This is a genomic window from Burkholderia sp. LS-044, from assembly GCF_004803625.1.
Taxonomy (GTDB): domain Bacteria; phylum Pseudomonadota; class Gammaproteobacteria; order Burkholderiales; family Burkholderiaceae; genus Burkholderia; species Burkholderia cepacia.
In genome coordinates, this window is the sequence record NZ_SSWO01000021.1 from 1 (window position 1) to 56,079 (window position 56,079).

53 protein-coding genes and 1 pseudogene (1 of these 54 only partly in view) are annotated in these 56,079 nt (G+C 68.4%); 15 read left to right on the forward strand and 39 right to left on the reverse strand.

Features of this window, described 5'->3' with window-relative positions:
- The 4 genes and pseudogenes from E9536_RS35275 to E9536_RS35290 all read left to right on the forward strand — a co-directional run.
- Nucleotides 1–127, forward strand: a pseudogene (locus E9536_RS35275) (putrescine ABC transporter permease PotI); the annotation flags it as partial.
- A gap of 116 nt (nucleotides 128–243) precedes the next feature.
- Complete coding sequence (locus E9536_RS35280; protein ID WP_048026635.1) at nucleotides 244–1,827, forward strand: DUF3138 family protein; 1,584 nt, start codon at nucleotides 244–246, stop codon at nucleotides 1,825–1,827.
- Nucleotides 1,828–1,939: 112 nt separating this feature from the next.
- Entirely contained in the window at nucleotides 1,940–3,244 is a 1,305-nt protein-coding gene (locus tag E9536_RS35285; protein WP_124534582.1) for an FAD-binding oxidoreductase, read from the forward strand.
- Nucleotides 3,245–3,268: 24 nt separating this feature from the next.
- The gene (locus E9536_RS35290) at nucleotides 3,269–4,570 is read left to right on the forward strand and encodes an FAD-binding oxidoreductase (protein ID WP_027788936.1); all 1,302 of its coding nucleotides are present in this window, start codon (nucleotides 3,269–3,271) and stop codon (nucleotides 4,568–4,570) included.
- A gap of 145 nt (nucleotides 4,571–4,715) precedes the next feature.
- On the opposite strand, the gene E9536_RS35295 is transcribed toward E9536_RS35290, so the two are convergent.
- The 9 genes from E9536_RS35295 to E9536_RS35335 form a co-directional block, all read right to left on the reverse strand.
- A complete protein-coding gene (locus E9536_RS35295) occupies nucleotides 4,716–5,390 on the reverse strand; it encodes a DUF799 domain-containing protein (protein ID WP_136472403.1) in 675 nt (224 codons plus the stop codon).
- Nucleotides 5,391–5,400: 10 nt separating this feature from the next.
- Nucleotides 5,401–5,862 (reverse strand): DUF4810 domain-containing protein, encoded by a 462-nt coding sequence (locus E9536_RS35300; protein WP_060082909.1) that lies wholly within the window; start codon nucleotides 5,860–5,862, stop codon nucleotides 5,401–5,403.
- Nucleotides 5,863–5,918: 56 nt separating this feature from the next.
- Nucleotides 5,919–6,590, reverse strand: a complete 672-nt coding sequence (locus E9536_RS35305; RefSeq protein WP_182670311.1) for a CsgG/HfaB family protein — start codon at nucleotides 6,588–6,590, stop codon at nucleotides 5,919–5,921.
- 648 nt (nucleotides 6,591–7,238) lie between these two features.
- Nucleotides 7,239–8,597 carry a glutathione-disulfide reductase gene (gor, locus tag E9536_RS35310; protein WP_027788933.1) on the reverse strand — a complete coding sequence of 453 codons (1,359 nt, stop codon included), beginning with the start codon at nucleotides 8,595–8,597 and terminating at the stop codon, nucleotides 7,239–7,241.
- Nucleotides 8,598–8,841: 244 nt separating this feature from the next.
- Nucleotides 8,842–9,066 (reverse strand): hypothetical protein, encoded by a 225-nt coding sequence (locus E9536_RS35315; protein ID WP_027788932.1) that lies wholly within the window; start codon nucleotides 9,064–9,066, stop codon nucleotides 8,842–8,844.
- 376 nt (nucleotides 9,067–9,442) lie between these two features.
- Nucleotides 9,443–10,564 (reverse strand): porin, encoded by a 1,122-nt coding sequence (locus E9536_RS35320; RefSeq protein WP_027788931.1) that lies wholly within the window; start codon nucleotides 10,562–10,564, stop codon nucleotides 9,443–9,445.
- 316 nt (nucleotides 10,565–10,880) lie between these two features.
- Nucleotides 10,881–11,582: a YoaK family protein gene (locus E9536_RS35325; protein WP_027788930.1), complete on the reverse strand. Its 702-nt coding sequence runs from the start codon at nucleotides 11,580–11,582 to the stop codon at nucleotides 10,881–10,883.
- A 57-nt stretch (nucleotides 11,583–11,639) separates the two neighbouring features.
- On the reverse strand, nucleotides 11,640–12,167 hold the full coding sequence (locus tag E9536_RS35330; protein ID WP_043184629.1) for a chromate transporter: 528 nt from the start codon (nucleotides 12,165–12,167) through the stop codon (nucleotides 11,640–11,642).
- On the reverse strand, nucleotides 12,164–12,802 hold the full coding sequence (locus tag E9536_RS35335) for a chromate transporter (protein WP_027788928.1): 639 nt from the start codon (nucleotides 12,800–12,802) through the stop codon (nucleotides 12,164–12,166). Before E9536_RS35335 ends, E9536_RS35330 begins: the two co-directional genes overlap by 4 nt.
- A 96-nt stretch (nucleotides 12,803–12,898) precedes the next feature.
- Here E9536_RS35335 and E9536_RS35340 point away from each other — a divergent pair, with 96 nt between their 5' ends.
- Nucleotides 12,899–13,783, forward strand: a complete 885-nt coding sequence (locus tag E9536_RS35340) for a transcriptional regulator GcvA (protein ID WP_059700402.1) — start codon at nucleotides 12,899–12,901, stop codon at nucleotides 13,781–13,783.
- 39 nt (nucleotides 13,784–13,822) lie between these two features.
- Here the strand turns inward: E9536_RS35340 and E9536_RS35345 are convergent, their stop codons facing one another.
- The 13 genes from E9536_RS35345 to flgB all read right to left on the reverse strand — a co-directional run bounded on the left by E9536_RS35345 (nucleotide 13,823) and on the right by flgB (nucleotide 27,320).
- The gene (locus E9536_RS35345) at nucleotides 13,823–15,130 is read right to left on the reverse strand and encodes a solute carrier family 23 protein (RefSeq protein WP_059523034.1); all 1,308 of its coding nucleotides are present in this window, start codon (nucleotides 15,128–15,130) and stop codon (nucleotides 13,823–13,825) included.
- Nucleotides 15,131–15,410: 280 nt separating this feature from the next.
- Nucleotides 15,411–16,646 carry a flagellar hook-associated protein FlgL gene (gene flgL / locus E9536_RS35350; RefSeq protein WP_060174231.1) on the reverse strand — a complete coding sequence of 412 codons (1,236 nt, stop codon included), beginning with the start codon at nucleotides 16,644–16,646 and terminating at the stop codon, nucleotides 15,411–15,413.
- Between the two features lie 17 nt (nucleotides 16,647–16,663).
- Entirely contained in the window at nucleotides 16,664–18,595 is a 1,932-nt protein-coding gene (gene flgK / locus E9536_RS35355) for a flagellar hook-associated protein FlgK (RefSeq protein ID WP_060373186.1), read from the reverse strand.
- A gap of 216 nt (nucleotides 18,596–18,811) precedes the next feature.
- On the reverse strand, nucleotides 18,812–19,567 hold the full coding sequence (locus tag E9536_RS35360) for a flagellar brake protein (RefSeq protein ID WP_021164374.1): 756 nt from the start codon (nucleotides 19,565–19,567) through the stop codon (nucleotides 18,812–18,814).
- Between the two features lie 217 nt (nucleotides 19,568–19,784).
- A complete protein-coding gene (gene flgJ, locus E9536_RS35365) occupies nucleotides 19,785–20,768 on the reverse strand; it encodes a flagellar assembly peptidoglycan hydrolase FlgJ (protein ID WP_059688302.1) in 984 nt (327 codons plus the stop codon).
- Entirely contained in the window at nucleotides 20,769–21,953 is a 1,185-nt protein-coding gene (locus E9536_RS35370; RefSeq protein ID WP_027788923.1) for a flagellar basal body P-ring protein FlgI, read from the reverse strand. It lies immediately after the preceding gene.
- A gap of 5 nt (nucleotides 21,954–21,958) precedes the next feature.
- Complete coding sequence (flgH, locus tag E9536_RS35375; protein ID WP_027788922.1) at nucleotides 21,959–22,651, reverse strand: flagellar basal body L-ring protein FlgH; 693 nt, start codon at nucleotides 22,649–22,651, stop codon at nucleotides 21,959–21,961.
- 21 nt (nucleotides 22,652–22,672) lie between these two features.
- Nucleotides 22,673–23,461: a flagellar basal-body rod protein FlgG gene (gene flgG, locus E9536_RS35380; protein WP_021164160.1), complete on the reverse strand. Its 789-nt coding sequence runs from the start codon at nucleotides 23,459–23,461 to the stop codon at nucleotides 22,673–22,675.
- Nucleotides 23,462–23,495: 34 nt separating this feature from the next.
- Complete coding sequence (gene flgF, locus E9536_RS35385; protein WP_027788921.1) at nucleotides 23,496–24,254, reverse strand: flagellar basal-body rod protein FlgF; 759 nt, start codon at nucleotides 24,252–24,254, stop codon at nucleotides 23,496–23,498.
- A 19-nt stretch (nucleotides 24,255–24,273) separates the two neighbouring features.
- Nucleotides 24,274–25,515, reverse strand: coding sequence for a flagellar hook protein FlgE (gene flgE / locus E9536_RS35390; RefSeq protein WP_059700411.1), 1,242 nt, complete (start codon nucleotides 25,513–25,515; stop codon nucleotides 24,274–24,276).
- 33 nt (nucleotides 25,516–25,548) lie between these two features.
- Entirely contained in the window at nucleotides 25,549–26,301 is a 753-nt protein-coding gene (locus E9536_RS35395) for a flagellar hook assembly protein FlgD (RefSeq protein WP_027788919.1), read from the reverse strand.
- A 64-nt stretch (nucleotides 26,302–26,365) separates the two neighbouring features.
- The gene (gene flgC / locus E9536_RS35400; protein WP_021164156.1) at nucleotides 26,366–26,791 is read right to left on the reverse strand and encodes a flagellar basal body rod protein FlgC; all 426 of its coding nucleotides are present in this window, start codon (nucleotides 26,789–26,791) and stop codon (nucleotides 26,366–26,368) included.
- A 40-nt stretch (nucleotides 26,792–26,831) separates the two neighbouring features.
- Nucleotides 26,832–27,320 (reverse strand): flagellar basal body rod protein FlgB, encoded by a 489-nt coding sequence (flgB, locus tag E9536_RS35405; protein WP_021164155.1) that lies wholly within the window; start codon nucleotides 27,318–27,320, stop codon nucleotides 26,832–26,834.
- Nucleotides 27,321–27,524: 204 nt separating this feature from the next.
- Here flgB and flgA point away from each other — a divergent pair, with 204 nt between their 5' ends.
- From flgA to E9536_RS35425, 4 genes are all read left to right on the forward strand, one after another.
- Nucleotides 27,525–28,790 carry a flagellar basal body P-ring formation chaperone FlgA gene (gene flgA / locus E9536_RS35410; protein WP_136472405.1) on the forward strand — a complete coding sequence of 422 codons (1,266 nt, stop codon included), beginning with the start codon at nucleotides 27,525–27,527 and terminating at the stop codon, nucleotides 28,788–28,790.
- A 118-nt stretch (nucleotides 28,791–28,908) separates the two neighbouring features.
- Entirely contained in the window at nucleotides 28,909–29,238 is a 330-nt protein-coding gene (flgM, locus tag E9536_RS35415) for a flagellar biosynthesis anti-sigma factor FlgM (RefSeq protein ID WP_027788917.1), read from the forward strand.
- A 79-nt stretch (nucleotides 29,239–29,317) separates the two neighbouring features.
- Entirely contained in the window at nucleotides 29,318–29,758 is a 441-nt protein-coding gene (locus tag E9536_RS35420; RefSeq protein WP_021163144.1) for a flagellar protein FlgN, read from the forward strand.
- Nucleotides 29,759–29,959: 201 nt separating this feature from the next.
- Nucleotides 29,960–31,315 (forward strand): SGNH/GDSL hydrolase family protein, encoded by a 1,356-nt coding sequence (locus E9536_RS35425; RefSeq protein ID WP_136472407.1) that lies wholly within the window; start codon nucleotides 29,960–29,962, stop codon nucleotides 31,313–31,315.
- A gap of 19 nt (nucleotides 31,316–31,334) precedes the next feature.
- Here the strand turns inward: E9536_RS35425 and E9536_RS35430 are convergent, their stop codons facing one another.
- Complete coding sequence (locus E9536_RS35430) at nucleotides 31,335–33,185, reverse strand: M24 family metallopeptidase (protein WP_134257437.1); 1,851 nt, start codon at nucleotides 33,183–33,185, stop codon at nucleotides 31,335–31,337.
- A 443-nt stretch (nucleotides 33,186–33,628) separates the two neighbouring features.
- Here E9536_RS35430 and E9536_RS35440 point away from each other — a divergent pair, with 443 nt between their 5' ends.
- Nucleotides 33,629–34,414 (forward strand): XRE family transcriptional regulator, encoded by a 786-nt coding sequence (locus E9536_RS35440; protein WP_060082919.1) that lies wholly within the window; start codon nucleotides 33,629–33,631, stop codon nucleotides 34,412–34,414.
- Nucleotides 34,415–34,454: 40 nt separating this feature from the next.
- Here the strand turns inward: E9536_RS35440 and E9536_RS35445 are convergent, their stop codons facing one another.
- From E9536_RS35445 to E9536_RS35460, 4 genes are all read right to left on the reverse strand, one after another.
- Nucleotides 34,455–35,696 carry a multifunctional CCA addition/repair protein gene (locus tag E9536_RS35445; protein ID WP_027788913.1) on the reverse strand — a complete coding sequence of 414 codons (1,242 nt, stop codon included), beginning with the start codon at nucleotides 35,694–35,696 and terminating at the stop codon, nucleotides 34,455–34,457.
- On the reverse strand, nucleotides 35,693–36,340 hold the full coding sequence (locus tag E9536_RS35450; RefSeq protein ID WP_027788912.1) for a glutathione S-transferase family protein: 648 nt from the start codon (nucleotides 36,338–36,340) through the stop codon (nucleotides 35,693–35,695). The genes E9536_RS35445 and E9536_RS35450 overlap by 4 nt, the downstream gene beginning before the upstream one ends.
- 63 nt (nucleotides 36,341–36,403) lie before the next feature.
- Nucleotides 36,404–37,363 carry a complex I NDUFA9 subunit family protein gene (locus E9536_RS35455; RefSeq protein WP_027788911.1) on the reverse strand — a complete coding sequence of 320 codons (960 nt, stop codon included), beginning with the start codon at nucleotides 37,361–37,363 and terminating at the stop codon, nucleotides 36,404–36,406.
- Between the two features lie 288 nt (nucleotides 37,364–37,651).
- Entirely contained in the window at nucleotides 37,652–39,604 is a 1,953-nt protein-coding gene (locus E9536_RS35460) for a lytic transglycosylase domain-containing protein (protein WP_027788910.1), read from the reverse strand.
- Between the two features lie 8 nt (nucleotides 39,605–39,612).
- Between E9536_RS35460 and E9536_RS35465 the strand changes: the two genes are divergently transcribed.
- On the forward strand, nucleotides 39,613–40,221 hold the full coding sequence (locus tag E9536_RS35465) for a 5-formyltetrahydrofolate cyclo-ligase (RefSeq protein ID WP_049096978.1): 609 nt from the start codon (nucleotides 39,613–39,615) through the stop codon (nucleotides 40,219–40,221).
- Between the two features lie 96 nt (nucleotides 40,222–40,317).
- On the opposite strand, the gene E9536_RS35470 is transcribed toward E9536_RS35465, so the two are convergent.
- Entirely contained in the window at nucleotides 40,318–40,830 is a 513-nt protein-coding gene (locus E9536_RS35470) for a winged helix DNA-binding protein (RefSeq protein ID WP_027788908.1), read from the reverse strand.
- A 148-nt stretch (nucleotides 40,831–40,978) separates the two neighbouring features.
- On the opposite strand from E9536_RS35470, the gene pxpB reads away from it, so the two are divergent.
- From pxpB to pxpA, 3 genes are all read left to right on the forward strand, one after another.
- Nucleotides 40,979–41,635: a 5-oxoprolinase subunit PxpB gene (pxpB, locus tag E9536_RS35475; protein WP_136472409.1), complete on the forward strand. Its 657-nt coding sequence runs from the start codon at nucleotides 40,979–40,981 to the stop codon at nucleotides 41,633–41,635.
- The gene (locus tag E9536_RS35480; RefSeq protein WP_027788906.1) at nucleotides 41,632–42,699 is read left to right on the forward strand and encodes a biotin-dependent carboxyltransferase family protein; all 1,068 of its coding nucleotides are present in this window, start codon (nucleotides 41,632–41,634) and stop codon (nucleotides 42,697–42,699) included. Before pxpB ends, E9536_RS35480 begins: the two co-directional genes overlap by 4 nt.
- Before the next feature lie 70 nt (nucleotides 42,700–42,769).
- On the forward strand, nucleotides 42,770–43,534 hold the full coding sequence (gene pxpA / locus E9536_RS35485; protein ID WP_027788905.1) for a 5-oxoprolinase subunit PxpA: 765 nt from the start codon (nucleotides 42,770–42,772) through the stop codon (nucleotides 43,532–43,534).
- Between the two features lie 144 nt (nucleotides 43,535–43,678).
- Here pxpA and E9536_RS35490 read toward each other — a convergent pair whose 3' ends face one another.
- The 11 genes from E9536_RS35490 to E9536_RS35540 form a co-directional block, all read right to left on the reverse strand.
- Nucleotides 43,679–43,975 (reverse strand): hypothetical protein, encoded by a 297-nt coding sequence (locus E9536_RS35490; protein WP_124534604.1) that lies wholly within the window; start codon nucleotides 43,973–43,975, stop codon nucleotides 43,679–43,681.
- 99 nt (nucleotides 43,976–44,074) lie between these two features.
- Nucleotides 44,075–45,220: a TraB/GumN family protein gene (locus E9536_RS35495; protein WP_049096980.1), complete on the reverse strand. Its 1,146-nt coding sequence runs from the start codon at nucleotides 45,218–45,220 to the stop codon at nucleotides 44,075–44,077.
- Nucleotides 45,213–46,229, reverse strand: a complete 1,017-nt coding sequence (locus E9536_RS35500) for a peptide ABC transporter ATP-binding protein (RefSeq protein ID WP_021163770.1) — start codon at nucleotides 46,227–46,229, stop codon at nucleotides 45,213–45,215. The genes E9536_RS35495 and E9536_RS35500 overlap by 8 nt, the downstream gene beginning before the upstream one ends.
- Nucleotides 46,226–47,224: an ABC transporter ATP-binding protein gene (locus tag E9536_RS35505; protein WP_021163769.1), complete on the reverse strand. Its 999-nt coding sequence runs from the start codon at nucleotides 47,222–47,224 to the stop codon at nucleotides 46,226–46,228. The genes E9536_RS35500 and E9536_RS35505 overlap by 4 nt, the downstream gene beginning before the upstream one ends.
- Nucleotide 47,225: 1 nt before the next feature.
- Nucleotides 47,226–48,143, reverse strand: a complete 918-nt coding sequence (locus E9536_RS35510; protein ID WP_027788903.1) for an ABC transporter permease subunit — start codon at nucleotides 48,141–48,143, stop codon at nucleotides 47,226–47,228.
- Nucleotides 48,144–48,147: 4 nt separating this feature from the next.
- A complete protein-coding gene (locus E9536_RS35515) occupies nucleotides 48,148–49,158 on the reverse strand; it encodes an ABC transporter permease subunit (RefSeq protein WP_011353491.1) in 1,011 nt (336 codons plus the stop codon).
- Nucleotides 49,159–49,268: 110 nt separating this feature from the next.
- Complete coding sequence (locus E9536_RS35520; protein WP_027788902.1) at nucleotides 49,269–50,897, reverse strand: ABC transporter substrate-binding protein; 1,629 nt, start codon at nucleotides 50,895–50,897, stop codon at nucleotides 49,269–49,271.
- A gap of 319 nt (nucleotides 50,898–51,216) precedes the next feature.
- Nucleotides 51,217–52,524, reverse strand: coding sequence for an MFS transporter (locus tag E9536_RS35525; protein ID WP_021163766.1), 1,308 nt, complete (start codon nucleotides 52,522–52,524; stop codon nucleotides 51,217–51,219).
- A 191-nt stretch (nucleotides 52,525–52,715) separates the two neighbouring features.
- The gene (locus tag E9536_RS35530; protein WP_021163765.1) at nucleotides 52,716–53,027 is read right to left on the reverse strand and encodes a high-potential iron-sulfur protein; all 312 of its coding nucleotides are present in this window, start codon (nucleotides 53,025–53,027) and stop codon (nucleotides 52,716–52,718) included.
- Nucleotides 53,028–53,210: 183 nt separating this feature from the next.
- Nucleotides 53,211–54,320: an NAD(P)/FAD-dependent oxidoreductase gene (locus tag E9536_RS35535; RefSeq protein WP_136472411.1), complete on the reverse strand. Its 1,110-nt coding sequence runs from the start codon at nucleotides 54,318–54,320 to the stop codon at nucleotides 53,211–53,213.
- A gap of 167 nt (nucleotides 54,321–54,487) precedes the next feature.
- Nucleotides 54,488–55,468, reverse strand: a complete 981-nt coding sequence (locus E9536_RS35540; protein ID WP_136472413.1) for an AAA family ATPase — start codon at nucleotides 55,466–55,468, stop codon at nucleotides 54,488–54,490.
- Between the two features lie 229 nt (nucleotides 55,469–55,697).
- Between E9536_RS35540 and E9536_RS35545 the strand changes: the two genes are divergently transcribed.
- A protein-coding gene (locus tag E9536_RS35545; RefSeq protein ID WP_136472415.1) for a nitroreductase crosses the window boundary here: on the forward strand, nucleotides 55,698–56,079 show its 5' portion. Its footprint extends 338 nt past the window's final position; 382 of the gene's 720 nt are visible here — the first part of the coding sequence; it begins with the start codon at nucleotides 55,698–55,700; the stop codon falls past the right edge of the window.

Here is a 56,079-nt window from a genome sequence, read left to right on the forward strand (position 1 = left end):
GATGAACGCGCTGGCGACGCTGTTCATCACGGCCGTGACGATCGGCGTGATCGTCGTGAACCGGATGATGATCGCGCGCGAACGGCGCCGCGTGGCCGACATGAAGGCGGCGTTCGCGGTGGCGTGACGACGCACCTCCGGCTTCGAAGATAACAAGCAGTGCAGACAAGCAAGGCGCGCTGCCCCAGGGGGGGCGCGCGATTCGATCCCGATTTGACAGGCGCACGACAAGGAGAATCCGCAATGAAGAAGAAACTGATCTGCCTGCTGGTGGCCGGCGCGTTGCCGGGCATCGCGCTGGCCGACTCGACATCCGCCGAGATCAAGGCGCTGCAGGCGCAGGTCGCGGCGCTGCAGAAGCAGATGAAGGCGATGCAGGCGCAGCTTTCGGCGAAGGGCGGCACCGCGACCGCCCAGGCCGGCACGAAGGCCGCGCCGGTCGCCGTGGCCGTCGATCCGGGCTCGCCGGACTACGGCAAGGCGCAGGCGACGCTGACCAACGACGAAGTCGGCGAAATGAAGCAGCAGATCGCGAACCAGCAGCTGAAGGTCGATTCGCTGACGGACGCGGCCAACACGGGCCCGCTGGCCGGCCTGTCGGTCACGGGCTACATCGACCCGACCTACATCTACAACCGCGCGGCCGGTACGTCGTCGTTCCTGTTCGCGAACCACGAGAACGCGTACAACTACTTCAACAGCACGTTCGGCGATCTCTACCTCGACATCAAGAAGACCTTCGGCGTCGGCCCGATGGCACCGTCGGCGGAAATCACGCTGATGCCGAACCGCGGCAACGGCATCACGCTGCTGCAGAACTCGCGCGGCTCGATCACCGACAACCTGCTGAACACGGCGGTCATCAACGTGCCGATCACCGCCGAGACGACACTCGTCGCCGGTTTGATCCCGAGCTTCGGCGGCTACGAGGTGCAGCAGTCGAACCAGATGCTCACGCTCACGCACAACCTGCTGTACGATTTCTCGGATCCGGGCAGCTACGTCGGTATCGGCGCGAACTACACGAAGGGCAACTGGGCGTGGAAGTTCTTCCTCGGCAACGAGCAGTACCGCACGTACGGTTCGGTCACGCAGAAGGGCACCAACGCGCTCGGCGACCCGATCACGACCAGCAACAAGGTGCCGACCTTCACCGCGCGCGCGGACTACACGTGGTCGAGCGCGCTCGACATCGGCGGGTCGTTCAACATCGGGCGGCAGACGCTGTCGTCAGCCGCGGTAACTGATCCGGTGACCGGCCAGCAGATCGGCACCAACTACGGCCCGGGCGGTGCGGCACCGAGCGCGTACGGTTCGTTCTTCTTCGGTGAACTCGACGCGACCTACACGCTCGCCGACATTCAGTACAACGCGGAAGTCGACTACGGCCGTCAGCAGCATGCGGCGTTCAACGGCGGGCTCGCGCAGTGGTACGGCCTGTCGCTGCTCGCGCACCGCAAGTTCAACGCGCCGGTGGTCGGCCGCATGGGCGTGACGTTGCGCTACGACCTGCTCGCCAACTCGAAGAACGGCGGCGGCGGCGGCGGCATCGCGCTGAACGGCAACGGGATGGATCCGAGCAACGGCTTCGGCGTCGACGCGGACTGCCTCGCGCAGTCGAAGGCCGGCGGCGGCCTGGGCTTCGAGTGCAAGGGGGCGGTACGCCAGGACGTCGCGCTCGACCTGCTGTTCTATCCGACCCAGCAGATCACCGTGAAGGTCGAATACCGGCACGACTGGGCGAACAACAAGGTGTTCCTGCGCAACGACGGGTCGTACGGCAAGTCCAACGACCTGCTCGCGACGCAGTTCATCTATTCGTTCTGACGCAGCACACGCGGGACGCCGTGCCGCGCGCACGGCGTCCCGCGCCGTTTTTACCGGCCGCCGCACGATGCATCGCGCATCGCGTGCCGGCCGCAACGAGGGAGTCGGTCTGATGACGCAGTCTTTCACCCGCCGCGCCGATGCGCTCGCGCGCGACTCGTACTACGAGGCGACGGCCGTGCGGCCGGCCGCCGACGACCCGGTGCTCGAGGACACGATCGACGTCGACGTCTGCGTGATCGGCGCCGGCTTCGCCGGCCTGTCGACGGCGCTCGACTGCCGCGCGCGCGGGCTGTCGGTCGCGGTCATCGATGCGCACCGGCCCGGCTGGGGCGCGTCGGGCCGCAACGGCGGGCAGGCGATCACCGGCTTCGCGAAGGACGAGGAAATCGAGCGGCAGCTCGGCGCCGACGGCGCACGCGCCGCGTGGTCGCTGTCGCTCGACGGCGTCGCGCTGATCGCCGAGCGGATCGCGCGTTACGGGATCGACTGCGACTTCACGCGCGGCTACCTGACGGTCGCGACGAAGCCGCGCCGCATCGACGACCTGCGCGCGTGGATGGACGCCGCGACCGCGCGCTGGGGCCATCCGTCGCTGTCGTGGCTCGACACCGGCGCGATCCGCGCGCGCATCGCGTCGACGCGCTATCTCGCGGGTGTCTACGATCCGCTGTCGGGCCACCTGCATCCGCTCAAGTACTGCCTCGGCCTCGCCGATGCCGCACGGCGCGAAGGCGTCGCGCTGTACGCGCACACGCCCGCGCTCGACGTCGTGCGCGGCGCACGGCCCGTCGTGCGCACGCCGTCGGGCGACGTGCGCTGCCGCTTCGTCGTGTCGTGCTGCAACGCGGGCCCGGGCGGCGTGCTGCCGGCCGCGACGGCCGCCCGCATCGCACCGGTCGCGTCGTACATCATCGCGACCGAGCCGCTCGGCCAGGCACGCGCCGATGCACTGATCGCGCAGCGCGAGGCCGTGTGCGACAACAATTTCTTCCTCGACTATTTCCGGCTGTCGGCCGACCACCGGATGCTGTTCGGCGGCCGCGCGAATTCGGCCGGCGCGTCACCCGCCACGCTCGCCGAAACGATCCGGCGGCGCATGGTCGGCGTGTTCCCGCAGCTCGGCGACGTGCGCGTCGACCACGCGTGGGGCGGCTTCGTCGACGTCACGCGCAACCGCGCGCCGGATTTCGGCGCGCTCGATCCGAACTTCTTCTACGTCCAGGGCTTCAGCGGGCACGGCGTCGCGCTCACCGGCATCGCCGGACGCGCGGTTGCCGGCGCGATCGCGGGCGACACGCGCGCGTTCGACCTGTTCGCACGCATGCGCCACCGGCGCTTCCCCGGCGGCGACGCGTGGCGGCAACCCGCGCTCGAGCTCGGGATGCTGTACCACCGCGTACGCGAGCTGTTCTAAGCCCATTTATCCGTCCTCCTGACCATGCAGACATTCGCCAACCAGCCGCACGTCGCGTCCTACTACGCGGCGACCGCCAACGATACGACCCGCCACGCGCCGCTCGCCGGCACGATCGATGCCGACGTGTGCGTGATCGGCGCGGGCCTCACGGGCCTGTCCGCCGCGCTCAACCTCGCCGAGCGCGGCCATTCGGTGACCGTGCTCGAAGCGTCGCGGGTCGGATGGGCGGCGAGCGGCCGCAACGGCGGCCAGTTGATCGGCGGGTTCGCGTGCGATATCGATACGTTTGCGCAGTTCATGCCGGAAGGCGACGTGAAGCGCATCTGGGACATGGGGCTCGAAACGCTGTCGCTCGTGAAGTCGCGCATCGCGCAACACGACATCGACTGCGCGCTGGTGCCCGGCTACCTGACCGCCGCGAACACCGAACGCGACGCCGATTCACTCAAGCGCTGGCGCGACGAGGCCGCGAAGCGCTTCGGCTACGACCGCTTCCACTTCGTCGAAGCCGACGAACTCGGCGACTACGTGCAGTCCGACCGCTATTGCGGCGGCCTGTACGACCCGGACAGCGGCCACCTCCATCCGCTGAACTACACGCTCGGCCTCGCGCGCGCGGCCACCGGTGCGGGCGTGCGCATCCACGAGGACAGCTGCGTGACGCGCGTGCGCGACGTTGCAGGCGGCCATGTCGTCGAGACGAGCGGCGGCAACGTACGCGCACGCTTCGTCGTGCTCGCGTGCAACACCTTCGTCGGCACGCTCGCGCCCGCGCTGTCGAAGAAGATCATGCCGGTCGGCACCTACGTGATCGCGACCGAGCCGCTCGGCGAAGCGCGCGCCGCCGCGCTGATGCCGGCGCGCGCGGCGATCTGCGACAGCCGCTTCGTGCTCGACTATTTCCGGCCGGCGCCCGACACGCGCCTCGTGTGGGGCGGCAAGGTCAGCTATTCGACGCGGGAGCCGCGCGATCTCGCCGCGGCGATGCGCGCGGACATGCTGAAGACGTTCCCGCAGCTCGCGGACGTGAAGGTCGACTACGCGTGGGGCGGCTTCGTCGACATCACGATGAACCGCGCGCCGCACTTCGGCCGCATCGCGCCGACGATGTATTTCGCGCAGGGCTTCTCGGGGCACGGCGTGAACACGACCGCGCTCGCGGGCAAGCTGATCGCCGAGGCGATCGACGGGCAGGCGAGCCGCTTCGACCTGTTCGACAAGATCCGCCATCGCGACTTCCCGGGCGGCGAGGCATTGCGCACGCCGGCGCTCGTGCTCGCGATGAGCTGGTACCGGCTGCTCGACGCGTTCGGCGTGCATTGAGCGGCGCGCGGGCGACGAGCGCCGCCGCCCGCCATGCAAAACGGCCGCGCGAACGCGGCCGCCTGGTGCCGGATGTCGCGGCGCCGGCGCGGCAGGCAGGCGACCTGGCCTGCCCGACCGGCCGAAGCCGCTGCATCCGCGCGGGTCAGTCAGTCCCGTACTTCGGCGAGTGCGGCCCGTACAGCAACCCGTTCGGCGGCCCCGCCGACAACAACCTGCTGCTGGTCAGCCCGGCCACATCGTGCGCTTCGTCGGTCAGCGAGTGCGCGACCTGCTTGACGGCCGCCTGCACCAGCATCCCGACGACGCCGAACGCATTGACGCTCATGGAGTTGCCGACCTCCTTGCCGGTCGCACGGCCCTCGCCCTGCCACAGCACGTCGCCGCTCTTCAGGTCGATGAGCTTCGCCGACGCCGCGACCACCGTCGTGCTGTCCACCACCTGGTAGACGGAGCCGTATTGCGTGATCTTCGAATAGAGCGCGGCATCCGCACCGAAGATCTCGCGCAGCTTCGCCGGCGACGTGTTCTGGATCTCGGCCGCGTTCGCGAGGCCGTTCTGCTTGAAGGTCTCGTCCATCACCGCGACCGGCACCACGTAGTAGCCCGACTCGGCGAGCGGCTGCGTCATCTGCGACAGCACCCCGTAGGTCGCGCCGACATCGGTGGTCTCGTTGACCGGCGGCAGCACGAGGATCGAGCGCGGCTGGCTCTTCTTGAAGGCCGTGTAGTCGGGACGCTTGACGGGTTGCGCGCATGCGCTCAGCAGCGCGACGAGCGACAGCACGGACAGCAGCTTGAATGAAAGTGTCTTGATCATGGCACGCACGTTACTGTTGGGCGGGAGTCGGATCGGCTTGCTTCCGGCCGGCGATCGTCTGATCGGCGGCCTTCGGGTTCGCGGCCTGCGGATTCACGGCCTTCGGGTTCGCGGCCCTGGCATCGCCGGCCTTCTTCTTCATCAGGAAATCCATGTACGGCGCGGATTCCGGAAAGAGCGCCTTCTCGGCCTCGAACGACTGCGTGGCCTGTTGCCCGTTGCCGACGCTCGCGTAGAGCATCCCGAGATGCGCATGGAAGCCGGGCGGCGGCTTGTTACCCTTCGCGCGGATCTCCTGCAGCGCCTTCTCGAGCGCGTCGATCTGCTGTTGCGGCGAACTTTGCCCCTTGAAGTATTCGTACACCTGCGGCTGATAGCCGTTCCACTGATAGAGCGGCGGCGTGGTCGGTGCCGCGCAGCCCGCGAGCAGCATGGCGGCCGCCGTCGCCGGCAGCCAGATTCCCCGTTTCATGGTCTTGTCTCTTTCGATGAGTGAGTGATTCGTCGAGCGCGTGTCGCGCACGGCGCTTACTGCGGCACCTTCAGCGTGCCGGCGTCGACCTGGTCGACGAGATGGTTCACGGCCTCCTGGATCGCGAGATCCAGCACCTTGCCGTTGAGCGTCGAGTCATAGCCGGCGGTGCCGCCGAAGCCGATCACCTCGCGGTTCGACAGGCTGAACTCGCCCGCGCCCTGGCTCGATGCGACGACTTCCGACGTCGTCGTGTCGACGATGTTCAGGTTGACCTTCGCGTATGCGACCTGCGTCTTGCCGCGGCCGAGGATGCCGAACAGCTGGTGATCGCCGACGTCCTTGCGGCCGAATTCGGTCACGTCGCCGGTCACCACGTAGTTCGCGCCCTTCACCGCCTGCGCCTTCTTCATGAAGCCGGCTTCCTGCTTGATCTCGTCGAGATTCTCGCGATCGAGCACGTTGAAGCGGCGGCTCTGCTGCAGGCGCGTGACGAGGATCGTCTTCGCCTGCCCGCCGAGGCGGTCGATGCCGTCCGAGAAGATGCCGCGCATGTAGCTCGAGCGGTTGTCGAACTTGCCGACCGCGATCGCGACGGGCTTGCCCGCGTACGGTTTCTGCGCGCTGCTCACGGCCGGCACGTCGAGCGTGCGCGACGATTCGGTCGCGCAGCCGGACAGCGCTGCAACGAGCGCCGCCGCCACGAGGACGGTGCGTCGTGTCTGAATGTTCACTGTTGGTCTCCTTGTGTGGAAAGATGGCCCGGAACGGGCACGCCGGCTTGCAAACGACCCGGCGGTCGAAACGGTTGCGGTGCGAACGGGGATGCGTGCATCGGCGCGATGGACGCACGCGCGTTCATCGCCGCACCGGCGGTGGCAGTAGATGAGTGAAAGGGGCGCGCAACCCGTGCGTTGCGACGACATGCGGATGCGCGGCGCGGTACGCGACAGGCTCGCGCGCGCCGGCTACACCGTTATTCTGGTTACTGCGCTGTTGATCGCGCATGATCGGCCCCGTATATGATTTTTCGCGATCATATCAAGCCTGCTTATCAAGATGAGGAATCTTGATAATAGTTGACGATTTTCTTACTTATCCGACGCGCGCGGTCGAATCGGCGCAATTCCTCGCCGACAGGGGCTTTGCAGGCATGTGGACGCAGCGTGCCGATTTTCCTTTGTTGTCTCCGGCGATCGATCTCGAATCCGGCAATATCAAGATATATTGTCCGTACCGCCCATCCGCATTACCCATATCCCGAGAATAATCACCGAAATCCGGCTGCCTTTACCGCACCCGACGGGTTCGCCGGTCACGATGCATTCCGGCAATCCTGCCGCGCGCACGTACGAACGCGCGCGCATCCGCGCCGGCTAGTCGGCCACCTTCTGCCGCATCGTCACGAACTCCTCGGCCGCGGTCGGGTGAATGCCGATCGTGTCGTCGAACTGCGCCTTCGTCGCGCCCGCGCGAATCGCGATCGCAATCCCCTGGATGATCTCGCCCGCATCGCGGCCGACCATGTGCGCGCCGACCACGCGCTGGCTGTCGCGCGCGACGACGAGCTTCATCAGCGTGCGCTCGTCGCGGCCCGACAGCGTGTGGCGCAGTGCCTTGAACGACGTGCGGTAGATATCGACGTCGCCGTCGTAAAGATCGCGCGCGGTCGCCTCGGTGAGCCCGACCGTCGCGACCTCGGGCTGGCTGAACACCGCCGACGGCACCCATTCGTGATCCGTCGCGACACGCGACCCGCCGAACAGCGTGCGGGCAAGCAACGCGCCGTCGCGCGTCGCCACCGGCGTGAGCTGCGGCCGCGACGTGACGTCGCCGATCGCATGGATCGACGGCACCGACGTCGCCGAATACGCATCGACGGCAATCGCGCCACGTGCGTCGAGCATCACGCCCGCCTGTTCGAGCCCGAGCCCGTCGACGTTCGGCACGCGGCCGGTCGCATACAGCACTTGATCGTACGGCCCGTGCCGCGCATCGCCGACGCGCACGCTCAGCGTGCCGTCGTCCGCGCGTTCGATCGACTCGACCACCGCACGCGCGTGGATCGTGACACCCTGCTTCGTCATCTCGTCGGTGAGGAACTGGCGCACGTCGTCGTCGAAGCCGCGCAGGATCTTCTCGCCGCGATAGAACAGGTCGACGTGGCTGCCGAAGCCGTTGAAGATGCCCGCGAACTCGACCGCGATATAACCGCCGCCGACCACCGCGATGCGTGCGGGCCGCGCGGCGAGCGACAACGCCTCGCGCGACGTGATCGCATGTTCGATGCCGGGCCGCGCCGGCATCGACGGGCGCGAGCCGGTCGCGATCGCGATGTGGCGCGCGCGGATCGTGCGTTCGCCGATCGCGACCGTGTGCGCATCGACGAGCGTCGCGCGTCCGGCGTGCATCTCGACGCCCGATTGCCGCAGCAGATTGATGTAGATGTCGCTGAGCCGGTTGATCTCGCGATCCTTCGCGGCGATCAGCGCGGGCCAGTCGAGCGTGCCGGCGCCGAAGGTCCAGCCGAAGCCCTTCGCGTCCTCGACTTCGTGCGGATAGTGCGATGCGTAGACGAGCAGCTTCTTCGGGATGCAGCCGCGCAGCACGCAGGTGCCGCCGATCTGCTCTTCTTCCGCTATGCCGACGCGGGCACCGTACGACGCGGACATGCGCGCAAGCCGCACGCCGCCCGAGCCGGCCCCGATGACGAACAGGTCGTAGTCGAAATCCATCGCATTGCCTCATCGCAGTTCGGATGCAGGCACGATAGCAAGATTCCGGATTTCTTGCGGCACATGGTGCCGCCACGCGCACGCCCAATAAAAAACGGCGAGAGACGTTGCCTCTCGCCGGTCAAACCGGCTGCCGGGTGTGCCATGCGTCACCGATCGACCGCATGCCCGACCTGCCGGCTGCGCGGCACCGGCCCGGCCGGGCGCGCGAAGGGCGCGCCCACGGCCGGACCAGCCGCCATGCTCATGCCTGCGACGTGTCGCTGCCGTCCGTCGCCTGCGTGTCGTCTGCCTGCTGCGGCTGCTCTTCCTTCTTCTCGAGCATGCCTTCGATCGCTTCCGCGCCCTTGAAACCGGCGACGGCGGCTGCCGCCTTGGTCAGCAGGCCCGCATCCGGATCCAGCTTTTCCGCGCCTTCGACGGCGGCGATTGCGCCAGCGATTTCACCCACGGTGTTCAGGATACCCATCGTCATCCCCTATCAAGAAAATCGTGAGCGCATCGTCCCACGAAAAAAAACCGGCGAACCGCGATTGTCATCACCGGATACACAAGTTACGCACCAGGCCGGCCGCGCTCGCCGAGCGTGACCGGAACGACGCACGCGCGAGCCTGGCGGCACGCAACGGGCGATGCACGCAGCGTAGCGGAAAGGCTTCGCGCGCACTGTAAAAGTATGTTCTGGATTGCCGACGGTTCCCTTACGGCGCGGGGGTCTCGTGATGGAGCATTCGCCGAATAGTCGTGCGCGCGTATGAAGGTCGCATGACGAAAAAAAAGAGGCGCCTCGCGGCGCCCCTTCGATGCATGCCGGACGACTGCCGGCGCATGCGTTCCGACGTTCGTCAGAAGATATTGCGCAGGCCGATCGCGATGCCGGTCTGGTTGCTGCGGCCGGGCAGCTCGACGTTCGCCGCGCCGTTCGTCTTGTTGAAGTCGACGGTGCCGTAGATTTCCGTGCGCTTGCTGAGCGCGTACTCGGCGATGCCGACGATCGCGTAGCGGTTGCCGCTCGCGAGCGTGCCGTTCGTGGTCATCGCATTGCGCATGTGGTCGTAGTAGAACGCGCCCGTCAGCGTCAGCGGTGCGCTGACCTGCCAGCTCACGCCCGCGAACGGACCGTCGTCGATCCGTCCGGTGCCCTTCGCGACCGGAATCGACTGCTGGGCGAGCAGGCTGTCGACGAAGCCCGTGTCGTCCTTCGAGCGCAGGTAGCCCGCGTAGATCTTCGCCTTGCTGAACGCATACACGACGTTCGCGTGGTAGATCGTCTGCTTGCGCGCCGAGTTGTCGCTGTTCTGCTGTGCACCGGCCGCGATGCTGAGCGGGCCCATCACGTACGACAGCGACACGCCCCACGCATTGCCCTTGCCGAGCGAACCCGGGATCTGGCCCGAGAAGCCGCCGGCGCCGGTCGATTCGTAGTTGGTGCCGGTCGAGTACATCGCCTTCGCGGTCAGGCCTTCGAACTTGCCCGTGTACTTGATCTGGTTGTCCGCATACAGGCCGCCACCGAGTGCGACCGGCAGCCACGCGTTTTCGAGGTAGTTGCCGACCGTCAGCGGATCGTAGGTGTCCGACAGCAGGTCGAACAGCGGCGTCTTCTGGCGGCCGAGGGTCACCGTGCCGTACGGGCTCTGCAGGCCGACATACGCCGCGCGGTTGAACAGGCGGCCGCTGTCGGCGAATGCGCCGTTCTGCAGGTTCACGCCGCTTTCGAGGTTGAACACGGCCTTCAGGCCGCCGCCGAGATCTTCCGTGCCGTAGATGCCGAAGCGGCTGTTCGTGATCGCGCCGTTGGTCATCGACAGCAGGCCGTCGTTCTTGGCGTTGGCGTTGGTGAGGTAGCGAATGCTGGCGTCGGCGACGCCCCAGAGCGTGACCGAGCTTTGTGCGGCCGCGTACTGGCTGGCAAATGCGAGCGCGGCGCCCCCTGCGATGGCTGCGAGTCGTGTGGTCTGCTTCATGAGCTTTCCTGTTTGTAGGTGTCTCCGTTCATGGCCGGCCGCGTGCGCAGCCGGGTGGCGATCGCTCGCGTTCTTGGCGCGCGCGATGTGGGCTGAATCATATGACGACTGCAATCGCTGAAAGAAATTGAAATGCGCGGTAACGGCGGAACTGTCGCCCGCGCACAACGCCGCGCGCGCGAGGCGCGCCGGGCGGGCGTCGGATGCCGCACGGCATCCTCCGGCCACGCGGCTTACGGGATGTCGGGTCTGTAAGCATCGCCCCGCAGGCGCGGGGGAACGGGCAGGCGGCCGGAAGTGCCGGCGGGCGGCGCCGTCACGCCGCCGACGACGGCTCGCCGGGCGTCTCGCGCCGGCGCCAGGCGCGCCGGAGGATCTCCGCGAACGCACCGGCGAGCAGCAGCACGGCGCCCCACAGCGCGAGCTCCGGCACGAGCCGCGTGACGAGGCCGCCGATCACCGCGCCGGCCAGGAAGCAGAAGCTGATCGTCGCGAGTAGCGCCGAGTCGTGCAGCGCGCCCGCGTCGTAGCGCGGGATCAGCCCGACGAACAGCTTCTGCGCGGCGCGGCGCAGGTTGCCGGTCGTCATCACCGACGTGTACGACAGTTCCTCGAGATGGGTGAACGACAGCGTCTGCAGCGTCGCGACGAACGAAATGCCCGGAATCAGCCATGCGCTCGACGCGCCGACGAGCCCGCTCGCGGCGACGCCGAGAAAGGCGATCTCGACGAGCAGGCTCGCGAATGCGGTATGCCGCATCCAGCCGCGCTGCGCGGCGAGGCCGAGCAGGTGCGCGACGAACACCGCGACCACGAAGCCGCCGAGCGGCGGCACGTGGTGCAGCGCGGCCGCCCATTCGCCGGCCGACACGTTGATGCCGAGCAGCGCGACGTTGCCCGTCATCGTGTTCGCGAACACGTGGCCGTGGCCCACGTACGTGTATGCGTCGAGGTAGCCGCCTGACAGCGTCAGCAACGCGGCGACAGTGAGATTGCGGCTGGCGCCGTCGAGATCCATCGAGCCTCCCGTGAAGATTCGCGCCAGTATGGCGCACGGGACGTTAGCGTGCGCCGGTCATTGTCCGATGCCCGTGAGCCCGATCAGCGCGCCGCCCGCGAGCAGCCACAGCGGATGGATGCGCGTGCGCCACGCGAGCACCGCGCACGCGGCGGTGATGCCCCACTGGATCGCCGTGCGGTTCGACGCCTCGGAGATCAGCACCGCGCTCGCCGCGACGAGCCCGGCCGTGACGGGCATCATCCCCTGCTGCACGTAGCGGCGCCACGGCCGGTCGCGAAAGCGCTCCCACGCATGCAGCGCGAGCACGGTGACGATCGACGACGGCCCGAACTTCGCGAGCGACGCGACCAGCAGCCCGCTCCAGCCGGCCACGTGCCAGCCGACCAGCGACACGATCATCATGTTCGGCCCGGGCGCCGCCTGGGCCAGCGCGAACAGCGCGGTGAACTCGTGCGCGCTCATCCAGTGATGGACGTCGACGACCTGCCGCTGCATCTCCGGCAGGATCGTGTTGCCGCCGCCGAATGCGAGCAGCGACAACTGGCTGAAGATCGTCGCGATGGCGATCAGCGTGTCGTTCATGGCCGCCCCCCAGGTTGCGTATCGCGCGCCGCGGCCGGCGCCGGCTGCGGCGTGCCCGCGTCGCGGCGGCGCGACGCGAGCCAGATGCTGACGGGCGTCAGCACGAGCATCGCGGTCAGCAGCGGGATGCGCAGCACCGCGATCGCGACGAACGCGAGCGCCGCGATGCCGGCCGCCGCGCGCGCGTGCCGCAGCGGCTTCGCGACCTTCACGGCCATCGCGACGAGCAGCCCGGCCGCCGCGGCGGCGAGCCCCGCGAACAGGTGCTGCACGCGCGGATCGTTCTGCGTCTTCGCATACAGCACGCCGAGCGCGACGACGACGAGCGTCGGGCCCGCGATCAGCCCGAGAATGGCGGCGAACGCGCCGGCCACGCCGCGAAAGCGCATGCCGACGGCCACCGACAGGTTGATCACGTTGCCGCCCGGCAGGAACTGGCACAGCCCGAGCAGGTCGGTGAATTCGTCGGCGGAAAGCCACTTGCGCTCGTCGACGATGGTGCGCCGCGCGAACGGCAGCGCGCCGCCGAACGACATGAGGCCAAGCGACAGGAAGCCGGTGAACAACTCGGCGAGGCCGATGCGGCGGGGGGACGCGGCCGGCGGCGGGGCGGCGGGCGGAAAGGCGGATTGCATGGGGCTCCTCATCAAACGGTGAACCGAGGTTACCGCCGTTCGGCAGGCCTGCAAAACGATTTTATCGGCGCGCCCTTGTGATCTAGAATCACAAGCATGGCACGCGATCTCCCGCCCTTTTCCGCGCTTCGGGCCTTTGAAGCCGCGGCACGACATGAAAGCTTCAGCGCCGCCGGCGACGAGCTGCATGTGACTCACGGTGCCATCAGTCGCCAGATCGCCGGGTTCGAGGCATGGCTCGGCAAGCCGGTGTTCCACCGCTACGGCAAGCGCGTGAAGCTCACCGACGAAGGCCGCCGCTACCTGGACACCGTGCGCGCGGCGTTCGACAGCATCGCGCACGCGACCGAGCAGCTGCGCAACACCGGCGCGGCACGCGTGCTGCGCATCAACGCGCTGCCGACCTTCGCGATGAAATGGCTATTGCCGCGCCTGTCGCGATTCCAGCGCGATGTGCCGAACGTCGAGCTGAAGCTGTCGACGTCGAACGCGCCGCTCGACGCGCTCGACGGTTTCGACGTCGCGATCCGCCGCGGCCCCGGCCACTGGTCGAACTGCACGAGCGGCCACTTCCTCGACGAAAGCGTGATTCCGGTCTGCAGCCCCGCGCTGCTCAAACGCGCGCCGATCGCGCGCGCGGACGATCTCGCGCGCCACGTGCTGCTGCATTCGGATACGCGGCCGGAAGGCTGGCGCGACTGGTTCGCGGCAGCCGGCGTGGCGATGAAGGGGCGCAAGCGGCAGTCGTTCGACCACTTCTACCTGGCGCTGCAGGCGGCCGTCGACGGGCTCGGCGTCGCGCTCGGCCCGTTGCCGCTGATCGACGACGAGCTCGCGAGCGGCCGGCTCGTGATGCCGCTGGCGGGGCCGCGCATCGCGACGCGCAGCTACTGGTGGATCGCGCCGCGCGCGCCGGCCGACGATCCGCTCGTCGCGCAGTTCTGCGCGTGGCTGCAGGCGCAGTCGAATACCGGCGCGTGAGGCCGCGCCGGCGGGCGGCATCGCGCCGCCCGCTCCCGGTCAGACCACCGGGCCCGGTTCCTTTTCCTTGCGCAGGATCGCGTACAGGATGATCGCGCCGAACGTCGCGGTGCCGATCCCGCCGAGCCCGAAGCCGCCGATCTTCAGCGAGAAGTCGCCGGCGCCGAGCACGAGCGTGACGGCCGCGACGATCAGGTTGCGGTTGTCGGAGAAGTCGACCTTGTTGACGACCCAGATCCGCGCGCCCGTCACCGCGATCAGCCCGAACACGACGATCGACACGCCGCCGAGCACGGGGCCCGGAATCGTCTGGATCACCGCGCCGAACTTCGGCGAGAAGCCGAGCACGATCGCGATCAGCGCGGCGACCGCGAACACGAGCGTCGAGTAGATCCGCGTGACGGCCATCACGCCGATGTTCTCCGCGTAGGTCGTCACGCCCGTGCCGCCGACGCTGCCCGACACGATCGTCGCGAGCCCGTCGCCGATGAACGCGCGGCCCACGTAGCGATCGAGGCTGGTGCCCGTCATCGCGCTGACGGCCTTGATGTGGCCGAGGTTCTCCGCGACCAGGATCACCGCGATCGGCGCGAGCATCAGCATCGCGTGCGGATCGAACACCGGCGCGCGGAAACTCGGCACCCCGAACCAGGCCGCGTGCCCGACGATCGAGAAATCGATCGGCTTGCCGAGCCCCATCCCGTTGGTCGCGACCGCATAGATCGCGTAGGCGATCACGAGCCCGACGAGGATCAGCAGGCGCTGCACCATGCCGCGCGAGAACACGGCGACGCCGCCGACGCACAGCACCGTGACGAGCGCCATCACCGATTCGAAGGTCGATGCGGACACGCCCTTGACCGCGATCGGCGCGAGGTTGAGCCCGATCACCGCGACCACCGCGCCGGTCACGACCGGCGGCATCAGCGTCTCGATCCAGCGCGTGCCGATCGCCTGCACCAGCGCGCCGAGCGCGACGTACACGACGCCGCACGCGACGATCCCGCCGAGCGCGACCGGGATGTTCGGGTTCGGGCCGCTGCCGCCGTAACCGGTCACCGCGATCACGAGGCCGATGAACGCGAAGCTCGAGCCGAGGTAGCTCGGCACGCGGCCGCCGACCAGCACGAAGAACAGCAGCGTGCCGATGCCCGACATGAAGATGCACAGGTTCGGGTCGAAGCCCATCAGCAGCGGCGCGAGCACGGTCGAGCCGAACATCGCGACGACGTGCTGCACGCCCATCGCGACCATCTGCGGCCACGGCAGGCGCTCGTCGGGGCCGACCACGCGCGATGCCGCGCCGGTCGATTGCACCCGCCAGCGCGGGAAGTAGGAATCGGACATGGGGAAAAGGGCTCCTGTCGGTCGCCGGCTGCGGAGGATGCGCCGGTCTGGAATCTGGCGCGAGTTTACGGAGCGGAAATGGGGCTGGCAAGCAGACCGACACGCGGGCCGAGGCGCGGCGCCGGCAGGCGCGGGGCGCGGCCGGGTGCAGGCGAAACGGGGCGCGATCGCGCGGCCCGGCTGCCGGGCGGCCGCATCGGGGGCGAACGAGCGGGCCGCCGGCGGTCGACACCGGCCGCGACGCAAGCGTGCGCTCACATCGCGGCCGGCGCGGCGTGCATCAGGGGTTGATGTACTGGAACAGCGACAGGTTCTGCAGCTGCGCGTAAGCCTTCTGCGAGCCCGTCAGCGCGTTCTGCATCTGCAGGAACTGGCTGATCGTCGACACCATGTTGGTGCTCGTCAGGTCGGACAGGTTGCTGGTGACCTGCAGCGTGTTGGTCTGGTTCACGGTCTGCATCGCCTTGATTTCCTGCTCGCGGCCGCCGACCGACGCCTGCACGGTGAGGACGTTCGTCATCATGTTGTTCAGCTTCGTCGTGCCGGTGGTCATCGCGTTCGCGAGCGAGGCCGCGGCGGACGTGTTGCTGCTGATCGGCACCTTCAGCGCGGCGATCATCGAGTCGAGCGCCGCGAACACGTCGGTGCCGGCCTTCGGCGCGGGCGTGACGGTGAACGTGTCGCCGGACGCCGGTGTTCCCGACACCGGCACCGACAGGCCGTTGCCGAGCGCGATCCCGGCGCCGGCCGAATACGGCTGCGCGGCGGTCGTGGTCGGCGGCACCACGGTGTTGTCGGTGACCGTATAGGTCGGCGCGGCGGCCGTGCCGCCGAACGTGATCGTGAACTGGTGCGTGTTGGTCGCGGCCGACGGGCTCGTGATCGACACCGCGCCGATCGTGCCCGTGCCCGTGTTGCCCGCGCCGGCGAGCGGCACCGGCTGGCTGCCGAGCATCGGCACCGACAGGAACACGTTCGCGCCGTTGTCGCCCTGCGAGATCGCGCGCGTATCGGCGATCTGCACCTGCCGCGTGCCCGTGTCGCCGCTGTAGGTCACGCCGCCGCCCGGCGCGTTCGAGAACGGCGCCGTGGTCGACTGGAAGCCCGAAAACAGGTAGTTGCCCGAGCCGTCGGTCGAGTTCGCGAGCGTCAGCAACTGGTCGCGATAGCCCTGCAGCTGCGTCGACAGCGCCGCGCGGTCGCTGTCGGACAGCGAGCCGTCGCCGGCCTGGATCACGACCGTATGGATGTTGTTCAGCAGGTTGTTGACGCTGATGAGCGTCTGGTCTTCCTTCTGCAGCGACGACAGCGCGGCGTTCTGGTTCGACGCATACTGCGACAGCGTCGCCGACGTCATCGACAGCTGCACCGCCTGCGCGGCGCCGAGGGGGTTATCGGCAGGCGTCGAGAGGCTCACGCCGCTCGAGATCTGCTGGTACAGCTGCGAGAGCTGCGCCTGCTGATCGTTCATCTGCGCGACGTTCATCTGGTAGAACTGCGTGGTGGAAATCCGCATCGCATCGATCCCCGAAATCAGTTGAACAGGCCGAGCACGGTCTGGAACAGCGTCGACGCGGTCTGGATCACCTTCGCGTTCGCCTGGTAGAGCTGCTGGTACTGCATCAGGTTGGCCGCCTCTTCGTTCTGGTTCACGCCCGACACCGACTGCTGCGCCTGCGTGATCTGGCCGATCAGCGAAGTCTGCGCAGCGCTCGACGACTTCAGCTGGCTCGTCGTGTTGCCGATGCCGTTCACGTAGCTCGCGTACGCGCCCGTCAGCGTGGTCGAGCCGTTGCCGAACGATTTCGCGCTGACGAGCTTCGACAGCGCAAGTGCGTTGCTGCCGTCGTTCGTGCCGCCCGTGTTCGGCGCGACCGTAAACGTGTCGCCGGCCGTGGGCGCGCCCGACACCGTGACCGTGACGCCGGCCGTCAGCGTGATCGGCGTGCCGGACTGGTACGGCTGCGCCGCGCTGGTCGTCGGCGGCACGGCCGTGTTGTCGGTGACCGTGTAGGTCGGGCTGGCGGTCGTGCCGCCCATCGTGATCGTGTAGTTGTGCGGATTGGCCGCGGCCGTCGCGCTGGTGACCGTCAGCCCGCCGATCGTGCCGGTGCCCGTGTTCGTCTTGGTGGCCGACGGCACGTACGGCGACGCCGCCGCGATCGCGGAGCCGTTCGACGTCGCGAGGCCGAAGCCGTTCAGCGCGCCGCGCGTCGGCTGCACGGTGAACTTGTCGCCGGCGTTCATCGCGCCGGACGAGAACGAGAAGTTCAGCCCGCCGATCGAGGCCGGCATGCTGGCCGACTGGCCGACCACCGCGCCGCTCGCGCGGTCGGTCAGCGTGTAGTTCGTGCCGTCGTACGACAGCGTGTAGTCGCTCGTGGTCGGCTGCGACGCGTTCGCGAACGACACGGACAGCGCCGCGTTGCCGGTATTGCCCTGGTTCGCGTACGTGATCGGCGTGCCGGTGGTGAACAGGTTGCCGCCGACGTTGCCCGACAGGTCGATGCCGAGCGCGTTCTGCGCGTTGACCTGCGCGGCGAAGCTGGTCGCGATCGCGCCGAGCTGCGCTTCGGCCGGGTCGAGCGTCTGGCTGCGGAACGCGAGCAGGCCGCCGAGCGTGCCGCCCGACAGCGACGCGTCGGACAGCGCCTGGTTCGGCCCCTGCGGGTTCGCGCCGGCGATGCCCTGCGACACGACGGTCAGCTCGCTCGGATCGGACGGCGACGTGACGGCCGCGAGCTGGTAGCTCTTGTTCGCGACGACGAGCGGCGTGCCGCCCGCGAGAAACACGCTGTAGCCGTCGCTGTTGCGCACCACCTGCACGCCCGCGAGGTTCGACAGGTTCGACACCGCGAGGTCGCGCTGGTCCATCAACTGGTTCGGCGGCTGGCCCTGGCTGCTCGCGGACGCGATCTGCTGGTTCAACTGCGCGATCTGCGCGGTGTACGCGTTGATCTGCGTCACGGTGCTCGTGAGCTGCGTGTTCACGCTCTGGCGCAGCGCGTCGTACTGCTGGCCGGCCGCCGTGATCTGGTTCGCGAGCGTCTGCGCATTGCTCATCGCGGTCTGCCGCACCGACGCGTCGGACGCGCTGTTCGCGACGTTCTGCATCCCGGTGAAGTAGTTCGTGATCGCGGTCGAGATGCCGGACGTCGGGCTGCCGATGTAGTTGTTCAGCTGCGTGACGAGCGAATACCACGTCGACAGCGCGCCGCTCTGCGTCTGCGCACCGTTCAGCTGGTCGCTCAGGTACTGGCTGTACTGCCGCTGCACGGTGACGGTGTTCACGCCCTGCGGCATGTAGCCGCTGCTCGTGTACTGGCCGCTTGCCTCGGCATAGACGGGGCGTTCGACCGAATAACCCGGCGTCGCCGCGTTGCTGATGTTCTGGCCGGTCGTCGTGAGGCCCCAGAGCGCGGCATTCAGGCCGCTGACGCCGAGGTTCATGAGTGTGTTGGACATGCGCGATCCTGATGAGCCGGCCGCGCTGCGGCCGCCGGGTTGCGTGACTCCCGGTATAACGGCCGCGGATCGAAAAAATTGAGGAAAAAATGCACGCGCGACGCGCGCTCGCGCGTGGCGGGTCGAAACGCCCGGCGGCCCGGGCCGGCGGCGGTGCGTGGGCGGCGCGCGGGCGGCCTCGAGCGGCCCCGGGCGGGGCCGGCCGCCGCGGGCGCGTCAGGCCCGCGCGAGCGAGCGGCGCTTCATCTCGAGCTGCGTGATCAGCCGCTGCAGCGTGTTCTCCGCGCTGCCCGGCAGCGACATGTAGCGGAAGCCGAGCTGGTAGCGCCGCGACCCGTTCGGCATCTGCGTCGAACGCTGCGACACGAGCTGCAGGTCGAGCGACAGCTTGCCGTGGCCGGTCAGCTCGAGCTCGACGTCGGGCAGCAGCGTGCCGACCTCGAGCGCCTCGACGCGTTCGTCCGCCGTGCGCAACCCCACGCCGCCGAGCGACAGGTTGTGCACCTCGAACAGGAAGCTCTCGCCGTCCGGCAGCTTGCCGCGGCACACGTACGGATCGACGACCGGCGCATCGACGCGGAAATACTCGCGGCGCTGGATGCACATCAGGACGTCGGGGAAATCAGCGACGAACGCGGGCAGCCCCTCGTAGCGCGTCTCGCGCGGCGTGCCCGTGGAGAATTCGACGCGCACGCCCTCCGGCGCGGCCGCGAACGTGCAGTGCGACGCGCCCAGGATGCCGGCGTTCTGCTCGGACAGCGCGCCCCAGTCGAACGTGAACGTCCGCGCGCCGACATCCACCTCGAGCAGGCGCGTGACGAGCTGGCCGCCCGGATACTGGACGGTCAGGAAATCGCCGCGATTGACGAGGTTGCGCAGCTGCACGCCGATTTCCAGCGGATTGCGGCGGGCATAGTCGGGCCCGGAGTGGCCTGCATCCAGGCTGGGGTCCGTCGACGTTTCGATATTCATGGCTAGCCGGTCTTTCTTGTCATGGGCGCCCGGGCAACCGGTGCGCGATAAAACCGGGCCAGAACGGGGGCCCGGTCGCAGGTCTCTCACACTTAGCGGCAGTGCTGACCGAAAGTTTAGATCGAAACGGGGATTTTTTTCGCGCAAACGTTGAAACCGCGCGCGGCGGGCTGCCGGGCGCGGTCCGAAAGGGGCAACGGCGCGGGCCGACGGGCCGTCAGCCGATCTGCTGCATGATCGAGATCAGCTTCTTCGCGTAGTTCGGGTCGGTCGCGTAGCCGGCCTTCTGCATCCCGTGCGCGAAGCCTTCGACGCTGCGGCTCGCGCTCAGCACGCCCGAGTAGCGCGGATTGTTCTTCAGCAGGGTCGCGTAATCGGTCATCGCGTGCTCGTACGAGTCGTACGCGCGGAACTTCGCGACCACGCGGCGCGGCGTGCCGTTCACGTATTCGGTCGTCAGCGCCGACACCGTGCGGCCGGTCCAGCCCTTGGTCGCCTTGATGCCGAACACGTTGTAGCTGGTCGAGCCGTCGCTCGCGCGAATCTCGCGCTTGCCCCAGCCCGACTCGAGCGCGGCCTGGCCGACGATGAAGCGCGCCGGGATGCCGGTCGACGCGCTGGCCGCCTGCGCGGGGCCCGCGAGCCGGTCGACGAACGCGTCGGCGTCCTGCACGCCGCTCGCGCCCTTCAGCGGCGGCGTCAGCGCGCTGCCGGCCGAGTAGCCGCGCGTGCCGGCGAGCCCGCCGTTGTTCGCCGCGTTCGCGTAGGCCTTCGCCATCGCGTTCATCGCGGCGAGGCCGCCTTCGTTACCCGACGTGCCGAGGCCGCCCGCGCCCAGGCCGCCCGCGCCGACGTCGGCCGCCGTGTCGCTGCCCGCGCCCTGCCCCGCATTGCGCAGCAGCTGCTTCATCAGCGCGTCGGCGACGCCGATCCCGCGCGTCGACATCTGCTGCGCGAGCTGCTGGTCGAGCATCGACGTGTACAGCTTGGACGTATGCGAATCGAACAGCCCGCCGTCCGGCGACGCGTCGCGCATGCTCTTGAGCATCATCTGCGTGAACATCGCGTCGAACTGGCCGGCGACCGCCTTCGCGCCGGCCTGCGGCGACTGTTTGGCCTGCGCGCGCAGCGCGTCGAAACCCTGCACGTCGAGCGCGAAGCGCTGCGTGAGGTCGTTCGCGTTCGGAAGAGAGGCTGCCATTTAGATGATCTCCAGGTCGGCGCGCAGCGCGCCGGCGGCCTTCATCGCCTGCAGGATCGACATCAGGTCCGCGGGCGTCGCGCCGAGCGTGTTCAGCGCCTTCACGACGTCGGCGAGATTCGCGCCGGCCGTCACCATCTTCAGCGCGCCGTTGTCCTGCTTGAGCTGGATCTGCGACTGCTGCGCCACCACCGTCTGCCCGTTCGAGAACGGCCCCGGCTGCGACACCACCGGCTGCGTGTTGACCACGACCGACAGGTTGCCGTGCGCGACCGCGCAGCTCTGCAGCGTGACCATCTGGTTCATCACGATCGAGCCGGTGCGCGCGTTCAGGATCACCTTCGCCGCGGCCTTGTCCGGGCTCACGTCGAGGTTCTGCAGGCGCGCCATGAACGCGACCTGCTGCGCCGAATCGGCCGGCGCGGCGAGCTGGATCGTGCGGCCGTCGAGCGCCGTCGCGGTGCCCGGGCCGAAGCTCGAATTGACCGCGGACACGATCCGCTGCGCGGTGCCGTAGTCCATGTCGTTCAGCTGCAGCTGCAGCACGCCGTTCATCTGCGCGATCGCGTTCGGCACCGCACGCTCGACGATCGCGCCGCCGACGATCCGGCCGGCCGCGAGCTGGTTCACCTGCACGCGGCTGCCGTTCGCGCTCGCGCCCGCGCCGCCGACCGCCATGTTGCCCTGCGCGAGCGCATAGACCTGGCCGTCCGCGCCCTTCAGCGGCGTGAGCAGCAGCGTGCCGCCGCGCAGGCTCTTCGCGTTGCCGAGCGACGACACGGTGACGTCAAGCGCCTCGCCCGGCCGCGCGAACGGCGGCAGCGTGGCGGTCACCATCACGGCCGCGACGTTCTTCAGCTGCATGTTGCTCAGCGACGACGGGCCGCCGTTGGCCGAACCGTTGTTGATCGAGATGCCGAGGTTCGCGAGCATGTTCGCGAGCGTCTGCGTCGTGAACGGCGTCTGCATCGTCTGGTCGCCCGTGCCGTCGAGACCGACGACGAGGCCGTAGCCGATCAGCGGGTTGTCGCGCACGCCCTGGATCTGCGCGAGATCCTTCAGGCGTTCCGCGTGCGCGGGCGCCGCGCCGAGCACGCACGCCGCGGCCACCGCCGCGAACACGAGGGCGAGCCGCGCGGCGCCATGCGCGCGGGCCGACAGCCGGTCGAACAGGGTCTTCTGCATCGTCATCACCACGGCGCGATGTTGAGGAAGAAGCGCTGCAGCCAGCCCATCGTCTCGGCTTCGTTGATGTAGCCCTTCGACGAGTATTCGATCTTCGCGTCGGCGACCTGCGTCGAGTAGACCGAGTTCGCGCCCGAGATCGTGTTCGGGTTCACGACGCCCGAGAAGCGCACGAATTCGTTGCCCTGGTTGATCAGCATCTGCTTCTCGCCGCTGACCACCAGGTTGCCGTTCGGCAGCACGTTGGTGACGGTCACCGTGATCGTGCCGTTGAACGTGTTCGCCGCGCTCGCGCCGCCGGTCGCCGCGAACTTGTTGTTGCCGGCGGCCGACAGGTTCGCCTTCGCGAACAGCCCGCCGAGGAAGCCGGCCGTCGGCACGTTGAAGTCGGTGTTGCCCTGCCGGTTCGTGTTCGCGCCCGACGACTTGGTCGCGTTGATGTTCTCCGCGATCATGATCGTCAGGATGTCGCCGACGTTGCGCGGCCGCTGATCCTCGAACAGCGGCCGCCCCGCGTAGCCGGGGTTGTAGATCGAGCCGGGCGCCTGCATCGACATCGGCATCGGCGGCTGCGCCGTCATCGGCTGCTGGATGATCGGATCGCGCGGAATCTGCGCGCAACCGGCGGCGAGCGCCGCCACCGCGACCGCGCATGCGGCGCGGACGGTGGCTGACGGGAGGAGGCGAACCTGCTTCATGGCGACGACGGGACTTTCCGGTTAGCTCTTCATCTGCGTGACGGTCTGCAGCATCTGGTCGGACGTCGTCACGGCCTTGCTGTTGATCTCGTAGGCACGCTGCGTCTGGATCATGTTGACGAGCTCCTGCACGACGTTCACGTTCGACGCTTCGACGTAGTTCTGGTTGAGCACGCCCGCGCCGTTCAGGCCCGGCTGCGACACGTTCGGCGCGCCCGACGACGTGGTCTCGGAGAACAGGTTCTCGCCGCGCGCCTCGAGGCCGGCCGGGTTGATGAAGGTCGCGATCTGCAGCGAGCCGATCTGCACCGAATTGGTCGAGCCCGCCTGCGTGACCGACACGACGCCGTCCTTGCCGATCGTCAGCGACGTCGCGTTCTGCGGGATCGTGATCGCCGGCAGGATCTGGTAGCCGCTCGACGTGACGAGCTGGCCCTGCGCGTTGGTCTGGAACGAGCCGTCGCGCGTGTACGCGTTCGTGCCGTCCGGCATCAGCACCTGGAAGAAGCCCGCGCCGTTGATCGCGACGTCCTTCGAGTTGCCGGTCTGCGTGAGGCCGCCCTGCGTGTACAGGCGCTCGGTCGCGACCTGCTGCACGCCGGTGCCGAGTTGCAGGCCCGACGGCAGCTCGGTCTGCTGCGTCGAGTTCGCGCCCGGCTGGCGGATGGTCTGGTACAGCAGATCCTCGAACACCGCGCGCGACGCCTTGAAGCCGTTCGTGCTGGTGTTCGCGAGGTTGTTCGAAATCACGTCCATCTGCGCCTGCTGCGCATTCATGCCGGTGGCGGCGATGTAGAGCGAACGGTTCACTTGTCGATTCTCCTGCGTAAGCTGGCGCGGGCGCTCAGCTGAAGTTGAGCAGCTGGTTCGCCGACTGCTCGTTCTGGTCGGCCGTCTGGATCAGCTTCGACTGAAGCTGGAACGCGCGCGCGTTGTCGATCATCGCGACCATCGCGGTCACCGGGTTGACGTTGCTGCCCTCGAGCGAATTCGGCGTGACGACCACGTTCGGGTCGGCGTCGGCCGGATTGCCGTCGGCGGTGCGGAACAACCCGTCGTTGCCGCGCGTGAGCGTGGCCGGATCGGGATTGACGAGCTTCATCTGGTCGACGATCGCGACCGCCGTCGGCGGGTCGCCCGGCATCAGCGCGGACACCGTGCCGTCCTTGCCGATCGTCACTTCCGCGTTCGGCGGCACCGAGATCGGGCCGCCGTTGCCGACCACCGGCAGGTTGCTCGCGGTGACGAGCTGGCCGTTCTCGTCGACGTGCAGGTTGCCGGCGCGCGTGTACGCCTCGCTGCCGTCGGCCGCCTGCACCGCCAGCCAGCCGGCGCCCTGCACGGCGACGTCGAGCGGGTTGCCGGTGCGCGTGATCGGACCCGGCGCGTAATCGGCGCCGGGCGTCGACGCGAGCACGTAGGTGCGCGTCGTCGTCGGGTCGATGTTGCTGCCGTCGCCGAAATTCATCGGCACCGCGCGATACGTCGCGAGCTGCGCGCGAAAGCCCGTCGTCGACGCGTTCGCGAGGTTGTTCGCGACGATCGCCTGCTGGTCGAGCGACTGCGACGCGCCCGTCATCGCCGTGTAGATCAGTCGGTCCATGGCTGCCCGTTATCCGCGCTTACAGGTTGATGAGCGTCTGGTCGACGGTCTGCTGCGTCTTGATCGTCTGCGCGTTCGCCTGGTAGTTGCGCTGCGCGGTGATCAGGTTGACGAGCTGCGACGTGAGGTCGACGTTCGAGCTCTCGAGCGCGCTGCCCTGCAGCGTGCCGTGGTTCGTGCTGCCCGGCGCCGAGATCTGCGGCACGCCCGACGCGGAGCTTTCCACGTACTGGTTGCCGCCGAGGTTCACCAGCCCGTTCGGGTTGTTGAAGTTCGCGAGCGCGATCTGGCCGAGCACGGCGGTCTGGCCGTTCGAGTAGTTGCCGGTCAGCTTGCCGTCGGTGCCGATCGTGTAGGTCGTCAGCGTGCCGCTCGCGAAGCCGTCCTGCGCGAGGTTGTTCACGCCGTCCTTGCCGCCGTACTGCGTCGTGCCGGTCAGGTCGAGCGTGAGGTTCTGCGGCGTCGCCGAGCCGTCGGTGTTCGGCACCGTGAACTGGAACTGGCCGAGCGACGTGGTCGGCGTGGCCGGCGTGCCCGTCGTCGTGCTCTGGATCGCGCCCGACGAGTCGAACGTGACCGTGCCGAGGTCGTTCGTCGCGCCGCCCTGCACGCCCGCGTACGCTTCCCACGTGCCGGCCGCCGACTTCACGAAATACATGTTGACCGCTTGCGAACCGCCGAGCGAGTCGTAAACCTGGATCGACGTCGAGTAGTTGTACGTCGTGTTGTCGGTCGCGCTGAACGGCTTCTTGGTCGGCACCGTGTCCTGCGAGTTCAGGTTGAACTGCGCGGAGATCTTGGTCGTCGCGGTCGGCGCGAGGTTGGTCGTCGGCGCCTGCAGCGGCACGGTCTGCGCGGTGTTGATCACGCCGCCCGTGTTGGCTGCGTAGCCCATCAGGTTGCGGCCCTGCGAGTCGATGATGAAGCCGTTCTTGTCGCGCTGGAACGTGCCGTCGCGCGAGTACGTCGTCACGCCGTTGTTCGACATCTGGAAGAAGCCGTTGCCGTTGATCGCGACGTTGAGCGACGAGTTCGTCGTGGTGATCCCGCCCTGGCCGAAGTTCTGCTCGACCGAGTTCAGCCGCGTCCCGATGCCGATCTGCGTGTTGGTCGACGTCGCGACCGAGTTCGCGTACATGTCGGCGAACTGCGCGGTGCTCGACTTGAAGCCGACCGTGTTCGCGTTGGCGATGTTGTTGCCGATCACGTCGAGCGCGTTCGATGCACCCGAGAGGCCGCTCAGACCCTGTTGATAACCCATTTCGGTCTCCGTTTCGAGAATGCTCGATCAGTATCAGTTGGAGGTGGTGCCGCCGGACGAGGGCGACGACGATGCCGTATTCGGGAAGATCGACGCGACCTGGGTCAGCCCCACCGTCGTGCCGTTCGACAGCACGAGCCCCGCCGTGCCGTCCGCCTGCTTGATCACGCTCTGCACCGTCGAGGCCGCGAGCGTCGTGGCCGGCTGCGGCGTGCCGTTGCTGTCGGTGTACGACGCGCTGACGGTGTACTTGCCGTCGGGCAGTGCGTTGCCCGCCGAGTCGGTCGGCGTCCAGTTGAACGGCACGGTGCCGGCCGACTGCGCGCCCGCCTTGATCGTGTTCACCACGGTGCCCGCCGCGTTCTTCACGGTGATCGTCAGGTTCGACACCGAGCTCGACAGCGACACGCCGAACGGCGACGCCGCGCCGCCCTTCACCGCGACCGCGTTGCCCGGCGCGAGCACGTTCGTGCCGATCAGCAGCGCGGCCTGCGTCTGCTGGCCGGCCGTGAGCTGCGACGACAGCGACGTGAGCGACGTATTCAGCTGCGCGATGCCGCTCACCGTATTGATCTGCGCGAGCTGCGACGTCATCTGCGAACTGTCGACCGGGCTGGTCGGGTCCTGGTTCTGCAGCTGCGTGACGAGCAGCTTCAGGAACGTCGCCTGCAGGTCGCTCGCCGACGTGCCGTTGGTCGACGACACGTTGTTGGTGTTCATCGTGTCGGTCGGCAGGGTCGACACGTTCGTGCCGTTGCTGCCGATCGTCGTGCTGGAGGAAGTCATCCTGGGTGGCCTTCTGTCTGGACTTTCGGAACTGTCGGGTCTGTAAGGTCGGTCGGCGCGCGGCTTACGAGCCGATCGTCAGCGTCTTGAGCATCAGCGTCTTCGCGGTGTTCAGCGTCTCGACGTTGGCCTGGTACGAGCGCGACGCCGAGATCATGTTCACCATCTCCTGCACCGGGTCGACGTTCGGCATCTGCACGTAGCCGTTGGCGTCGGCGGCCGGGTTCGACGGGTCGTAGGTCGACTTCATCGGCGACGGGTCGTCCATCACCTTCGTCACGCGCACGCCGCCCACGCCCTGGCCGGACGCGGTGCGCGCGCCGCCGATCGGGTCGGTCGCGAACACGACCTGCTTGGCCTTGTACGGCTTGCCGTCGGGGCCGGTCGCGCTGTCGGCGTTCGCGAGATTCGACGCGGTGACGTTCAGGCGCTGCGACTGCGCAGACAGCGCCGAGCCGGCGACGCCGAAGATGTTCATCAACGAAGGCATGGAAGCTCCTTTTGCTCGGATTCGGAGGCGGTGCGCGCCGTCACTGGTTCGTCGTGATCGCGGCGATCATCGCCTTGATCTGCTGGGTCATCACGGTCATCCCGGTCTGGTAGTGCAGCGCGTTGTTCGCGAACTGCACGCGCTCGACGTCGAGATCGACCGTGTTGCCGTCGAGCGACGGCTGCAGCGGCATCCGGTACTGCGCGCGGCCGTAGTCGTCCGCCGGGCCGCCCGTCGGGATCAGCTTCGCGGTGCCGGCCATGTGGCCCGCCGCCGTCGACACCATCGACATGCCGCTCGTCACGCCGGCCGGCTGCGTCATCGGCAGTTGCGCGGCGTTGCTCGGCGCGAGGCCGCCATTGGCCTGCTTCAGCGAGCGCGCGAGCGTCGACGCGAAATCGACGTCGCGGGCCTGGTAGCCGGGCGTGTCGGAGTTCGCGATGTTCGACGACAGCAGTTCCTGCCGGTAGGCGCGCACGTCGAGCGCCTGTCGGCCGAACGCGAATTCCGCATCGAGTTTGTCCAGCATGTGTGCGTCTCTCCGTATGAAGCGCTGCACGCCCCTCGCGCCGGATGGCGACCCGAGAGGCTTTTTTCCATGACAGCGATGGTAGGCGCCGGACGCAACCGGCAATCGGGCGAATAACGCGGCAAAGGCCCCCTCTATTCATCGTTTGCGCGACGGCCCCGCTCCCTAGAATGCGAAGCGGAGCAACGGATCGGGGATCGGGCGATGACTGGCAGCGCACTTCGCGGAAGGAACGGGCGGCTCATGCACGTCCGGCGTGCGTTTGCGCGTGCGTTTGCGCTCGCCGCGGCGCTGTGGATCGCCGCCCCGGCCGCGCACGCGGACGACGGGATGATCGTGATTCCCGGGCGCGGCGAGACGGCCGAAACCGCGCTCGCGCACGCCAATGCGGCAAGCGGCGGGCAGTTCGGCGGGAATGCGGCGATGGCGCCGGGTGCGGGCCTCGCGCCGGACGCGGGTCGCGCGGCGAGCGGCACGGGTGCCGCCGGCACCGGCTACGCGCCGCAACCGGCCGGCACGATGGTCGTGACGACCGTCCCGCCGCCGGCTGCTGCGGCACCGGCGCCCGCGCCCCGCCCCACCTACGCGGCCGCCCGCGCGAACGCCGGATATGGCGCGCCGCGTGCCGCCGATCCGACTGCGATCGCGATGGTCGTCGCCGGCACGGCCGAACCCGCGTCGAATCCCGTGCGGCCGGCCCCGCAGCCGGCCTTCGCCGCACGCATGGCGGCCGCCCGCGCCGCGTCGGCGTTGCCGGCGCCGCGCGCGACGCCGGGTTCCGCCAACGCGGCCCCGGCGGCCAATACCGCCAATGCAGCCAATGCCGCCCAGCCCGCGACGCCGCCCGGCCAGCAGGATCCCGAGTCGATCCGCCGCGCGGCTCTCGCGTTCCTGCAGCAGCAGATCGCGGGCCTGCCCGGCAAGACCACCGCGACGGTCACGACCGCGTTTCCGCGCGGGCTCGCCGCGTGCACGACGCTCGAGCCGTTCATGCCGACCGGCGCGCGCCTGTGGGGCCGCACGACGGTCGGCGTGCGCTGCGCGGGCGAGCGGCCGTGGACCGTCTACCTGCAGGCGAAAGTGACCGTGCAGGCCACCTATTACGTCGCCGCGCGCCAGATCGCGCCCGGCGAGCCGCTCTCCGCGGCCGACCTGGTCGCCCGCGACGGCGACCTGACGGTGCTGCCGCTCGCGGTGATCACCGATCCGGCGCAGGCGATCGGCTCGACCGCGCTCGCGCGCATCTCGGCCGGGCTGCCGCTGCGGCAGGACCTGCTGAAGAGCGCGGCGTCGGTGTCGGCCGGCCAGACGGTGCGGGTCGTCGCGGCCGGGCCCGGTTTCACGATTTCGGCCGAGGGCAGCGCGCTGGCGAATGCCGCGCCCGGCCAGTCGGTCAGGGTGCGGATGGCGGCGGGCCAGATCGTCACGGCGATCGTCAAGGACGCCGGCACCGTGGAGATTCCGCTGTAGGAACGGATCCAGCGGCAAGAATGTAAAGAATTGTTTATTCGGAGCATTTCGGGCTCGCGATGCTAAAGTTCGGGCCGACCCGGCCGTTATCTGGGTCAAACCGAACAGGAAACCCATCGTGAAGATCGATTCCACTCCGAACCCGAGCCCCCTGGCGCCGACCGGCAACGGCGCGACCCGTGCGCCATCCGGCACGGCCTCGTCTTCGTCCGCGCAGGCGGCCGACGCAGGGTCGACCGGCGGCGACACGACCGTGAACCTGTCGGGTCTGTCCGGCCAGTTGCGTTCGGTATCCGCGTCCGGCAACGCCGATATCGACACGGGCCTCGTCCAGTCGATCAAGGACGCGCTGAACAACGGCACGTTGACGATCGACGCGAACAAGATCGCCGACGGCGTATTGAATACCGCCCGCGAGCTGCTGCAGCAGCAGCGCCCGGGCAACTGAAGCCGGCCTCGCGGCCGGTCCCCCGGTCTCCCGGTTTGCCGGCGCGCCCAACCCGCGCCGGCGCGACGAGCATGACGCGATGAGAGAAGAGCTGCTGGCCACGGTCAACGACGAACACGCGACGGTCGAGGCGTTCGCGTCCCTGCTCGCCTACGAGGAAAAGGCGCTGACGATGGCCCAGCCGCTCGAGATGCTGCCCGGGATCGTCGAGAAGAAGAGCGAGCTGATCGACCGGCTCGCGCAGCTCGAACGCACGCGCGACACCCAGCTTTCCGCGCTCGGCTTTCCGGCCGGCAAGAAGGGAATGGACCAGGCCGCCGAGCGCGATGCGCGCCTCGCCGGCCGCTGGCAGCTGCTGCAACAGGCCGCCGAACGCGCGCGCCAGGCCAATGCGAACAACGGAATGCTGATCCGGATCCGGATGGACTACAACGAGCGCGCGCTCGCGGTACTGCGCTCGGCGCCCGCGCCGGCCGGCGTCTATGGCCCCGACGGGCGCGTGTCGGCGCTCATGCGCTGAAGCACCAACTGACCGGCAGCGGCGCCGCTGCCTTCCCTGCCGCACCTCGTAGCATCGCGTAGTACCTCGCAGCACCTCGCCGCCATTCGCGGCCTCCCGCATTTCGACAGACCGGGCTCGAACCCGGCACTCACGGTCCCTTCCGATACACGGCTGCGCAACCGCGCCGCCGTCCCGTCACAACAATCAGAAGAGGGCCGCATGCCATATTTCCGCATTCCGTTTTCGTACCGCACCGCCGCCGTTTCCGCCGCCGCGGCGCTGGGCGCCGCATTGACGCTTTCCGCCGCGCAGGCCGCCGGCGCCGCACCGCTGCCCGTGCCGACGGGCGACATGTCGCTGTCGCCGGCCGGCCCCGACATCGTGCCGCGGGCCGCGCCGGGCACGCCCGGCGCGACGCCGCGCGCGGCGCGCCGCGGGTCCGACACCTACACGTACCTGCGCTGCTGGTACCGGATCGACGCGGATCCGCTGAAGCCGGCCGCGACCTACGAATGGGCGCGCGACCCCGCCGGCGGCGACTGGTATCGCGTGTCCGGCTACTGGTGGGCGGACGGCATCACGCAGTGGAAGAACATGTTCTACAGCACGACGACGCAGGACACGCTCGCCGACGTGTGCCGCAAGACGCTGGCCGCGAAAGGTATCCGGTCCGACCTCGTGCAGGCGGTCGCGGCGAACAACGCGCTGTCGTTCAACTACACGGTGTGGACCGTCGACGCCGCGCAACAGGACGCACGCGTCAACAAGCTGATCGTGTTCGGCGACAGCCTGTCCGACACGCAGAACATGTTCAACGCGAGCCAGTGGAAGCTGCCGAACGGCACGAGCTGGCAGGCGGGACGCTTCAGCAACGGCCCGGTGTGGGCCGAATATCTCGCGAACGCGCTGCGGCTGCCGTTCTACAACTGGGCGATCGGCGGCGCGGCGACCGACCAGTACCTCGTCGTGCCGGGCCTCGTCCAGCAGATCGACTCGTGGCGCGAATACATGGATCGCGCACCCGACTACCGGCCCGCCAACACGCTGTTCGCGGTGTTCGCGGGCGGCAACGACCTGGTGAACTACGGGCGCTCGCCCGAGCAGGCGGCGAATGCGGTGCGCGACAGCCTCGAGCGGCTTGCCGCGGCCGGCGCGACGCGGATCATGCTCGTCACGCTGCCGGACGTGTCGCGCGCACCGGTGTTCGCGACGCGCACCGACACGGCGAGCGTCGCCGCGCAGGTGAAGGACTACAACCGGCGCCTCGCCGACGCGGCCGCCGCGCTGCGCGCCCGTTACGGCGCGACGCTGCGGCTCGAGGTGTTCGACGCGTACGCGCTGTTCGACGACCTGCTGAGCCATCCGGCCCAATACGGCTTCGACGACGCGAAGCGCGCGTGCCTCGACATCCCGAAACCGTCGTCGCTCACCTACCTGAGCGCGCAGACGCCGCGTGCGGACTGCCGCGACCCGGCGCGCTTCGTGTTCTGGGACACGCTGCACCCGACGACACGCACGCACGCGTGGCTCGCCGAGCGGATCGCGCCGTTCGCGCGGGCGCGCCTGCTGAACTGACCGGCGCGGGCGGCGGTGCCTACAGCAGCGGACACGCGGTGACCTGCGTGCCGCGCTCGACGCACAGCCGCTCGTAGTCGCGCAGGTATGCGCGCTCGTCGTCGTCCAGCAGGTCGAGATCGATCAGGTCCCAGTCGTAGCCGACCGTCACGATGTTCTCGAACGTCACGGTATCCGGCTGCGCGTCGTCCTGGCGGATGATCACGATGTTCTCGATCCGCACGCCGCCCTTGCCCGGCAGGTAGATGCCCGGCTCGACGGAAATCACCGCATTCGGCACGAGCCCGTACTGCGCGCCCGGCGCGAACCGCACGCCGCCCTCGTGCACGTGAATCCCGACGCCGTGCCCGGTGCCGTGGCCGAAATCGTGGCCGTGATCGCGGCACACCTGCCGCACGAGCGCATCGACGTCGCCGCCCTTTGCCGTGCTCGGGAAGCGCGTGACGAGCCCCTTGATGCAGGCCTTCAGCGCGACCGTGTAGATCTCGCGCTGCCACGGCTGCGCGACCGTATCCGGGTGCGTCCGGCGCAGCACCACGCGCGTGCAGTCCGTCGCGAAGCCGGCTTCGTAATACGCGCCGCTGTCGAGCAGCACGAGTTCGCCTTCCGTCAGCTCAACGTCGGCGCTCGCCGCCGTGTAATGCGCGAACGCGCTGTTCGCGCCGTTCGCGGCGATCGACGGAAACGTCAGCGCAACCGCCGAACGCGCGGCGTATGCATCGTTGATCGCGCGCGCCAGGTCGTATTCGGTATGGCGCACGCCCGGCTCGCCCGTCTTCGCCCAGCGCATCGTCTCGGCGATCGCCGCGGAACTGCGCGCAAACGCGTCGCGGAACCGGTCGAGCACCGCCGGCGTCTTGCCGGCCCGCATCGCCTCGACCGGGTTGAAGTCGGCATGCCGCGCCTGCGGCCACACCCGCTTCACCGCGTCGACGAGCGCGCAGTTCACCGATTCGAAGCCGTAGCACACGTGATCGACTGCGAACGGCGCGAGAAAGCGCTCGAGCGCCGCGACATCGCGCCGGATCACGTGCAGCGCCGGATACGACTCGAGCGTGACCTCGCAGCGGTCGCAGCCTTCCGGCAGGAACAACGCCACCTGCCCGCCCACCGCGAACAGGAAGCCGAGGTGCGACGACGCATTCGGGATGTGATAACCGCGGCTGTTCAGCAGATACGCGAGGTCGTCCGATGCGCAGGTGAAGAAGGCGGTCCTGCCGTCCGGCGCGCCGGTATGCGCGGCGAGCTTGCGGTTCAGCGCGTCGAGGTTCTGCGCGACGCTCAGGCCGGTCATCGCTTCCGGCACCTCGAAGATCGGCCGCTCGACGACCCAGCCCGGCAACGCGATCGCGAGATCGATCTCGCGATCGGCGAGACTCGTCCAGTCGAGCGACGCGGCCTGCGTCTGCTCGAACAGGCGATCGCGTTGCGCGACGCTGATCCGCCGTGCGTCGTAGCCGACCCGTGCGAGCCGGCTCCCGTGCGCGACCAGCCAGTCGGCCATCGCCTGCCAGATCGTCACGTTCATCCCGAGCTTCTCGATGCGCACGCGCGCCGGATCGCACTGCTGCTCGGCCTGCAGGTGATAACGACCGTCGACGAACAGCACGAACGGCGGCACGCCGAGCGCCTGCGCGGTCGCCGCGCTCAGGAAGATCCCGCAGCCGGCCGAACCGTCGAAGCCCGACAGCGCATAACGCGGGTTGTTGCTGCGCGGCAGGTACTCGGTCACGTACTCGTCCTGCGACGTGACCAGTACCGCGTCGAGCCGCGCGGCGTCGAGCAGGCGCGACAGGCCCGCCTGCGTGTCGACGACGGACGCGTCGTACGGGGGAAGGCCGGAGAAGCTGTATTTCAGTCGATCGATCATCGGAAGCCCGTTATGCATTGTTGTCGGCGGCCGGCGGTGACGCGGCGGGGTACAGGCCCAAAGCAGGCTTGAAGCAGGCCTGACGCGGCCCGGCGCCGCTGCACGGTCGATGCTCGACCCGGCGCGGCACGACGCCGGGCCGCCGTACCGTCCCGGCGGCAGGCCCTTAAAAAAATTTTCGTCTCACTTAACTTTTTTTGATGCGCGCGACAGAATCTAGAGCACGCTGAAATCGAGGTCAAGCTGAAATTTTCGTAGGGCTAAAATCGGCATGACGCTTGCGGATCCCTGCACAGCGGGCGTTCGTCCGGCGGCACCGCGCGGTACAATGCGCCGGCATCGCCGCCCCGGCGGCCGTGCTTCGTGCGGTGCGCGGAATTCCCTGTCCGGCGACTGCACCGCCCGTCCGCCCGCCTCCCGATTCGTTGCCGCGAAAGAGATTCATGGATTCAGACATCATGCGTATCGGCCAGCGCATTCGCCGCCTGCGCCGGGAAGCGAAGAAGACGCTGCTGGAAGTCGCGACCGAAGCGAAACTGTCGGTCGGGTTCCTGTCCCAGGTCGAGCGCCATCTCACGGGCATCTCGCTGTCGTCGCTCGTCAACGTCGCGAAGGCGCTCGACGTGCCGCTCGGCGCGCTGATCGACCAGCCGCGCCAGGTGCAGCCCGATTCGCACGAGGGCAGCCGCAAGGCGTACGCGCTCGACGCCACGTCGCAATGGTACGAACGCCTGTCCACCACGTTCGACGGCAGCCAGATCAACGCGCTCAAGGTGCGGATGATGGAAGGCTACCGCTCGGAATGGGTGGCGCACGGCGGCGACGAATTCGTGTACGTGCTGGCCGGCCGGATCTGCTTCACGATCGGCAGGAAGAACTACCCGCTGTCGCCCGGCGACTCGCTGCACTTCGACGCGCGCAAGCGGCATCGGGTCGCCAACGTGGGCGACGGGCCGGCCGAGGTGATCGCGGTCGGCACGCTGCCGCTGTTCGACGACCGTCGCGCCGGGTTCGTGTCCGCGACGATGGACACCGCGAAACCGGCCCCCGTCGCGCGCGCCGCGGCGGGCGAACCGCGCACGAGCCGCCGCGGGCCGGCGCCCGAACGGGCGGATCGCGATCGTGCCGCCGGCACCGTAAAAAAAGACAAGAAGGCGGCAGCCAAGCCGCGCGCGGCCGCCGGCAAACGCGTGGCGGCCGCCAAGCCGGCGCGCAAGAAGAAGCCGTAACCGCTTTGCAGGCGCGCGACGCGCGCCCTTCCCGCCGCCGTTATTCGCCGATCTCGAGCGCCTGCGCGACGGCCTCGATCCGCGCGCGATGCACGGCTTCCCGGATCTTCTCCGTGTCGTTGCCGATGCCGCGCGCGATCGCGCCGGCATCGACGCTGCGCGCGGCCGCGAGCGCGACGCGCAGCCGCTCGGCCTGCGGATACGGCTGCGTATCGAGCCCGAGCCGCCCGCGCGCATCCGATTCACACGCCTGCAGCATCTCGGCGAAACGCGCCGGCTTGCGCAGCGCGTCGCTTCGCTCGAACAGCCGCACCAGCGCGGCCGCGCCCATCTCCATCACGCGATGCAGGTTGCCGTGCTCGCGCGCGACCACGAGCGCGAGATCGCGGCATTCGTTCGGCACGCGCAGCCGTTCGCACAACGGCTTGAGCAGGTCGACGCTGCGCCCCTCGTGGCCGATATGGCGCGGCAGCACGTCGGCAGGCGTCGTCGCCTTGCCGAGATCGTGCGTGAGCGCCGCGAAGCGCACCGGCAGCGAATAACCCTGCTTCGCCGCATGGTCGACGACCATCATCACGTGCACGCCGGTGTCGACCTCCGGGTGGTAGTCGGCGCGCTGCGGCACGCCCCACAGCGCATCGACTTCGGGCAGGATGCGCGCGAGCGCGCCGCACTCGCGCAGCACCGCGAACATCCGCGACGGTTTCACCTCCATGAGCCCGCGCGCGATTTCCTGCCAGACGCGTTCGGGCACGAGCGCGTCGACCTCGCCCGCGTCGACCATCCGCCGCATCAGCGCGAGCGTTTCGTCCGCGACCGTGAAGTCCGCGAACCGCGCGGCAAAGCGCGCGATGCGCAGAATCCGCACCGGATCCTCGACGAACGCATCGCTCACATGGCGGAACACGCGCGCGCGCAGGTCGGCCTGCCCGTCGAACGGGTCGATCACGGGCCCGACCAGCTCGCCCTCCGGGCTGACCTCGCGCGCCATCGCGTTGATCGTCAGGTCGCGCCGCGCGAGATCCTCGTCGAGCGTCACGTCCGGCGCGTAGTGGAACTGGAAGCCGTGATAACCGGCCGCCGTCTTGCGCTCGGTGCGCGCGAGCGCGTACTCCTCCTGCGTCCGCGGATGCAGGAAGACCGGGAAATCCTTGCCCACCGGCCGGAAACCCTGCGCGGCCATCTGCTCGGGGGTCGCGCCTACCACCACGTAGTCGCGGTCCTGCACCGGCACGCCGAGCAATTCGTCGCGGATCGCACCGCCTACAGCGTAGATGTTCATGGCTGCGGTTCGAATTCGGCGATCACGTTCGTTTCACGGCGCGCGGCGTCGATCCAGCGCTGGACGGCCGGCAGCGCCGTCACGCGGGCCGCATAACCGGCCGCGTCCGGCGACAGGCCCGGCGCGTACGTGTTGAAGCGCATCACGACGGGCGCGTACATCGCATCGGCAATCCCGAATTCGCCGAACAGGAACGGCCCGCCCGACGCCTCGAGGCACGCGCTCCACAACGCGTCGATGCGCGCGACGTCGGCGAGCGCATCGGGCGTCGCGCCGCGCCCCGGCATCGACGCGCGCACGTTCATGCCCATCTGCGTGCGCAGCGCCGCGAAGCCCGCATGCATCTCGGCCGCGACGCAGCGCGCATGCGCGCGCTCGAGCGGATCGGCCGGCCACATCGGAAACTGCGGATAGCGTTCGGCGAGCGTCTCGGCGATCGCGAGCGAATCCCAGATCGCGACGCCGTGGTCGTCGATCAGGCACGGCACCTTGCCGGACGGCGAATACTCGAGGATACGTGCGGCCGTGTCGTCGTGGCGCAACTCGATCGCGATCTCGTCGAACGGGATGCCGAAATGCGCGAGCAGCAGCCACGGACGCATCGACCACGACGAGTAGTTCTTGTCTCCAATGACGAGTTTCATGACGGTGTTCCGGAAAACGAGAAGGTGAAAAGGACGAAGCTGAACGAAGACACCCGGGCCGGCCTAGCGGCGCGAGCGGAACCAGTCGAACCGGGACCGCTGCGCGGCCTGGCCGAGATACGCGGGCGCGATGCTTTCGAGACTCGCGGGCGAGATCCCGAGCTCCGGCGCGAGCGGCCCCGACAGCACGTTCGGCACCGACATCGTCGCGAGATTGTCGCGCGTGAGCACGGGCTCGCCGGGCAGGCATTCGAACACGCTCGCCTGCAGCCGCGCGAGCGCGTCGGGCAGCCGCACGATGCGTGCCTGCCGGCCGACCAGCGTGCCGCAATAGCGCACCAGCTGCTCGAGCGTGTAGACGGTCGGGCCGCCGAGTTCGTAGGTCTTGCCGTGCGCGGCCGCGAGATCCAGCGTGTTGACGAACGCGCGCACGACATCGCCGACGAACACGGGCTGGAAGCGCGCGTCGGGCATCGCGAGCGGCAGCACGGGCATCGTGCGCTGCAGGTTCGCGAACGTGTTGAGGAACGCATCGCCGGGGCCGAACACGACCGACGGGCGGAAGATCGTCAGCGCGAGCGAATCGGTCGCCGCGATCGCATGCAGCGCGGCCTCGCCGTCGCCCTTCGAGCGCTGGTACATGCTCGCGCCATGCGAATCGGCGCCGAGCGCGCTCATGTGCAGCACGCGCTGCACGCCCACCTCGGTGCAGGCGGTCGCGAGCGCGGCCGGCAGCGTGACGTGCGCGCGCTCGAAGCCGGGCCCGTACGGCGTACCGCGACCGCCGTGCAGCACGCCGACGAGGTTGATCGCCGCGTGCGCGCCGGCGACGAAGCGCGCGAGCGTGCGCGTGTCGAGCGCTTCGAGCTCGACGATTTCGACCGGCAGCATCTGCAGGTGGCGTGCGTGGTCGCGCCGGCGCGTGCCGATCCGTACCTGCTTGCCGGCGTCGATCAGCGCATTGACGAGCCGGCTGCCGATGAAGCCGGTGCCGCCCAGCAGCGCGACGGTCTGGCGATCCATGGTCGGGACCTCTAAGGGGCTGTTCACGCTAATAACGGGCTTGCGCTGGCCCCCAGAAGGGCCGAGCGCAAGGATTGCAACGAAACGAATACTCGACGTATTCGCGAGGAGCATGACGCGGCGATCGGCCCTTCCGGGGGTCAGCCCCACGCATGATTTTTTTCCAAACAGGCGAACGTGCCTTGCCGGCCGCATTGCGGCCGGCAAGGCACGTTCGCAAGCCCGTTATTAGCGTGAACAGCCCCTTGAACACTGCCGCGTCTCGCGCGGCAGTGTGAAGAGTGCGGATCAGGGCGAGATCATGCCCAGACGCTTCTTCAACGACTGTGGTTTGCCCTCGAAGAGCGCCGCGTAATAGACGGTGTTCGACAGCACGTTCTTCACGTAGTCGCGCGTTTCGTTGAACGGAATCGTTTCTGCGAAGATCGCGCCTTCGACCGGCTGCGTCAACACCTGGCGCCACTGGCGCGGCCGGCCCGGGCCCGCGTTGTAGCCGGCCGTGGCGAGCACCGGCGAGCTGTCGAAGTTGTTGTAGATGTCCGCCAGATACCAGGTGCCGAGCTGGATGTTGGTATCGATGTCGTGCATCTGCGTGCGCGAGATCGTGCCGAGGCCGAGCTTCTTCGCGACCATCTGCGCGGTGGCCGGCATCAGCTGCATCAGGCCGCCCGCGCCCACCGACGAACGCGCGCTCGTGATGAAGCGCGACTCCTGGCGGATCAGCCCGTACGCCCATTCGGTGTCGAGGCCCGTCGACTGCGCGTAGCGCTCGACGATGTTGCGGTACGGCGACGGGTAGCGCAGCGTGAAATCGTGCTCGGCTTTCGTGCGGTCTGCCGTGTTGACCGTGCGGTCGAGCAGGTCGACGCGCTTGCCGTACTCGGCGGCCGCGAGCAGCTGGCGATCGGTCATCCCGCGCAGCGGCCAGTTCCATTCGCGGTTGCCCTCGAGGCGCAGGTTCAGCGCGTAGAAACGCTGCGCGAGCGCGAAGCCCGGAATCTTGCCCATCGCGTCGATCTCGGCGTCGCTCACCTTCGTGCGCGGCGGGATCGTCGTGCGCTGGCCGAGCTCTTCGCCGGCGAGCTGCCCGTAGAAGTTGTACTGCCCGGCGACCTGCTCGAATTCCTGGTTCGCCTGCAGCGTGTCGCCGCTCTGCTTGAGCGCGCGCGCATGCCAGTAGATCCAGGCCGGATCGTCGCGCAGCGACGGCGGCATCTGCTCGATCGACCAGCGCACCATCGGCCAGTTGCCGGCGAGCAGCGCGGCGCGCGTGCGCCATTCGTAGCCCGGGTTCGACAGCGGCGCATTCGCGGATTTCGCGTACCAGACCGACGCGAGCGGCGAGCGCTTGATCGCGCCCTGGTAGCCGATCGCGCCCCACGCGATCGCCTGCTCCTGTTTGGTCAGCGAAGGCGCGACCGTCGTGAGCATGCCGGCGGCTGCGTCCGGATCGTTGCGCGCCATGCGGCCGAGCGCGATCAGCGCAAGCTGGTGCGACGTCGCGTCGGGGCCGACGCCGCGCGCGAGGTATAGCGGCGGCGCGCTCGTCGCCTGGTCGAAGCCGACCGGGCGCGCGCCAAGCGCGTCGACGATCTTGCCGCCGAGCGTCGTGTAGTTCTGCTCGTACGCGAGGCGCGCCTGCTGCCACACGTCGTCGCTCGTGAACTGCTGGTTGACCGTCAGCGCGGTGATCAGGTCGACGCATGCGTCGCCGTAATTCTTCGGCTCGACGAGCAGCGCGCGTGCCGCATCGGCGACGTTCTCGCCGCGCGCCGCGCGCGATTCGAGCGCATAACACTTGACCTGCGTGTCGTCGTCGAGCACGAAGCGCTTGTATTGATCGTCGAAGTTGCGCCAGTCGTGGCGCGCGCCGAGCACGAGCAGGTAGTCGTTGCGCAGGCGGTCGGCGATCGCCTGGCCGTCGTAGCGCTGCAGGAACGACTGCACGGGCGCGTCCGGCGCATCCACACGCGCGCGGCCCGTCGAATCGAACAGCTGCGGCTTGATCTGGAAATACTCGACGTAGGACGGTACCGGATAGTTCGGAATCATCGACGCGAGCTGCGCGGCTTTCGCGGCGTCGTTGCGGCGCGCGGCTTCACGAAGCTGCACGAAGGTCTGGTCGTCCCCGGAGACCGTATCGTCGTTCGGTGCGGCGCACGCGGCCGTGCCCGCGACGAGCGCGGTGGCCGAAAGCGTCAGCGCGACCGCGCGATATACTCGGAAAAGGCTGTTCGACATCGTTTTGAATGGAGCACGAAGTGAGCGAAAGCATAGCACGCAACCCTGTGCCGAACCCGAAGGTTGCGCTACGCAAAACGCTGTCCGGCGCGCGTCGCGACGCCGCGTCGCAACCCGCCGCGAACGCCGCACTCGACGCGCGGCTGCGCACGCTGCTCGAGCGGCTCGCGCCGCGCACGGTCGGGTTCTACTGGCCGCTGCCGGGCGAATTCGACGCGCGCGATGCGGTGCTCGCCTGGTGCGCGGCCGGTGCCGGCCGGCGCGCCGCGCTGCCCGTGATCGGCGAGCGGCACACGCCGCTCGAGTTCCATGCATGGGACACGCATACGCCGATGCGCGAAGGCCATCACCGGATTCCGGAACCGGCGTCGGGAATCGTCGTCGTGCCCGACCTGTTGCTGATTCCCTGTGTGGGATTCGATCCGCAGCGCTACCGGCTCGGCTACGGCGGCGGCTATTACGACCGCACGCTCGCCGCGTGGCCGGGCAGCCAGCCGCCCGTGACGGTCGGCATCGCCTATGAAGCGTGCCGCGTCGACGCACTGCCGGCCGAAGCGCACGATCTCGCGCTGCGCTGGATCGTGACCGACGGCGCGCTCTACCCGGCCGCCGGATGATGCGGCGGGCGGCGCGGCGTCCGTCGTCGCACGCCCGTCAGCGCATTGCCGCGCGCCACCGCCGGCGCAACCCCGGCCCGACCCCGGTCCAACCGCTTACAGCGACGCCGCCGCGCGCGCGGCCGTGTCGTACAGCCCCGATGCGTTGCGCAGCAACTGCGCCGCGTCGCCGATCTGCTCGTTGGTGAGCCCGCTGTCCTTCAGCGTCTCGATCAGGCAGTGCTCGCGCACCTCGCGGTACTTCAAGCACAGGTCGCGGCCTGCGTCGGTCGCGAAGAAGAACACTTCCTTGCCGTTCTTCTCGCTCTTCACATAGCCGCGGGCGATCAGTTTTTTCAGCGCATAGGTCGCGACGTGCGTATCCTCGATATTGAGCACGAAGCAGATGTCGGCGAGCTTCTTCTTGCGTTCACGGTGGCTGACGTGATGCAGCAGTGACACCTCGACCGCCGTCATGTCCTTCGCGCCGGCCGCCGACATGCAGCGCACCATCCACCGGTTGAACGCGTTGCCTGCCATGATGAGCCCGTATTCGAGCTCCGACAGCTCCGCGCTCGAATCGGAAACGAGGTGTTCGGATGACACGATCTTGGTCGCAGGACGCTTCATGTAAAGACGGAGCAAGCCGGATGACAGGGTGTGCCGAGTGTACGCCAGAAGCCCGGACATCCGGGCTAGGCGAAAACGCTTATTGGGAAGTTGTCGATATTTTATTGACAATGTGCGCTAACATTGCCGTCCGAACCGTGCCAGTCCGATGACGCAACCCCGCATTTATCCGCTCGGCGACGCCGCCCTCGTCTGCGAGGTGCCGCCGCCCGCCACGCTCGATTGCCAGCGCCGCGTCTGGGCCGTTGCCGAGGTCGCGCGCGCGTGGCCCGACGTGGTCGACGTCGTGCCCGGCATGAACAACCTGACGATCGTGTTCGACGCGCTCGCCACGACGGCCGAATCGCTCACGCCGGCGCTGCGCGACGCGTGGGAGACGGCCGACGTCGAGCATGCGGACGGTCGCGAGGTCGAAATCCCGATCGAGTACGGCGGCGCCGCCGGCCCCGACCTGGCGGCCGTCGCCGCCCATACCGGCCTATCGGCCGACGAGGTCGTCGCGCGCCACGCAGCCGGCGCCTACGTCGTGTTCTTCGTCGGCTTCCAGCCGGGCTTCGCGTATCTCGGCGGGCTCGATGCCGCGCTGCACACGCCGCGCCGCGCGGCGCCGCGCCTCGAAGTGCCGGCCGGCTCGGTCGGCATCGGCGGCGCGCAGACAGGCATCTACCCGGCCACGTCTCCCGGCGGCTGGCAACTGATCGGCCGCACGTCGCACGTGCTGTTCGATCCGGCGCGGCCGCAGCCGACGCTGCTGCTGCCCGGCGACCGCGTGCGCTTCACCATTGCGGGAGTCGACGCGCGATGACCCAGAGCAACGCACCGGGCACCATCGAGGTGGTGCGGGCCGGCCCGCTGTCCACCGTGCAGGATCTCGGCCGCCGCGGCACGCGCCATCTCGGCGTCGCGCAGGGCGGCGCGCTCGACAGCCTCGCGCTCGAGGTCGGCAACCGGCTGGTCGGCAACCGTCCCGACGCGGCGGCCGTCGAAATCACGATCGGCCCGGCCGCCTTCCGCTTCACGCGCGCGACCCGCATCGCGATCACCGGCACCGAGTTCGGCGCCACGCTCGACGGCCGGCGCGTATATTCGTGGTGGAGCCTGCCGGTCGAGGCCGGGCAGACGCTCGTGCTGCCGGCCGCGAAACGCGGGATGCGCGGCTACCTGTGCATCGCCGGCGGCATCGACGTGCTGCCGATGCTCGGCTCGCGCAGCACCGATCTCGCGTCGCGCTTCGGCGGCCTCGGCGGCCGCGCGCTGCGCGACGGCGATCGCCTCCCGGTCGGCGTGCTTCCGGCCGGGATGGGCTGCCTCGCGGCCGATGCGCCCGAATTCGGGGTAAAGGCGCCGGCGTGGTGCGCGTTCGCGCGCGTCGACGAGCCGCCGCGCCGCCACCGCCCCGCGCATGCGCCGTGGGCGATGCCCGTGCGCGTGCTGCCGGGCCCCGACTACGCGTCGTTCGCCGCCGATGCGCAGCAGGCGTTCTGGGACGAGGAATGGCTCGTCACGGCGAACAGCAACCGCATGGGCTATCGGCTTGCGGGCGTCGAACTCGTGCGCGAGCGGCCGGCCGAGCTGCTGTCGCATGCGGTGCTGCCCGGCACGATCCAGGTGCCGCCGAACGGCCAGCCGATCGTGCTGATGCACGACGCGCAGACCACCGGCGGCTACCCGAAGATCGGCACGGTGATCCGTGCGGACCTGTGGAAACTCGCGCAGGCGCGGCTCAACCTGCCGGTCCGCTTCGTGCGCACGACACCCGACGCCGCGCGCGCCGCCCTGGCCGCAGAACGTGCCTATCTGCGGCAGATCGACGTGGCGATCGACATGCGCGAGGAAGCGCGCCGCCGCGCCCAGTCGCGCGCGGCATGACAATGGCGGTAGCAGTACCGAAGGCAGTAGCAGCAAGGACGGGCCACGCAATCAGTGGACGAGGAACACCATGGAAATCGATCTGAATGCCGATCTCGGCGAAGGCTGCGGTTCGGACGAGGCGCTGCTCGACCTCGTCACGTCCGCGAACATCGCATGCGGGTGGCATGCGGGCGGCGCGAACGCGATGCGCGACTGCGTGCGCTGGGCCGTGCAGAAAGGCGTGGCGATCGGCGCGCATCCGAGCTTTCACGATCCGGAGAATTTCGGCCGCAAGGAAATGCAGCTGCCGGCCGGCGACATCTACGCGGGCGTGCTGTACCAGCTCGGCGCGCTGTCGGCGATCGCGCAGGCCGAGGGCGGGCGCATCGCGCACGTGAAACCGCACGGCGCGCTGTACAACCAGGCCGCACGCGACCCGATGATCGCCGATGCGGTGGTGTCCGCGATCCGCGATTTCGATCCGTCGCTCGCGGTCTTCGGGCTCGCGAACAGCGTGTTCGTCGCGGCCGCGCGGCACGCGGGGCTCGCCGCGGTGGAGGAAGTGTTCGCCGATCGCGGCTACCGCGCGGACGGCTCGCTCGTGCCGCGCAACCAGCCCGGCGCGCTGATCGACGACGAAGACACGATGATCGCGCGCACGCTCGACATGGTGCGCAGCCGTCAGGTGCGTGCGATCGGCGGCGAGTGGGTGATGCTCAATGCGCAGACCGTCTGCCTGCACGGCGACGGGCCGCATGCGCTGGTATTCGCGAAACGGATTCGCGCCGCGCTCGAGGCGGTGGGCGTCGACGTCGTCGCGCCCGGCATGCTGCAGGCCGACGAACGCACGTGACCCGGCCGGCTGCCTGATCCGTCGCACAAAAGAAAAAAGCGCCCTCGTGGCGCTTTTCCGTTGGCGCAATCGCTGCGGCTTCGCCGTCTGTCGATTCGCCCCCCCGAAACCGTCTTTCGACGGTGACCGGAAAAATCTTCCGGATTAAAAAACGTCCGCCGCCGCCCGATCACTGCATTCCCCGGTCAGACGACGGAACGTTGCTTTATCTGCAAGTCGGCCTGCATGCATGTTTTGTACGACGATGATTGGCCCCGCCGTGCATGCAGACACTCCGCGGCCGGCACGTGCTTCACGTGCCGGCAACGCTAACCCCGCGCTTATTTCTGCTACCCCGTAGAACTTATCTATTCTTTTCATTTTTTCAACTTGTGGGGTGAAGAATAGATATTGGCAGAACGGGATGTCAATCGTTTTAAACGCTATTTTCCGACGATTCAAGGGTTTTCCTTATCGATTGCCGCCCACGCGCACGCGTTTCGCCGCGGGTGCGCGAGGCCAATCAAACAGGGGAAGATCGGTGCGGGCCGTCGGGCGCGATCAGTTCGCGTCGACCCGGTATCCTTGCTGGCGCAACAATTCGAGCACGCCGCGCGGGCCGCCCAGATGCAGCGCGCCGATCGCGACGAACAGCGGCCGGTTCGGGGCGGCGATTGCCGTCATCCGTGCAACGAAGCGGCGGTTGCGCTCGTACACGATCTTGTTGTCGATCGACGCCGACAACACCTTCGAACGCGCGAGCCGTTCGCTCTTCGCGACGGCCCACGCCGAGATCGCATCGGCGTCGCCAATTCGCCACAGTCGGTGCAGCGCCTTGATGTCGTCGGCGTTCTGTGCGGGCGTCTGCACCATGTCCTGCGCGAGCATCTCGCGCTGCTCGGCGAGCGTCAGCCCGGTGAACGCGCGCATCTGTTCGGCGAGCGTCTCGAGCCCGATCACGCGGCCGCCCTTCTTCTTCAGGAACACGTTCTGCAACTGCGCCTCGGTGCCGTACTCGGTCTGCAGGCCGGCCGACAGCGAATCGTAGGTCTCGACGACGAGCGCCGCGAGCCACGGCCGCATCTTGCGGATCTCGGCGAGCGCGGCCGGGTTGCCGCGCAGGCGCGCCGCGAGCCGCTGCCACAGCGGATCCGGCAGCAGGCGCTGCAGGCACGGGTAGCGGCATACGCCGTACTTCGACACATCGTCCTGGGATTCGAGCAGGTCGTCGGGCGACAGTTCGAGCGCGAGCGTCGGCGACGCGGCGAGCGCCGCGAGGATACGCGGCCGGAACGGCTGCGCGCTCGGGTAATCGGACGGATCGCCCGTGTGCAGCGTGCCGAGCACGTAGAGCGTGACACGCCCCTTGGTCGCGACGTAGAACGGCATGCGCGCGGGCTGCACGCGCACCGCGCCGCTCGCGACCGTGCCGTTCGACACGGCGGGTGCGTGAAAGCCCGGCAGGCTCATGCCGGGCGGCGGGACTTGCGACGGATGGATCGGTGAGGTGGCCGGCGCGCGCCCTTCGGCGCGCGCGGATTCGACGGGAACCACGAGGCTGGCCGCCACGCACGCGCCGGCCAGCGCGGCGCCCGTGACGGTACGCACGCCCCAGCGCCGCGCGTAGCGGTACGCGCGCATCACGCGCGCGCCGCCTGCCCCCGCACGGCGCACGCCGGACGCGCGCGCCGCCAACGCTTCAGGCATTCGCCTCCCCTACCTCCTCGGCCCGATGGCAGGCCACGCGCCGGCCGTCGACCTCGCGCAGCTGCGGCTCCTCCGCACGGCAGCGCTCGACCGCATACGGGCAGCGCTGGTGGAACGCGCAGCCCGACGGCGGATTGAGCGGCGACGGCAGTTCGCCCTGCAGCTTGATCTGCACGCGGCGGTCTTCCTCGAAGATCGCCGGCGTCGCCGACATCAGCGCGCGCGTGTACGGATGGCGCGGCCGCGCGTAGATTGTCGCCTTGTCGCCGAGCTCGGCGACGCTGCCGAAGTACATCACCATCACGTCGTCCGCGACGTGCTCGACCACCGACAGGTTGTGCGAGATGAACACGTAGCTCGTCTTGAACTGCTCCTGCAGATCCATGAACAGGTTCAGGATCTGCGCCTGGATCGACACGTCGAGCGCGGACACCGGCTCGTCGGCGACGACGATGCGCGGATCGAGGATCATCGCGCGCGCGATCGCGACACGCTGGCGCTGGCCGCCCGAGAACATGTGCGGATAGCGCTTCGCGTGTTCGGGCCGCAGGCCGACCGTGCGCATGATCTGCGCGATGCGCTGCGCGCGCTCGGCGGCCGTCAGGTTCGCGTTGATCTCGAGCGGCTCGGAGAGCGTCTGCTCGACGGTCTTGCGCGGGTTCAGCGACGCGAACGGGTTCTGGAACACCATCTGCACGCGGCGGCGCAGGTCGGCGACCGTCTCGCGGTTCGCGCCGGCGACGTCCTTGCCGTCGATCGTCAGGTGGCCCGCGGTGGGCGTCTCGATCATCGTGAGCTGGCGCGCGAGCGTGGATTTTCCACAGCCCGATTCGCCGACGACGGCGAGCGTCTTGCCGCGCTTCAGCGAGAACGACACGCCGTTCAGCGCCTTCACCGTACCCTGCCCGAACATCCCGCGTTTCACCGAATAGTGTTTCGCGAGGCCGTCGGCCACCAGCACGGCTTCCTCGTCGTGCGGCGTGGCACGCGTCTGATTGACTGCATTCATCGTGCACCTCCCGTCAGGTCGAGGTTGGAAACATTGAGCGGCTTGATGCAGCGCGCACGCATCGCATCGTTGGCCGGCACCAGCGTATCGAGCGCCGGCCGCGCCTTGCGGCAATCGTCGACGACGTACTTGCAGCGCGGCGCGAACAGGCACCCGGACGGGCGATCATCGCGGCCCGGCACCATGCCCGGCAATGCGGCAAGGCGACGCGCCCCCTTATTGTGCTCGGGAATCGCGGCAAGCAGCGCTTCGGTGTACGGATGATGCGGCGCGCGGAAGATGTCGGGCACGCGATTGGTCTCGATGACCTCGCCCGCGTACATCACCGCGACACGCTGCGCGACTTCCGACACCACGGCCAGGTCGTGCGAGATCAGCACGAGCGCCATCCCGCGCTCCTTCTGCAGCTTCACGAGCAGGTCCATGATCTGCGCCTGGATCGTCACGTCGAGCGCGGTGGTCGGCTCGTCGGCGATCAGCAGCTTCGGGTTGCACGCGACGGCCATCGCGATCATCACGCGCTGGTTCATCCCGCCCGACATCTGGTGCGGGAACGACGCGATGCGGTTCTTCGCATCGGGAATGCCGACCTGGTCGAGCAGTTCGAGCGCGCGCCGGTGCAGCGCGTCGCCGCGCAGCCCTTCGTGCAGTTTCAGCACTTCCTTGATCTGGTAGCCGACGGTGTAGCTCGGGTTCAGGCTCGTCAGCGCATCCTGGAACACCATCGCGATGTCCTTGCCGACGATCTTGCGGCGCGCTTTCGGCGATGCCTTCAGCAGGTCGACGCCGTTGAACGTGACTTCGTCGGCCGTCACCTTGCCGGGTGCGTCGATCAGGCCCATCAGCGCCATCATCGTCACGCTCTTGCCCGAGCCCGATTCGCCGACGACGCCCACCACCTCGCCCGGCGCGATCGACAGGTTGATCCGGTCGACGGCGGGCAGGCCGTTGAAGTTCACCGCGAGATTGCGGATGGTCAGTAGGTTCTCGCTCATGTCATGCCATCCGCTTCAGTTTGGGATCGAGCGCATCGCGCAGCCCGTCGCCGAGCAGGTTGATCGCGAGCACCGAAATCAGGATCGACAGGCCGGGCATCGTCACGATCCACCATGCGTTGTCGATGTAGTCGCGCGCGGACGCGAGCATCGCGCCCCACTCGGCGGTCGGCGGCTGCACGCCGAGGCCGAGGAAGCCGAGCGCGGCCGCGTCGAGGATCGCCGACGAGAAGCCGAGCGTCGCCTGCACGATCAGCGGCGCCGTGCAGTTCGGCAGCACCTGCGAGAACATCAGGCGCAGCGTGCCGGCACCGGCCACGCGCGACGCCGTCACGTACTCCTTCTGCAGTTCGCCGAGCGCCGACGCACGCGTGAGACGCACATAGGCCGGCAGCGCGACGATCGCGATCGCGAACATCGTGTTGGTGAGACCCGGGCCGATGATCGCGACGACCGCGACCGCGAGCAGCAGCGACGGCAGCGCGAGCAGCACGTCCATGATGCGCATCACGGGCGTGTCGGCCCACTTCTGGAAGAACGCGGCGACGAGCCCGAGCACGATGCCGGGGATCAGCGCGAGCACGACCGACACGAAGCCGATCCAGAACGACATCCGTGCGCCGAACATCAGGCGCGACAGGATGTCGCGGCCCGCTTCGTCGGTGCCGAGGATGAATTGCCAGTTGCCGCCCGCGAGCCATGCGGGCGGAATCTTCACGTAGTCGCGGTATTGCTCGACCGGGCTGTGCGGCGCGAGCACCGGTGCGAGCAGCGCGACCAGGATCAGCACGATCACGACGATCCCGGCGCCGACGGCGCCGCGGTTGCGCGAGAAGTTGGCCCAGAACTCGCGCAGCGCGAGCGCACGGCCGCCGGCCGGCGCGGATTCGCTCGGCAAGGTGTTTTGCAGATTGCTCATGGAATTACCTCGTGTGGCGGATGCGCGGATTCAGCACGCCGTACAGCAGGTCGACGACCAGGTTCACGACGATCACGAGCGTCGCGATCAGCAGGATGCCGCCCTGGACGACCGGATAGTCGCGACGGCCGATCGCATCGATCAGCCACTTGCCGACACCGGGCCACGAAAAGAGCGTCTCGGTCAGCACGGCGCCCGCGAGCAGCGTACCGATCTGCAGGCCGATCACGGTGACGACCGGGATCAGCGCATTGCGCAGCGCATGCACGACGACCACGCGCGCGGGCGACAGCCCCTTCGCGCGTGCGGTGCGGATGTAGTCCTCGCGCAGCACTTCGAGCATCGACGAGCGCGTCATCCGTGCGATCACCGCGAGCGGGATCGTGCCGAGCACGATCGCGGGCAGGATCAGGTGGCTGACCGCCGACTTGAACGAGCCTTCGTCCGGCGCGAGCAGCGCGTCGATCAGCATGAAGCCCGTCGGATGGGGGAAGTCGTATTCGACGGCGATGCGCCCCGACACGGGTGTCCAGCCGAGGTATGACGAAAACACCATGATGAGGATCAGCCCCCACCAGAAGATCGGCATCGAGTAGCCGGTGAGCGCGGTGCCCATCACGCCGTGATCGACGACCGAGCCGCGCCGCAGCGCGGCGATCACGCCGGCCGGCAGGCCGACCGCGAGCGCGAACACGAGCGCGCACAGCGACAGTTCGACGGTCGCCGGGAAGCGCGCGAAGAACTCGCCCGCGACGCTCGTGTTGGTGATGATCGACGTGCCGAGGTCGCCATGCAGCGCCCGGCCGATGTAGTGGAGGTACTGCATGGGCAGCGGCTGGTCGAGCCCGAGGCGTTTCATCGCCTCCGCATGCATCGCGGGATCGACGCCGCGCTCGCCCATCATCACTTCGATGGGGTCGCCCGGTATCAGGTGAATCAGCGCAAACGCCAGGATGGTGATGCCGATGAAGGTCGGGATCACCATCCCCACGCGGCGCAACACGAATGTGAACATGATGCGTCTCGTATTTTCTTGTGGGAAATGTGCGACCGGCGACGGGAAGCTTTTGGCCTCCCGCCGCCGGATGAATTAGCCGGTCTTCGCGACAGCTTACGACAGGCGTATTACTTCACGCCAACACCGTCGAAACGGGCGTAGCCGAGCGGCTCGATACGCATGTCGACCACGTTCTTGCGCACCGGCTGGTAGACCGTCGAGTTCGCGATCGGCGAGAACGGCAGCTGTTGCGCGAAGATCTGCTGGGCCTGCGTGTAGAGCTTCGTCCGCGCGTCCTGGCCCGTCGTCGTGCGGCCCTTCTGGACCAGCTCGTCGAACGGCTTGTAGCACCAGTGCGAGAAGTTGTTGCCCTTGATCGCTTCGCAGCCGAGCAGCGTGCCGAGCCAGTTGTCCGGGTCGCCGTTGTCGCCCGTCCAGCCGATCAGCATCGTGTCCTGCTCGCCCGAGTGCGCGCGCTTGATGTACTCGCCCCACTCGTACGTGACGATCTTCGCCTTCACGCCGATCTTCGCCCAGTCGGCCTGGATCATCTCGGCCATCAGGCGGGCGTTCGGGTTGTACGCGCGCTGCACGGGCATCGCCCACAGCGTGATCTCGAAGCCGTTCGCATAGCCGGCCTTCGCCAGCAGCGCCTTCGCCTTCGCGGTGTCGTACGCGGCCATCTTCAGGTTCTTGTCGTACGACCACTGGGTCGGCGGCATCGGCGCGGAAGCCGCTTGACCGGCGCCCTGGTAGACGGATTCGAGGATCGCCTTCTTGTTGATCGCCATGTCGAGCGCCTGACGCACCTCGAGCTTGTCGACCGGCTTGTGCTCGACGTTGTACGCGAGGTAACCGAGGTTGAAGCCTGCCTGCGACGGCATGTCGACACCCGCATCGGCCTTCAGCGTCGCGATGTCGGCCGGACGCGGATAGCTCATCACCTGGCATTCGTTGCGCTTGATCTTCTGCACGCGCACGCCCGGGTCGGGCGTGATCGAGAAGATCAGCTTCGAGATCTTCACTTCGCCCTTCTTCCAGTAATCAGGATTGCCGTCGAACCGGATCGTCGCATCCTTCGTGTAGCTGCGGAAGATGAACGGGCCCGTGCCGACCGGCTTCTGGTTGATGTCGGCGGCCTTGCCGGCCTTCATCAGCTGGTCGCCGTATTCGGCCGACAGGATCGACGCGAATTCCATCGCCATGTTCTGGATGAACGGCGCATTCGGCTCGGCCAGCGTGAACTTCACGGTGTACGGATCGACCTTCTCGACCTTCGTGATCAGCTTGTCGAGGCCCATGTCGGTGAAGTACGGGAACGACACCGGGTACGCCTTGCGGAACGCCTGGTTCGGGTCGAGCATGCGCTGGAACGTGAACAGCACGTCGTCCGCGTTGAATTCACGCGTCGGCTTGAAGAAGTCGGTCGTGTGGAACTTCACGCCGTGGCGCAGGTGGAACGTGTACACCTTGCCGTCGGGCGATACGTCCCATTTCTCGGCGAGGCCCGGCTCGACCTTCGTGCCGCCGCGCTCGAATTCGACGAGGCGGTTGTAGACGGTGAACGTGGCGGCGGTGAAATCGACGCCGGTCGTAAATTGCGCGGAATCGAAACCCGCCGGGCTGCCTTCTGAGCAGTAGACGAGCGTTTTGTTCGGAATCTGTGCGAATGCAGAACCCGCGACGCCGAGCGATGCCGCTGCCACGCCTGCAATGGCGGTAACACGCAGGGTGTGCAACAGACGGTTGTATTCCATGTTTCCTCCAGGTCTCCAGGTCGGAACCGGCCCGCCAGGGGCCGGCGTACGCGGATATTACTTGAGCTAACGATGTGGCAACAAGCTGGAGAAAAAACTCTTCTACATGACCGCGCGGGTTTGTGCCGATGTTTAGTGTGGGTAAAAAATGCGAAAACGCGCGCGAGCGACAATTTCGTTCATCTCGCGCAAGTTTCGTTCGGCAACTAAACAATTCGGGCGCGAACACGAAGGCTCGATACGCCGTTTCCGCGTGTTCCGCAGCACATCATTGCGTTTTGCGAAACGATCCGATGACCGTCTTCAAATCGTCATGTCGTCATGCGGGTGCGTCGAGGTCGGCGCTGCGTGCGGGCACGAACGCGACCGCGACGATCGACAGCGCGATCCCCGCCATCACGTAGTAAGTCGGCGCGAGCGGCGTGCCCGTGACCTTGATCAGCCACGTGACGATGAACTGCCCGAAACCGCCGAACAGCATCACCGCGACGTTGTACGCGATCGACAGCCCGGTCGAGCGCACGTTGGCCGGGAACAGCTCGGCAATCATCGCGCCGAACGGCCCGTAGTAGCCCGCGAGCGTGATCGACAGCACGACCTGCACCGCGATCAGCCGCGCGATGCTCGGCGCCGCGTCGAGCCACGCGAACAGCGGATACATCAGCGCGAGCGTCAGCACCAGCGACCACAGCGACAGCCCCTTGCGGCCGATGCGGTCCGACCACGCGCCCGCGACCGGCGACAGCACCATCAGCAGCAGGTTGCCGGCGATCACCGCGTAGAACGATTCCGCGTAGGGCAGCTTCAGCTGCTTCACCGCGAAGGTCGGCAGATAGCTGATCAGCACGTAGATCGTCACCGTCAGCGCGATCACCGAGCCGAGGCCGCACAGCACCTCGCGCGGGTGGCGCGTGAACACTTCGCCGAGCGTCGCGCGGCGCGCGTTCTGCTGCGCATGCAGGAACGCTTCGGAATCGGCGAGATGGCGGCGGATGTAGAAGCCGATCGGGCCGATCACGAGCCCGAGGATGAACGGCACGCGCCAGCCCCAGCTGCGCAGTGCATCGTGCGACAGCCCGCGCGTGACGGCCGCGCCGACGAGCGCGCCGATCAGCAGCGCGGCCGCCTGGCTCGCCATCTGCCAGCTGCCGTAGAAGCCGCGTTTCGAGAACGGCGCGGCCTCGATCAGCAGCGCCGTCGCGCTGCCGAATTCGCCGCCCGCGGAGAAGCCCTGCAGCAGGCGGCCCAGCACGATCAGGATCGGCCCGCCGATGCCGATCGCCGCATAGGGCGGCGCGACCGCGAGCAGGAAGATGCCGCCCGTCATCAACAGGATCACGAGTGACAGCGCGGCCTTGCGGCCGGCGCGATCCGCGTACAGCCCGAACACGATGCCGCCGATCGGGCGCATGAAGAACGCGACGCCGAACGTCGCCGTCGTCAGCAGCAGCGACGAATATTCGCTGGAGGTCGGGAAGAACAGCTCGGCGATCACGACCGTCATGAAGCCGAACACCGTGAAGTCGTACCACTCGAGCGCGTTGCCGATCACGGCGGCGAACACCGCGCGGCGATTCAGCGCACGCTCGGGCCGGATCGTTTTCGTTGAATTCGCAATCGTCGCCATGCGTGCCTCGTCCTCGTCAGTACGCCGTGTCGGGCGGCGCGGCGCGCGGGGTGCCCGCGGCGCGCTGGTTTGCAGCGAGTGTAGAAAGCGACGGAACCGTTTTCAAGCAATAAAAAACGCCCGCCATCGTTCGACGGCGGGCGTTTTGCGGTTTTCGCCACAATGCGGCATCGCACGATGCCGCACGGGCCTCAACCCATCTTCGAGAAGGCGCTGCACCAGCCCTTCGCCGACACCTGCTTGCCGGGGAAGGCGCCGCACGGGCCCGAGGCCGAGCCCTTCTTGCCCTGGTACAGCATGCAGGCCGCGCAATCCTGGCCCGCTGCGTATTTCGGGTACTTCGTCTTGTCGACCTTCGTGGCATCGGCCTTGTAGCCGAGCGCCACGGCGGTCGGATCGGTTTCCGACAGCATCGGCGCATCGGCCAGCGCTTCGCGCGACAGCGCTAGCGCGGACACGGCACCAATGCTCGTAATCAGGAAACTCCGACGGGATGTTTTCATGGGGGACTCGCTCCAACGTTATCGGTTTGAAAGCTGTTCTGGCGACAGCCGTTCGACAGAATAACGCTCAAGCGAATAAATGTGCGCGCCGAAATTCCAGAGATAAGGAATTTCACAAGGCTGCCATGTGCCCGCAACCTGGCCGACACGCACACGCGACATGCCCGCTACACGCCCGCCACATCAGCGGTAAGCCGCCATCTCGCCCACGCGCTGCGCGAGCGCGAGCGACGCGGTGAGCCCCGGCGACTCGATGCCGAACAGGTTCACGAGCCCGCGCACGCCATGCTGCGCGGCGCCCTGCACGATGAAATCGGCCGGCGGCTCGCCCGGCCCCGCGAGCTTCGGCCGGATGCCCGCGTACGCCGGCTGCAGCGCATCGTCGGGCAAGCCCGGCCAGAACGCGCGGATCGACGCGTAAAACGCGGTCGCACGCGCCGGATCGACTTCGTAGCGCAGCGAATCGCACCACTCGACATCCGGGCCGAAGCGCGCCTGCCCGCCGAGATCGAGCGTCAGGTGCACGCCGAGCCCCGCGCGATCGGGCATCGGGTAGATCAGGTGCGAGAACGGCGCGCGGCCCGACAGGCTGAAGTAATTGCCGCGCGCGAGATAGAGCGGCGGCACCCAGCGCGGGTCGAGGCCGCGCGTGCGGCGCGCCAGCGCCTGCGCGCCGAGGCCCGCGCTGTTGATCACGCACGCGGCCTCGATCTCGGCGGGCGCGTCGCCGCCCGTGCGCACGACGAAGCGCCCGCCGCGCAGCACGTCGATCGATTCGACCGGGGATTTCAGCGCGCACACGGCGCCGCCGCGCTCGGCGTCGCCGAGCAGCGCGAGCATCAGCTGGTGGCTGTCGACGATGCCGGTGGACGGCGAGAACAGCGCCTCGACGCATTCGAGCGCGGGCTCGAGCGTCTGCGCCTCGGCACGCGTGAGCGGCATCAGGTCGAGCACGCCGTTTTCGGCCGCGCGCGCGGCGATCGCCTTCAACTGCTTCACCTGCGCGGCGCTCGTGGCGACGAGCAGCTTGCCGGTGCGCCGGTGCGGCACGTGATGCGTCTCGCAGAATTCGTACAGCAGGTCGCGCCCGTGCACGCACGACGTCGCCTTCAGCGACCCGCGCGGATAGTAGAGCCCCGCATGAATCACTTCGCTGTTGCGCGAGCTCGTACCCGTGCCGATCGCATCGGCGGACTCGAGCACGAGCGTTTCACGCCCGCGCGCGGCCAGTTCGCGCGCAATCGCAAGACCGACGACGCCCGCGCCGATCACGACACAATCCATCTGCTCCATGACGTTTCGCGCCGTTAGCGCGTCGAGGGGAGAGAAGAGAATTGTACGTCCCGGTTCTCCCGCTTGCCGAAGGTCGCGCGCCGCGTCGCGACGACACGGTGCACGCCGCACGGCACGGCGCGCGCGTGCCGCCGCCGGGCACGCGCCGCCGGGCACGCGCCGTCGGTTCAGAAGCCGATCGGCCGGCGCTTCGCGGCGCCCTCGTCGGCCCGGATGTCGCGCGGCCTGATCGCGTCGCGCCCGTCGAGCCGGGCGGCGCCGAATGCGTGCAGCAGCGCGCGGCGCATCGTGCGCGGCGGTGTTGCGGCCAGCACGTCGAGCGCGTCGTCGCCCAGGGTATCCGGGAAGCGCCGCCCCCACGCATGCGACGTGCGGATCTCGTCGTAGATCGTCTGCGCGATCCGGCGCGCGCCGGCCGCATCGGGCGGCTCGATCTCGTACACGTTCATCCGGTTGAGCAGCGGCTCCGGGATCGCTTGCGCATCGTTCGCGGTCGCGATCCAGATCACGTTGCCCGCATCGATCGGCACTTCCGCAAATTCGTCGATGAACGCGCGCGCGGTGTCGTGCTCGAGCAACGCGTACAGCGCGCCGAGCGGATCGTATTGCGCATCGCTGCCGGCCTTGTCGATCTCGTCGACCGCGATCACCGGGTTCGCGTAGCTGCCGTTCACGAGCGCATCGAACACCTTGCCGGGCTTCGCGTTCTTCCATTGCGACGACGCCCCCGACAGGATCCAGCCGGCCGTCAGCGAACTCATCGGCACGTAGTGGTACGCGGTGCCGAGCAGCTGCGCGAGCGCCTTCGCGAAATGCGTCTTGCCGATGCCCGGGGGCCCGAGCAGCAGGATCGGCATCAGTTCGAGCCGGTCGTCCGTTTCGAGGCACAGCGCGATCTGCTTGCGCACGTCGTCGAGCGGCTCGGCGAAATTGGGCAATGCCTCGCCGAGCGCGTCGAACGACGGCATCCGGTTCGGCTTCACGCAAAAGCGCAGATTGCCCGTCTTGAGCATCTTCTCGTAGGTGGCGCGCAGTGCGTCGCTCGCGCTCTCGTTCAGGTCGCTCAACGCCGTCTCGACCTGCTCGAGGTCGTACACCGTGCTGAAGGACGCCACCGCCAGTTCCTGTTTCACCATCGCCGTCGTCATACCAACCTCGCTGCCGCTTGCTGTCACACGATCATCAGACCCTTACGATTTCAGTGTAGCGATCCCGCATCCCCGCGCAAGCAAGCAGCCACGTGCGTGTGCTGCTAACACCCGCGCGCGCTGCACGCCGGCGCACCGCGGCGTATGATCGTCGGTTCACCCACCCGCCGCACCGGCCCGGCCGACGGCGCCCGCGCGGCGCGTCGGATCTCGCCCCGAAGGTATGCCGATGTCCGTCCCCACTGCTTTCCCGCGCGTCGATGCCGATGCGACCGGCGCCGTCGACGCGGCGCTCACGTCGCGCCGTGCGATCCGCGCGTTCCTGCCGACGCCCGTGCCGCGCGACACGCTCGAGGCTATCCTCGAAGCCGCGAGCCGCGCGCCGTCGGGCACCAACATCCAGCCGTGGCGCGTGTACGTCGCGACGGGCGCCACGCGCGACGCGCTCGCCGCCGCGCTCACCGCGGCCCACGACGATCCCGCACGCGACGAGAAATACGTCGCCGAGTACGACTACTACCCGCGCGAGTGGGTGTCGCCGTATATCGACCGGCGCCGCAAGGTCGGCTGGGACCTGTACGGCCTGTTGAACATCGGCCGCGACGAGAAGG

Excerpts from the sequence above, each read along its gene's own strand:
- E9536_RS35280 (WP_048026635.1), top strand. The coding sequence starts at position 244 with ATGAAGAAGAAACTGATCTGCCTGCTGGTGGCCGGCGCGTTGCCGGGC.
- E9536_RS35285 (WP_124534582.1), top strand. The coding sequence starts at position 1,940 with ATGACGCAGTCTTTCACCCGCCGCGCCGATGCGCTCGCGCGCGACTCG.
- E9536_RS35290 (WP_027788936.1), top strand. The coding sequence starts at position 3,269 with ATGCAGACATTCGCCAACCAGCCGCACGTCGCGTCCTACTACGCGGCG.
- E9536_RS35295 (WP_136472403.1), bottom strand. The coding sequence starts at position 5,390 with ATGATCAAGACACTTTCATTCAAGCTGCTGTCCGTGCTGTCGCTCGTC.
- E9536_RS35300 (WP_060082909.1), bottom strand. The coding sequence starts at position 5,862 with ATGAAACGGGGAATCTGGCTGCCGGCGACGGCGGCCGCCATGCTGCTC.
- gor (WP_027788933.1), bottom strand. The coding sequence starts at position 8,597 with ATGGATTTCGACTACGACCTGTTCGTCATCGGGGCCGGCTCGGGCGGC.
- E9536_RS35315 (WP_027788932.1), bottom strand. The coding sequence starts at position 9,066 with ATGGGTATCCTGAACACCGTGGGTGAAATCGCTGGCGCAATCGCCGCC.
- E9536_RS35320 (WP_027788931.1), bottom strand. The coding sequence starts at position 10,564 with ATGAAGCAGACCACACGACTCGCAGCCATCGCAGGGGGCGCCGCGCTC.
- E9536_RS35325 (WP_027788930.1), bottom strand. The coding sequence starts at position 11,582 with ATGGATCTCGACGGCGCCAGCCGCAATCTCACTGTCGCCGCGTTGCTG.
- E9536_RS35330 (WP_043184629.1), bottom strand. The coding sequence starts at position 12,167 with ATGAACGACACGCTGATCGCCATCGCGACGATCTTCAGCCAGTTGTCG.
- E9536_RS35335 (WP_027788928.1), bottom strand. The coding sequence starts at position 12,802 with ATGCAATCCGCCTTTCCGCCCGCCGCCCCGCCGCCGGCCGCGTCCCCC.
- E9536_RS35340 (WP_059700402.1), top strand. The coding sequence starts at position 12,899 with ATGGCACGCGATCTCCCGCCCTTTTCCGCGCTTCGGGCCTTTGAAGCC.
- E9536_RS35345 (WP_059523034.1), bottom strand. The coding sequence starts at position 15,130 with ATGTCCGATTCCTACTTCCCGCGCTGGCGGGTGCAATCGACCGGCGCG.
- flgL (WP_060174231.1), bottom strand. The coding sequence starts at position 16,646 with ATGCGGATTTCCACCACGCAGTTCTACCAGATGAACGTCGCGCAGATG.
- flgK (WP_060373186.1), bottom strand. The coding sequence starts at position 18,595 with ATGTCCAACACACTCATGAACCTCGGCGTCAGCGGCCTGAATGCCGCG.
- E9536_RS35360 (WP_021164374.1), bottom strand. The coding sequence starts at position 19,567 with ATGAATATCGAAACGTCGACGGACCCCAGCCTGGATGCAGGCCACTCC.
- flgJ (WP_059688302.1), bottom strand. The coding sequence starts at position 20,768 with ATGGCAGCCTCTCTTCCGAACGCGAACGACCTCACGCAGCGCTTCGCG.
- E9536_RS35370 (WP_027788923.1), bottom strand. The coding sequence starts at position 21,953 with ATGCAGAAGACCCTGTTCGACCGGCTGTCGGCCCGCGCGCATGGCGCC.
- flgH (WP_027788922.1), bottom strand. The coding sequence starts at position 22,651 with ATGAAGCAGGTTCGCCTCCTCCCGTCAGCCACCGTCCGCGCCGCATGC.
- flgF (WP_027788921.1), bottom strand. The coding sequence starts at position 24,254 with ATGGACCGACTGATCTACACGGCGATGACGGGCGCGTCGCAGTCGCTC.
- flgE (WP_059700411.1), bottom strand. The coding sequence starts at position 25,515 with ATGGGTTATCAACAGGGTCTGAGCGGCCTCTCGGGTGCATCGAACGCG.
- E9536_RS35395 (WP_027788919.1), bottom strand. The coding sequence starts at position 26,301 with ATGACTTCCTCCAGCACGACGATCGGCAGCAACGGCACGAACGTGTCG.
- flgC (WP_021164156.1), bottom strand. The coding sequence starts at position 26,791 with ATGCCTTCGTTGATGAACATCTTCGGCGTCGCCGGCTCGGCGCTGTCT.
- flgB (WP_021164155.1), bottom strand. The coding sequence starts at position 27,320 with ATGCTGGACAAACTCGATGCGGAATTCGCGTTCGGCCGACAGGCGCTC.
- flgA (WP_136472405.1), top strand. The coding sequence starts at position 27,525 with ATGACTGGCAGCGCACTTCGCGGAAGGAACGGGCGGCTCATGCACGTC.
- E9536_RS35420 (WP_021163144.1), top strand. The coding sequence starts at position 29,318 with ATGAGAGAAGAGCTGCTGGCCACGGTCAACGACGAACACGCGACGGTC.
- E9536_RS35425 (WP_136472407.1), top strand. The coding sequence starts at position 29,960 with ATGCCATATTTCCGCATTCCGTTTTCGTACCGCACCGCCGCCGTTTCC.
- E9536_RS35430 (WP_134257437.1), bottom strand. The coding sequence starts at position 33,185 with ATGATCGATCGACTGAAATACAGCTTCTCCGGCCTTCCCCCGTACGAC.
- E9536_RS35440 (WP_060082919.1), top strand. The coding sequence starts at position 33,629 with ATGGATTCAGACATCATGCGTATCGGCCAGCGCATTCGCCGCCTGCGC.
- E9536_RS35445 (WP_027788913.1), bottom strand. The coding sequence starts at position 35,696 with ATGAACATCTACGCTGTAGGCGGTGCGATCCGCGACGAATTGCTCGGC.
- E9536_RS35450 (WP_027788912.1), bottom strand. The coding sequence starts at position 36,340 with ATGAAACTCGTCATTGGAGACAAGAACTACTCGTCGTGGTCGATGCGT.
- E9536_RS35455 (WP_027788911.1), bottom strand. The coding sequence starts at position 37,363 with ATGGATCGCCAGACCGTCGCGCTGCTGGGCGGCACCGGCTTCATCGGC.
- E9536_RS35460 (WP_027788910.1), bottom strand. The coding sequence starts at position 39,604 with ATGTCGAACAGCCTTTTCCGAGTATATCGCGCGGTCGCGCTGACGCTT.
- E9536_RS35465 (WP_049096978.1), top strand. The coding sequence starts at position 39,613 with ATGGAGCACGAAGTGAGCGAAAGCATAGCACGCAACCCTGTGCCGAAC.
- E9536_RS35470 (WP_027788908.1), bottom strand. The coding sequence starts at position 40,830 with ATGAAGCGTCCTGCGACCAAGATCGTGTCATCCGAACACCTCGTTTCC.
- pxpB (WP_136472409.1), top strand. The coding sequence starts at position 40,979 with ATGACGCAACCCCGCATTTATCCGCTCGGCGACGCCGCCCTCGTCTGC.
- E9536_RS35480 (WP_027788906.1), top strand. The coding sequence starts at position 41,632 with ATGACCCAGAGCAACGCACCGGGCACCATCGAGGTGGTGCGGGCCGGC.
- pxpA (WP_027788905.1), top strand. The coding sequence starts at position 42,770 with ATGGAAATCGATCTGAATGCCGATCTCGGCGAAGGCTGCGGTTCGGAC.
- E9536_RS35495 (WP_049096980.1), bottom strand. The coding sequence starts at position 45,220 with ATGCCTGAAGCGTTGGCGGCGCGCGCGTCCGGCGTGCGCCGTGCGGGG.
- E9536_RS35500 (WP_021163770.1), bottom strand. The coding sequence starts at position 46,229 with ATGAATGCAGTCAATCAGACGCGTGCCACGCCGCACGACGAGGAAGCC.
- E9536_RS35505 (WP_021163769.1), bottom strand. The coding sequence starts at position 47,224 with ATGAGCGAGAACCTACTGACCATCCGCAATCTCGCGGTGAACTTCAAC.
- E9536_RS35510 (WP_027788903.1), bottom strand. The coding sequence starts at position 48,143 with ATGAGCAATCTGCAAAACACCTTGCCGAGCGAATCCGCGCCGGCCGGC.
- E9536_RS35515 (WP_011353491.1), bottom strand. The coding sequence starts at position 49,158 with ATGTTCACATTCGTGTTGCGCCGCGTGGGGATGGTGATCCCGACCTTC.
- E9536_RS35520 (WP_027788902.1), bottom strand. The coding sequence starts at position 50,897 with ATGGAATACAACCGTCTGTTGCACACCCTGCGTGTTACCGCCATTGCA.
- E9536_RS35525 (WP_021163766.1), bottom strand. The coding sequence starts at position 52,524 with ATGGCGACGATTGCGAATTCAACGAAAACGATCCGGCCCGAGCGTGCG.
- E9536_RS35530 (WP_021163765.1), bottom strand. The coding sequence starts at position 53,027 with ATGAAAACATCCCGTCGGAGTTTCCTGATTACGAGCATTGGTGCCGTG.
- E9536_RS35535 (WP_136472411.1), bottom strand. The coding sequence starts at position 54,320 with ATGGAGCAGATGGATTGTGTCGTGATCGGCGCGGGCGTCGTCGGTCTT.
- E9536_RS35540 (WP_136472413.1), bottom strand. The coding sequence starts at position 55,468 with ATGACGACGGCGATGGTGAAACAGGAACTGGCGGTGGCGTCCTTCAGC.